At 41.7% G+C, this 57,671-nt stretch carries 55 protein-coding genes and 1 pseudogene (1 of these 56 running past the window's edge); 24 read left to right on the forward strand and 32 right to left on the reverse strand.

What is annotated here, in order from left to right:
* Nucleotides 1–301: 301 nt before the first annotated feature.
* Nucleotides 302–442, reverse strand: coding sequence for a hypothetical protein (locus AN395_RS19540; RefSeq protein ID WP_200910454.1), 141 nt, complete (start codon nucleotides 440–442; stop codon nucleotides 302–304).
* Between the two features lie 327 nt (nucleotides 443–769).
* Here AN395_RS19540 and AN395_RS16765 point away from each other — a divergent pair, with 327 nt between their 5' ends.
* Entirely contained in the window at nucleotides 770–1,642 is an 873-nt protein-coding gene (locus AN395_RS16765; protein ID WP_054983687.1) for a diacylglycerol kinase family protein, read from the forward strand.
* Nucleotides 1,643–1,678: 36 nt separating this feature from the next.
* On the opposite strand, the gene AN395_RS16770 is transcribed toward AN395_RS16765, so the two are convergent.
* The gene (locus AN395_RS16770; RefSeq protein WP_054983688.1) at nucleotides 1,679–2,608 is read right to left on the reverse strand and encodes a DMT family transporter; all 930 of its coding nucleotides are present in this window, start codon (nucleotides 2,606–2,608) and stop codon (nucleotides 1,679–1,681) included.
* Between the two features lie 105 nt (nucleotides 2,609–2,713).
* Here AN395_RS16770 and AN395_RS16775 point away from each other — a divergent pair, with 105 nt between their 5' ends.
* Nucleotides 2,714–4,156 (forward strand): PLP-dependent aminotransferase family protein, encoded by a 1,443-nt coding sequence (locus tag AN395_RS16775; RefSeq protein ID WP_054983689.1) that lies wholly within the window; start codon nucleotides 2,714–2,716, stop codon nucleotides 4,154–4,156.
* A gap of 58 nt (nucleotides 4,157–4,214) precedes the next feature.
* Here the strand turns inward: AN395_RS16775 and AN395_RS16780 are convergent, their stop codons facing one another.
* A complete protein-coding gene (locus AN395_RS16780; RefSeq protein ID WP_054983690.1) occupies nucleotides 4,215–5,009 on the reverse strand; it encodes a YggN family protein in 795 nt (264 codons plus the stop codon).
* Between the two features lie 381 nt (nucleotides 5,010–5,390).
* Between AN395_RS16780 and AN395_RS16785 the strand changes: the two genes are divergently transcribed.
* Nucleotides 5,391–5,576 (forward strand): PA3496 family putative envelope integrity protein, encoded by a 186-nt coding sequence (locus AN395_RS16785; RefSeq protein WP_004589020.1) that lies wholly within the window; start codon nucleotides 5,391–5,393, stop codon nucleotides 5,574–5,576.
* A 108-nt stretch (nucleotides 5,577–5,684) separates the two neighbouring features.
* Here the strand turns inward: AN395_RS16785 and AN395_RS16790 are convergent, their stop codons facing one another.
* The 3 genes and pseudogenes from AN395_RS16790 to AN395_RS16800 all read right to left on the reverse strand — a co-directional run bounded on the left by AN395_RS16790 (nucleotide 5,685) and on the right by AN395_RS16800 (nucleotide 7,637).
* Entirely contained in the window at nucleotides 5,685–6,179 is a 495-nt protein-coding gene (locus AN395_RS16790) for a glutathione peroxidase (RefSeq protein WP_054983691.1), read from the reverse strand.
* 458 nt (nucleotides 6,180–6,637) lie between these two features.
* Entirely contained in the window at nucleotides 6,638–6,937 is a 300-nt protein-coding gene (locus tag AN395_RS16795) for an AzlD domain-containing protein (protein ID WP_004589018.1), read from the reverse strand.
* Nucleotides 6,934–7,637, reverse strand: a pseudogene (locus AN395_RS16800) (AzlC family ABC transporter permease). Before AN395_RS16800 ends, AN395_RS16795 begins: the two are co-directional and overlap by 4 nt.
* 149 nt (nucleotides 7,638–7,786) lie before the next feature.
* On the opposite strand from AN395_RS16800, the gene AN395_RS16805 reads away from it, so the two are divergent.
* Nucleotides 7,787–8,449 (forward strand): cytochrome b/b6 domain-containing protein, encoded by a 663-nt coding sequence (locus tag AN395_RS16805; protein ID WP_024032102.1) that lies wholly within the window; start codon nucleotides 7,787–7,789, stop codon nucleotides 8,447–8,449.
* A gap of 64 nt (nucleotides 8,450–8,513) precedes the next feature.
* Here AN395_RS16805 and AN395_RS16810 read toward each other — a convergent pair whose 3' ends face one another.
* Entirely contained in the window at nucleotides 8,514–8,966 is a 453-nt protein-coding gene (locus AN395_RS16810; RefSeq protein ID WP_054983692.1) for a cytochrome c, read from the reverse strand.
* Between the two features lie 214 nt (nucleotides 8,967–9,180).
* Between AN395_RS16810 and AN395_RS16815 the strand changes: the two genes are divergently transcribed.
* Nucleotides 9,181–11,514 carry a S8 family serine peptidase gene (locus tag AN395_RS16815; RefSeq protein ID WP_054983693.1) on the forward strand — a complete coding sequence of 778 codons (2,334 nt, stop codon included), beginning with the start codon at nucleotides 9,181–9,183 and terminating at the stop codon, nucleotides 11,512–11,514.
* A gap of 11 nt (nucleotides 11,515–11,525) precedes the next feature.
* Nucleotides 11,526–12,059, forward strand: a complete 534-nt coding sequence (locus AN395_RS16820; RefSeq protein ID WP_024032099.1) for a S8 family serine peptidase — start codon at nucleotides 11,526–11,528, stop codon at nucleotides 12,057–12,059.
* Between the two features lie 50 nt (nucleotides 12,060–12,109).
* Here AN395_RS16820 and AN395_RS16825 read toward each other — a convergent pair whose 3' ends face one another.
* Nucleotides 12,110–12,574, reverse strand: coding sequence for a DUF2721 domain-containing protein (locus AN395_RS16825; RefSeq protein WP_004589012.1), 465 nt, complete (start codon nucleotides 12,572–12,574; stop codon nucleotides 12,110–12,112).
* A gap of 238 nt (nucleotides 12,575–12,812) precedes the next feature.
* Here AN395_RS16825 and AN395_RS16830 point away from each other — a divergent pair, with 238 nt between their 5' ends.
* Together AN395_RS16830 and AN395_RS16835 are read left to right on the forward strand one after the other, a co-directional pair.
* Nucleotides 12,813–16,520, forward strand: a complete 3,708-nt coding sequence (locus tag AN395_RS16830; RefSeq protein ID WP_054983694.1) for a S8 family serine peptidase — start codon at nucleotides 12,813–12,815, stop codon at nucleotides 16,518–16,520.
* Nucleotides 16,521–16,653: 133 nt separating this feature from the next.
* Entirely contained in the window at nucleotides 16,654–18,840 is a 2,187-nt protein-coding gene (locus AN395_RS16835; RefSeq protein ID WP_054983695.1) for a S9 family peptidase, read from the forward strand.
* 42 nt (nucleotides 18,841–18,882) lie between these two features.
* On the opposite strand, the gene AN395_RS16840 is transcribed toward AN395_RS16835, so the two are convergent.
* Genes AN395_RS16840 through AN395_RS16855 form a run of 4 tightly spaced genes read right to left on the reverse strand, consistent with a single transcriptional unit; the run spans nucleotide 18,883 to nucleotide 22,609 of the window.
* Complete coding sequence (locus AN395_RS16840) at nucleotides 18,883–20,367, reverse strand: cell wall metabolism sensor histidine kinase WalK (RefSeq protein ID WP_054983696.1); 1,485 nt, start codon at nucleotides 20,365–20,367, stop codon at nucleotides 18,883–18,885.
* A gap of 10 nt (nucleotides 20,368–20,377) precedes the next feature.
* On the reverse strand, nucleotides 20,378–21,103 hold the full coding sequence (locus AN395_RS16845) for a response regulator transcription factor (RefSeq protein ID WP_054983697.1): 726 nt from the start codon (nucleotides 21,101–21,103) through the stop codon (nucleotides 20,378–20,380).
* Nucleotides 21,104–21,161: 58 nt separating this feature from the next.
* On the reverse strand, nucleotides 21,162–21,896 hold the full coding sequence (locus AN395_RS16850) for a spondin domain-containing protein (protein ID WP_054983698.1): 735 nt from the start codon (nucleotides 21,894–21,896) through the stop codon (nucleotides 21,162–21,164).
* A gap of 11 nt (nucleotides 21,897–21,907) precedes the next feature.
* Entirely contained in the window at nucleotides 21,908–22,609 is a 702-nt protein-coding gene (locus AN395_RS16855) for a spondin domain-containing protein (protein ID WP_024032094.1), read from the reverse strand.
* Nucleotides 22,610–22,790: 181 nt separating this feature from the next.
* Between AN395_RS16855 and AN395_RS16860 the strand changes: the two genes are divergently transcribed.
* Nucleotides 22,791–23,156: a DUF4870 domain-containing protein gene (locus AN395_RS16860; protein ID WP_024032093.1), complete on the forward strand. Its 366-nt coding sequence runs from the start codon at nucleotides 22,791–22,793 to the stop codon at nucleotides 23,154–23,156.
* A 55-nt stretch (nucleotides 23,157–23,211) separates the two neighbouring features.
* A complete protein-coding gene (locus AN395_RS16865; protein ID WP_024032092.1) occupies nucleotides 23,212–23,646 on the forward strand; it encodes a YqaA family protein in 435 nt (144 codons plus the stop codon).
* Between the two features lie 2 nt (nucleotides 23,647–23,648).
* On the opposite strand, the gene folX is transcribed toward AN395_RS16865, so the two are convergent.
* The 7 genes from folX to ycaO form a co-directional block, all read right to left on the reverse strand.
* Complete coding sequence (gene folX / locus AN395_RS16870) at nucleotides 23,649–24,005, reverse strand: dihydroneopterin triphosphate 2'-epimerase (protein WP_024032091.1); 357 nt, start codon at nucleotides 24,003–24,005, stop codon at nucleotides 23,649–23,651.
* A 2-nt stretch (nucleotides 24,006–24,007) separates the two neighbouring features.
* On the reverse strand, nucleotides 24,008–24,562 hold the full coding sequence (gene folE, locus AN395_RS16875; RefSeq protein ID WP_004589001.1) for a GTP cyclohydrolase I FolE: 555 nt from the start codon (nucleotides 24,560–24,562) through the stop codon (nucleotides 24,008–24,010).
* Between the two features lie 24 nt (nucleotides 24,563–24,586).
* Nucleotides 24,587–25,306: a dihydromonapterin reductase gene (gene folM, locus AN395_RS16880; RefSeq protein ID WP_054983699.1), complete on the reverse strand. Its 720-nt coding sequence runs from the start codon at nucleotides 25,304–25,306 to the stop codon at nucleotides 24,587–24,589.
* 117 nt (nucleotides 25,307–25,423) lie between these two features.
* A complete protein-coding gene (nadE, locus tag AN395_RS16885; RefSeq protein WP_054983700.1) occupies nucleotides 25,424–26,260 on the reverse strand; it encodes an ammonia-dependent NAD(+) synthetase in 837 nt (278 codons plus the stop codon).
* A gap of 69 nt (nucleotides 26,261–26,329) precedes the next feature.
* The gene (locus AN395_RS16890) at nucleotides 26,330–26,956 is read right to left on the reverse strand and encodes a YceH family protein (protein ID WP_054983701.1); all 627 of its coding nucleotides are present in this window, start codon (nucleotides 26,954–26,956) and stop codon (nucleotides 26,330–26,332) included.
* Between the two features lie 41 nt (nucleotides 26,957–26,997).
* Nucleotides 26,998–30,360 (reverse strand): ATP-binding protein, encoded by a 3,363-nt coding sequence (locus AN395_RS16895; RefSeq protein WP_054983702.1) that lies wholly within the window; start codon nucleotides 30,358–30,360, stop codon nucleotides 26,998–27,000.
* Nucleotides 30,361–30,474: 114 nt separating this feature from the next.
* Entirely contained in the window at nucleotides 30,475–32,235 is a 1,761-nt protein-coding gene (gene ycaO / locus AN395_RS16900) for a 30S ribosomal protein S12 methylthiotransferase accessory factor YcaO (RefSeq protein WP_054983703.1), read from the reverse strand.
* A 146-nt stretch (nucleotides 32,236–32,381) separates the two neighbouring features.
* On the opposite strand from ycaO, the gene AN395_RS16905 reads away from it, so the two are divergent.
* The 4 genes from AN395_RS16905 to AN395_RS16920 all read left to right on the forward strand — a co-directional run bounded on the left by AN395_RS16905 (nucleotide 32,382) and on the right by AN395_RS16920 (nucleotide 37,512).
* The gene (locus tag AN395_RS16905) at nucleotides 32,382–34,667 is read left to right on the forward strand and encodes a penicillin acylase family protein (protein ID WP_054983704.1); all 2,286 of its coding nucleotides are present in this window, start codon (nucleotides 32,382–32,384) and stop codon (nucleotides 34,665–34,667) included.
* A gap of 58 nt (nucleotides 34,668–34,725) precedes the next feature.
* Nucleotides 34,726–35,574: an MBL fold metallo-hydrolase gene (locus AN395_RS16910; protein ID WP_054983705.1), complete on the forward strand. Its 849-nt coding sequence runs from the start codon at nucleotides 34,726–34,728 to the stop codon at nucleotides 35,572–35,574.
* An 88-nt stretch (nucleotides 35,575–35,662) separates the two neighbouring features.
* A complete protein-coding gene (locus tag AN395_RS16915) occupies nucleotides 35,663–37,195 on the forward strand; it encodes a bifunctional GNAT family N-acetyltransferase/carbon-nitrogen hydrolase family protein (RefSeq protein ID WP_054983706.1) in 1,533 nt (510 codons plus the stop codon).
* Nucleotides 37,195–37,512 carry a multidrug efflux SMR transporter gene (locus tag AN395_RS16920; RefSeq protein ID WP_004588993.1) on the forward strand — a complete coding sequence of 106 codons (318 nt, stop codon included), beginning with the start codon at nucleotides 37,195–37,197 and terminating at the stop codon, nucleotides 37,510–37,512. The genes AN395_RS16915 and AN395_RS16920 overlap by 1 nt, the downstream gene beginning before the upstream one ends.
* A gap of 81 nt (nucleotides 37,513–37,593) precedes the next feature.
* Here the strand turns inward: AN395_RS16920 and AN395_RS16925 are convergent, their stop codons facing one another.
* A complete protein-coding gene (locus tag AN395_RS16925; RefSeq protein WP_200910455.1) occupies nucleotides 37,594–38,472 on the reverse strand; it encodes a DMT family transporter in 879 nt (292 codons plus the stop codon).
* A 254-nt stretch (nucleotides 38,473–38,726) separates the two neighbouring features.
* Between AN395_RS16925 and AN395_RS16930 the strand changes: the two genes are divergently transcribed.
* Nucleotides 38,727–39,110 (forward strand): MAPEG family protein, encoded by a 384-nt coding sequence (locus AN395_RS16930; protein ID WP_054983708.1) that lies wholly within the window; start codon nucleotides 38,727–38,729, stop codon nucleotides 39,108–39,110.
* Between the two features lie 73 nt (nucleotides 39,111–39,183).
* Here the strand turns inward: AN395_RS16930 and AN395_RS16935 are convergent, their stop codons facing one another.
* The 3 genes from AN395_RS16935 to AN395_RS16945 form a co-directional block, all read right to left on the reverse strand.
* On the reverse strand, nucleotides 39,184–40,395 hold the full coding sequence (locus AN395_RS16935) for a TonB family protein (protein WP_054983709.1): 1,212 nt from the start codon (nucleotides 40,393–40,395) through the stop codon (nucleotides 39,184–39,186).
* Nucleotides 40,396–40,404: 9 nt separating this feature from the next.
* Nucleotides 40,405–40,779: a BlaI/MecI/CopY family transcriptional regulator gene (locus AN395_RS16940; protein WP_004588989.1), complete on the reverse strand. Its 375-nt coding sequence runs from the start codon at nucleotides 40,777–40,779 to the stop codon at nucleotides 40,405–40,407.
* A 99-nt stretch (nucleotides 40,780–40,878) separates the two neighbouring features.
* Entirely contained in the window at nucleotides 40,879–41,571 is a 693-nt protein-coding gene (locus AN395_RS16945; protein WP_054983710.1) for a pseudouridine synthase, read from the reverse strand.
* A gap of 90 nt (nucleotides 41,572–41,661) precedes the next feature.
* Here AN395_RS16945 and AN395_RS16950 point away from each other — a divergent pair, with 90 nt between their 5' ends.
* Nucleotides 41,662–41,967 carry a DUF6482 family protein gene (locus AN395_RS16950; RefSeq protein ID WP_004588987.1) on the forward strand — a complete coding sequence of 102 codons (306 nt, stop codon included), beginning with the start codon at nucleotides 41,662–41,664 and terminating at the stop codon, nucleotides 41,965–41,967.
* A gap of 41 nt (nucleotides 41,968–42,008) precedes the next feature.
* The gene (locus AN395_RS16955) at nucleotides 42,009–42,416 is read left to right on the forward strand and encodes a GNAT family N-acetyltransferase (RefSeq protein WP_054983711.1); all 408 of its coding nucleotides are present in this window, start codon (nucleotides 42,009–42,011) and stop codon (nucleotides 42,414–42,416) included.
* A 15-nt stretch (nucleotides 42,417–42,431) separates the two neighbouring features.
* Here the strand turns inward: AN395_RS16955 and AN395_RS16960 are convergent, their stop codons facing one another.
* From AN395_RS16960 to lptM, 9 genes are all read right to left on the reverse strand, one after another.
* The gene (locus AN395_RS16960) at nucleotides 42,432–42,788 is read right to left on the reverse strand and encodes a HopJ type III effector protein (RefSeq protein ID WP_029773753.1); all 357 of its coding nucleotides are present in this window, start codon (nucleotides 42,786–42,788) and stop codon (nucleotides 42,432–42,434) included.
* Nucleotides 42,789–42,825: 37 nt separating this feature from the next.
* Complete coding sequence (locus AN395_RS16965; protein WP_054983712.1) at nucleotides 42,826–44,127, reverse strand: hypothetical protein; 1,302 nt, start codon at nucleotides 44,125–44,127, stop codon at nucleotides 42,826–42,828.
* Nucleotides 44,128–44,151: 24 nt separating this feature from the next.
* Nucleotides 44,152–45,252, reverse strand: a complete 1,101-nt coding sequence (locus AN395_RS16970; RefSeq protein WP_054983713.1) for a retropepsin-like aspartic protease — start codon at nucleotides 45,250–45,252, stop codon at nucleotides 44,152–44,154.
* Between the two features lie 24 nt (nucleotides 45,253–45,276).
* Complete coding sequence (locus AN395_RS16975; RefSeq protein ID WP_054983714.1) at nucleotides 45,277–45,984, reverse strand: HAD-IA family hydrolase; 708 nt, start codon at nucleotides 45,982–45,984, stop codon at nucleotides 45,277–45,279.
* Nucleotides 45,985–45,994: 10 nt separating this feature from the next.
* Nucleotides 45,995–46,939 (reverse strand): tyrosine recombinase XerC, encoded by a 945-nt coding sequence (locus AN395_RS16980; RefSeq protein WP_054983715.1) that lies wholly within the window; start codon nucleotides 46,937–46,939, stop codon nucleotides 45,995–45,997.
* Nucleotides 46,936–47,547, reverse strand: a complete 612-nt coding sequence (locus AN395_RS16985; protein ID WP_024032071.1) for a DUF484 family protein — start codon at nucleotides 47,545–47,547, stop codon at nucleotides 46,936–46,938. The genes AN395_RS16980 and AN395_RS16985 overlap by 4 nt, the downstream gene beginning before the upstream one ends.
* The gene (gene dapF / locus AN395_RS16990) at nucleotides 47,544–48,374 is read right to left on the reverse strand and encodes a diaminopimelate epimerase (protein WP_004588980.1); all 831 of its coding nucleotides are present in this window, start codon (nucleotides 48,372–48,374) and stop codon (nucleotides 47,544–47,546) included. The genes AN395_RS16985 and dapF overlap by 4 nt, the downstream gene beginning before the upstream one ends.
* A gap of 64 nt (nucleotides 48,375–48,438) precedes the next feature.
* Entirely contained in the window at nucleotides 48,439–49,692 is a 1,254-nt protein-coding gene (lysA, locus tag AN395_RS16995; protein ID WP_054983716.1) for a diaminopimelate decarboxylase, read from the reverse strand.
* Nucleotides 49,693–49,884: an LPS translocon maturation chaperone LptM gene (gene lptM, locus AN395_RS17000; protein ID WP_004588978.1), complete on the reverse strand. Its 192-nt coding sequence runs from the start codon at nucleotides 49,882–49,884 to the stop codon at nucleotides 49,693–49,695.
* 148 nt (nucleotides 49,885–50,032) lie between these two features.
* Here lptM and cyaY point away from each other — a divergent pair, with 148 nt between their 5' ends.
* The 7 genes in view from cyaY to AN395_RS17035 are tightly spaced (at most 46 nt apart) and all read left to right on the forward strand, a layout consistent with a single transcriptional unit that may run on beyond the window.
* The gene (gene cyaY, locus AN395_RS17005; protein ID WP_054983717.1) at nucleotides 50,033–50,356 is read left to right on the forward strand and encodes an iron donor protein CyaY; all 324 of its coding nucleotides are present in this window, start codon (nucleotides 50,033–50,035) and stop codon (nucleotides 50,354–50,356) included.
* A complete protein-coding gene (locus AN395_RS17010; protein WP_054983718.1) occupies nucleotides 50,353–51,009 on the forward strand; it encodes an alpha/beta hydrolase in 657 nt (218 codons plus the stop codon). The genes cyaY and AN395_RS17010 overlap by 4 nt, the downstream gene beginning before the upstream one ends.
* Nucleotides 51,010–51,030: 21 nt before the next feature.
* Entirely contained in the window at nucleotides 51,031–51,966 is a 936-nt protein-coding gene (locus tag AN395_RS17015) for a DUF2914 domain-containing protein (protein ID WP_054983719.1), read from the forward strand.
* Between the two features lie 35 nt (nucleotides 51,967–52,001).
* On the forward strand, nucleotides 52,002–52,940 hold the full coding sequence (gene hemC, locus AN395_RS17020) for a hydroxymethylbilane synthase (protein WP_024032067.1): 939 nt from the start codon (nucleotides 52,002–52,004) through the stop codon (nucleotides 52,938–52,940).
* Nucleotides 52,941–54,773, forward strand: coding sequence for a uroporphyrinogen-III synthase (locus AN395_RS17025; RefSeq protein WP_054983720.1), 1,833 nt, complete (start codon nucleotides 52,941–52,943; stop codon nucleotides 54,771–54,773).
* Complete coding sequence (locus tag AN395_RS17030) at nucleotides 54,770–55,879, forward strand: heme biosynthesis HemY N-terminal domain-containing protein (RefSeq protein WP_024032065.1); 1,110 nt, start codon at nucleotides 54,770–54,772, stop codon at nucleotides 55,877–55,879. The genes AN395_RS17025 and AN395_RS17030 overlap by 4 nt, the downstream gene beginning before the upstream one ends.
* A 46-nt stretch (nucleotides 55,880–55,925) precedes the next feature.
* A protein-coding gene (locus AN395_RS17035) for a CHASE domain-containing protein (RefSeq protein ID WP_054983721.1) crosses the window boundary here: on the forward strand, nucleotides 55,926–57,671 show its 5' portion. 945 nt of this gene lie beyond the right edge of the window; the window shows 1,746 of its 2,691 coding nt (coding positions 1–1,746); the start codon lies at nucleotides 55,926–55,928; the stop codon falls past the right edge of the window.

The following is a 57,671-nucleotide window of genomic DNA, read 5'->3' on the forward strand; positions in this document are numbered from 1 at the left end:
ATAGGGATTTGAACCCTAGATAGGCTACAAACCTATGCCGGTTTTCAAGACCGGTGCATTCGACCACTCTGCCATCTCTCCGTGACGCAGAATAATACTTAGGTGATACCGTCGTGTAAATAGCAAATAAACTGTTTGCTTAAAAAGTAGGCGTAATTACGGTTTTTTTTGTAAATAGAGGGAAATTAGAAGGATTTAAACTAAAAATTAAAGGGTGGCAGCAAACTAAGGGAGCTAAAGAAGCGCTTTCAATAGTGGTTAGTTGTTTGCTGCCCCTGCTTAATAATCATAACAAGGTTGATTATTTGTATTGCGCGGCGCTGTTTAATGATAACTTTTTGCCCATACGGTTTAATTTAGCAAGCATTTTAGCTTTACGGTTAGTTGGTTTTACGCCAACGTGGGCTGCTGCATTTTGGTTTAGGGTGTTTATTGGGTTCATGTCTTTGCTCCAAGGTGTATGTGTTTAAATCGCGAGCATTTTGACTCTTTTTTGTTTAAAAATACAACAATATAAACTAAGGCTTGGCTATTAGTTATTTTTATCTGAATTTGCATTGTTTTGTTTTTAATTAAAACTACTAAGTGCCCATTTTGCATAGTTATTTAACTGGGGGAACTAGGTTTTTATTTGTTTTATAAGTGTTTTTTGTGTTTGTTAATGTTTTTAGTAAATTTTTACGCACTTTTGTGATTAATTATTCAGATAAATTAATTTTAACTTAATTCTTATTTATGCTGGTGTACTGGCTAATAGGAGATAAATTACTTGCAGTTGTTAATAATAGTTAAACCGAGCGTAAAAAGTGTGGTGTTAGATCACCTCGATTGGCTTAAAAAAACATGCCAGAAGAAAAATATTCTCTATATTACGGTTAAAACGACAGGTAATTTTGAGTACGACTTAGCAAACGTTAAATTGAATGCACAAAAAAGCCAAATAGCTGTGGCTATTGGAGGCGATGGCACGCTTAATTTGGCACTTAATGGCGTGATTAACAGTGCATGTAGTTTGGCAATATTACCTTGTGGTACGGGCAACGATTTTGCGCGTCGCTTTCATTGCACAGCTAAACAGTGGCAAAACGCTATTTTTAATGCCCCCACACACTTAATTGATGTAGGTAAAATTAATACTCGTTACTTTATTAATGTGGCTGGTGTTGGTTTTGATGCTCATGTAATTAAGCAGTTGGGTCATTTACAAAGCATGTCAGCTTGGCGCTATAAGTGGACGAGTTTTAAATCGCTCTTTACTTACAAAGCAAGCACACTAAATGGAGCATTTTTAAATAAGCAATGTAGCTATCAAAATTTAATAACTGTATTTGCGAACTCTCAGTATTTTGGTGGCGGCATTAAAATAGCACCTAGGGCTAAAATTGATGATGGACTGCTTGATTGCTACCAAATGCAAGCGGGTAGTCTTGTTGATCACTTATATAGCTTTATTAAATTAATTTTTAAGCGCCACCATAATTTAAAAAAGCTTACTTATAGCCAACTCAAACAGGCGCGTATTAATACTAAAAACTTATTAATTGAGGCCGATGGCGAGCTAGTAGGTGTTACGCCCGCGGTTATTGCTATTCATGAGCAGGCTATTAATTTTCATATACCAATAAAAAAGCGCCTACAGTAGGGTAGGCGCTTTTGTGTTAGTGCGTTAAAAACGCCTCTAACTGGGGACGGAGCCATTTTTAGCAACGCTGCGGCTTGCTAAAAAGGCGTTAATTCTTTTTGTGGGGGTAAGTACAATTGCATTACCCAGTAGTACTAAACTAAAGCCGGCAAAGGTGTTTGCATGCCATTCAAAGCCTTCAAAAAAGCTGCTTAATGCAACGGCCACTAGCGGAAACAGCACTATGGCGTAGCTTGCTTTTTCGGGGCCAATGTTTTTTAACAAGGCAAAATAGCAGCCAAACGCAATCACAGTGCCAAAAACAGATAAATACAATAGCGACAACCAATAGCTGGTAGGGGCACTAAAACTGACCGTTATACCATTTATTAATACATAAACGGCTAAACCTACTGCGCTATATAACATGCCCCATGCGTTACCCTGCAGCACACCTATTTGACGATTAGAATTACGTACACTAATCATATTGCCCAATGAAGCCACAAAGGTACCCCCAAGGGCAAGTAGTAACCCGACCAACGCCCCATTACTCAAGTCGAATTGCTGTAAATGCGGCCAAAACAGACAAATAATACCCACCATGCCGATTAGCGCGCCGCAGTAAATACGTTTGGCAATGGGCTTTGCAAAAAATAAACGGGTGTTGACTATGTTCATTATTAGCAACATTGAAAATGCAATAGAGGCCATTGCCGATGAGAGGTAGTTTTGTGCCCAATACAAAAGCAAATAATTTAAGCCAAAGTTAGAAATGGCCAATAAAGCAAAAAAGCCATGATCGACTAACGAAAATCGCATATTAGGCTTTTTGTAGGCCACAAATAGCCACATACATGCAGCTGCTATGGCAAAGCGATAAAACAAAGAAAGCTCCACAGCAATATCGCCTAGCTGAAACGAAATCGCGAGCCACGTAGAGCCCCAAATTAACACTGTTGTGAGATATAGCGCTGCGCTTTTCATGGCAAACCTCTAAAAAACCGATTGAGTGGTTATTTTAGAGTCTATCTGTATACTTACCATATACAGAAAAGTATAAATGTAACCTATACAGATTTGAGGTGAGATATGCAGCCAGCTGCCAATAAGCAAAAAGCCGAGTTTTTATACCAACAAGTTATTGAGCTAATTAAAGACATGCAAGCGCAAAAGGTATTACTACCAGGGGAAAAGCTTCCTTCGCTTCGTAAAATGGCCAGTAACTTAAATATTAGCATTCCGACGGTTAAGCAAGCGTATCAAGCGTTAGAAGATCAAGGGTTAGTAGAGGCACGTGAAAAATCGGGCTACTTTTTAACGGTGCTTAATACGGTTTACAGTTTGCCAAAGCGTGTAAAACTAAGCCGCGAGCCTGTCACTGTAAATAAACAAGCATTAATAGAGCAGGTATACAGCGCTATTCATCAACCTAATGTAATTGCCTTTGGTATTGCCAATCCCGTTGCTGCAGCGCCTACCGATAAAGCTTTAGCCCGTACCATGCGCCGGGTTATGACAATTGCTGGGGCGAGTGTTATTAATTATGGCCCTATTGATGGTTTTGCTGCGCTTAAAAAGCAATTAGTGCATAGATACTTAGGCTTTGGTATTGGTGTAAATATAGATGAACTGGTGATCACCAATGGCGCGCAAGAGGCGCTGGCTATTGCACTTAAGTGTGTTACTAAGCCCGGCGATGTGGTTGCAATTGAAACCCCGTGTTATCACGGTATTATTGAACTAATAGAGAGCTTAGGATTAAAGGCGCTTGAAATTCCGCTCTGCCCCGACAATGGTATTTGGCTTAACGACTTAGCTCAAGCGCTTGAACAACATGATATAAAAGCATGCTTGTTTTCGACCGCAATAAATAACCCGGTTGGCAGCTTTATGAGCGATGAAAGCCGCATGCAAATGGTGGACTTAATAGAGTCACATAATGTTGTTCTTATAGAAGATGATGTGTACGGTGATCTGCACTTTACTGCCAAGCGTGGCACGCCCGCTTTAGCGTATTCAAAAAAGGGGCTTGTGATCAGTTGCGCCTCGTTTTCAAAAACGGCTGCACCAAGTTATCGAGTAGGTTGGTTAATAGCAGGCAAGTTTGCTGGACAAGCGCGCCGCCATAAGCGTGCATTAAGTTGCTCTGCCTCACTAATAAATCAGTGGACGCTTTCTGAGTTTATTGCCAGTGGTGAGTATGACCGTAATTTAAAAGTACTTAGGCAGCGCTTACGTAATAACAAAGAGCGCATGCGGTGGTGCTTATTAAACGCGATGCCTAAAAATACGCGTATTAGTGACCCTAAAGGTGGGTGTGTTATTTGGCTTGATTTAGGCCAAGGGGTAGACAGTCAAAAGTTATTTTTACTGGCGCTAGAGGCTGGTATTAGCATAACCCCTGGACTTATTTTTTCAGCAAGTAATAAGTATAAAAGCTGTATTAGGCTAAGTTATGGGGTGCAGTGGAGCGAAAAAATAGAGCAGGCTATTACCACGTTAGGTGCGCTGGCTCACACGCTAAAAGAATAAAAAAGCAGCACCTAATATACAAGTGCTGCTAAAGGGATGTTAAATACGGTGCGGTGTATTAATTTTGTTTAATGGTAAATAACTCGTAGCCTTTTAGCTGCGGTAACTGCGCTACTAATTGCTCTTCTTGCTGTGCTATGTTGGCAAAGCTGTCGCATAAAGAGTTGGCACGCTTTTCAAGCGCACTGGCATGCAGCTCTACTTTTTCTTCTATTTGCGCGCCCATATTTTCCATGCGTTGCTCAAATGCATCCATATCTCCACCCGAACCAAGCAGCTCAGAGCCTAAAGCAACTAAAATACTGCCCATTGATTGCATAACGGCAGACTCAACCACGGTTTCTATTTGCTCCTCAAATTGGTGTTCAAAGTTTTCACCAAATTGATTAAAGCTTTGTTGGCCCATTACAAACGTACCTTGTTGATAAAAGGTGTTTTCTACTTCAAGTCTTATATCGTCCATCAGGCCAGATAAGTCATCAAGGCCATCAATATTAAATGCGTTGGCTACTTCCTCTAATGCTACACCGGCTATTTTCACTCCGTCTAGGGCAATATTAGCGACCTCAGGTAGCTGCGTACGTAAGTTGTCAGAATACTGGGTAAGCGCTTGGCGTTGCTCGCTGTTAATGGATATTTGTTCGCCATTTATAGTTAAGTTGCCATTGCTGTTAAAGCGCATGAATTGATTAGATGCGGTAAAAATTTCTAATTCGCTAGGTTTAATGCGTACATCGTTTTTAAACTCTACATTACACTGCTCATTGCTAAACGAAATGCCCGCATTGTTATCGTTATGTGCCATTGCAGCGGGTGTACAAATTAAAGCGCTTACTAATAGTAAATTTTTCATGTTTATTCTCTAATAATTGTTGATGACAGCTAAGTACTAACAAGTTTGGTGCCATTATTTATTTTTATTTTAAAACAGTAGGTTATGAAATTTGTGTGTTTTTAATGATTTTTAATTTTGATAAATAAACTACTTTTTAGTCAAAAACACTAAAAATAAATAAATGATAAATTTTATTTGTCGAAACGATAAAAAACTCTCACTTTCCACTTTCTTAATTTAGCGCTATTTATTCACAATATTGACATGAAGGCTATTTACGATAGTCACGTGGCTTTATTTTGGTGCTAATTTGTTCGTATTTTAGCGCTAAACATTTTTTTAATTTACCAAGTGCAGGAATAAACCTGAGTTGGTCTCAAACACTTTATGGAGTGGGTTGTGGGTAAGACATTTAGTTACGATGCGCTAGATGATGATTTTGTTGAAGACGAGTACGAAATGGTCGGGCGTAATCAGCATGACAAAAAAAAGCAAAAGGTGAAAAAGAAGTTGGAAGATTACCTTGAGCAAAAACGTTTGCGTAAAAATCTAGGTGAAGACGACTTAAACGATTACATAGACTAAATTGTGCTAGTTAAAATAATGCGCCTTTTTATTAGGGTTTGAATGTGCGTTTACGCATGTTTAAAGGCTAAATATTGGCAATAAAGAGGCTTTATGCCTCTTTATTACTTATTGTGTACTTAATTTAGCGAGTGCTTGTTGAATAGTGGTTTCTAGCTTTTCTGGTTTTGTAAAAGGCGCATAGCGCTTGATAGGTGTGCCATCGGACGCTATCAAAAACTTGGTGAAGTTCCACTTTATTTTGCGTGTTAAAAAGCCGGGTAAGGCCGATTTTAAATACCTAAATACAGGGTGGGCGTGACGACCGTTTACATCCACTTTAGCGGCCATTAAAAAGCTTACCCCGTAATTGATTAAACAACCTTGTTGTATTTGCGTTGCGTCGCCTGGCTCTTGCTGACCAAATTGATTACATGGAAAACCAATAATAACCAATCCGCTTTTCGCGTACTTACTATGAAGAGTTTGTAGCGACTCGTACTGCTTAGTAAAACCACACTCACTTGCGGTATTAACAATAAGCACAACCTTGCCTTCAAAGTCGCTAAAATTAATTGTTTTACCGTCTAACGCAGTAGCCGTTAATTGATGAAATTCATGCATGATGGATGCTTTTTTATTGTTGTTAGCTACATTCTACCTGCTGTAGCGCGTTACTAAAAGTATAAAATTTAGGCTTGTTAATACCGCGCTTAACTATGCGCTAATGGGTTGGCTGTTATTTAGGGCGTGTTGAACTTTGCGGATTGAAATTTGTTCAACCTAGGGGCGATCAAATCGCGGCGCGAGGTTTGTAACCTAGTGGGCTAAGTAAAAACCGAGCAACAAAGAGTTTATCGCCCCTAGGCAGAACCCAAAGGGCAGCGCATGTTTGGCATTTATGCTACGTTATCGCCTATTTATGGGGAATAACCACACTTCACAGGCTCTGCCTTGCCTAAAAACCAAACATACTGCTGCAAATTCAAACGCCAAAGGTCAACACGCCTTAATNATAGGCTCTGCCTTGCCTAAAAACCAAACATACTGCTGCAAATTCAAACGCCAAAGGTCAACACGCCCTAGTTTAAAATTAAAAATAACCCCATACTGGCAAGCGTTGTGTAATAAATATTATGTGTTTTATAGGCAACAATAATGGCAACGATGGCTGCGCTTAAATAAGGGTTGTGCCAGTTTAGGTTGAGCCCGTCTTCATTTATAAAAATAATGGGTACCCAAATAGCGGTTAGTACAGCGGGTGCGCTAAAGCTTAAAAACTGCTGCATTTTAGGGCCCACTTTAAAACCAAGGCGTTGATGTAAAAATAAGTAACGAGTAAAAAAGGTAATACACGCCATTAATAATATAGTGAGCATCATAATGGGCTGTCCTTTTTTTGTGTAAGCCTTGCAGTAAAGTAGCCTGCACTCATTGCAAGTAGAGCAGCACAAACCAACCACAACTCAAACCCCGTGCTTTTTAAAACTGTGGCGCTAATACCCGCAACAATCACAGTAACCAGCGAGGCTAAATTTTTATGCCCGGTACCACAAGCGCAATAAATGTAGCTGCAATAGCAAAGTCGAGCCCTAAATTTGTTAAATCAGGGAGCACACTTCCTGCAACTATGCCTATGAGCGTCCAAAGGTTCCATGCAATATAAAAACTAAAACCCGCGCTTAAAGCGTATATTAGGCGCGCTTTTGTTTTATAGGCTTTGCGGTGATGCGAAAAGGCAAACAGCTCGTCGGTTAGTACAAAACTTATTGGTAAGCGCCACCGAAATGGCTGTGAAATAACTTTATGGCGTACGGCTAAACCGTATAAAAAATGCCGAGAGCTAATAATAAATGTGGTAAATAAAATAGTCAGTAAAGGGGTGTTACCGGCCATTAGTTCAATTGCAACTAATTGTGCAGAACCCGCGAATACAAGTAATGACATTGCTTGTGTTTCAAAGGCACTAAAGCCATTTTGAATCGCTAAAGAGCCACATAATATTCCCCAAGGAACGACCGCCAGGCAAAGCGGGAGCATATCAAAAAAACCTTTTAATACTGCGCGTTTAGTTATATTCATTAATACAAGTAAGTAATAAGTTTGTGCGTTTAGTGTGCCATAAATAGCGCTTTATGTAATATCATTAATGCAGCGGTAGTAAAACTTTGGAATAATGGCTTTAGTATCAAAATAATGTGCCAGAGCCTGGCAACAAGTTGAGGATTTATATGCAAAGTATAAAAGTATGGGATGGCTTTATAAGAAGCTTTCATTGGTTATTAGTGATTAATATTGCTGTGCTTTACTTTAGCATTGACGAGGGCATGATTGAGCTTCATTTTGTGGCTGGCTTTTTCGCAATCGCATTAATAGTGACCCGTTTAGTTTGGGGGCTGGTGGGCAGTAAAACGGCAAAGTTAAGCGCGTTACTGCACTCGCCAATAGCAGTATTTAAAGAGTTTAAAAACCCCATTAAAGGGGTGGGTCATTCGGCGCCAGGTAGCTACATGGTTTTGTTGTTTTTTGTACTTATAATAGTGCAGTTAGTGACCGGGCTAATGAGCAGTGATGGCATTTTGACTGATGGGCCTTTGGTTGAGTATGTGTCGAGCTCAACAGTTGATTTTGCAAATTGGCTGCACCGCCTTAATTTCGATATTTTATTTTATGCCATTTGCCTGCATGTTACAGCCATTGTTGTGTATAAAATAAAAGGAAAACCACTTGTCAAAGCAATGATCACCGGTAAACAGGCTAACAGCGAGCAAGCCACTCAAACTAATATAGATAACACGAAAGCTCCTTGGTTGGCGTGGGCTATTTTTGTTGGATTGTTAGTGCTACTGGCTGTTACGTGGGGCAAAGAACCACTTAGTTATTTGCTAAGTTAATAGCTAACAAAAAAACAAAACGGCGCATAAAGCGCCGTTTTAGTGTACATTGTTTTAATTGTAATTAGTCTTTAAATTGCTTGTGGCAATCTTTACAGCCTTTGGCCCATGCGCCAAATGCTTTACCAATTACCGCCTTATCGCCAGATTGAGCTGCTAAAGCTAGCTTATCTGCATTGGCAGCAAAGGCATTGGCTTTTTTAACAAAGGTTGCATTATCAGACCATACATCAGCTAATGCTGCTGTATCACCTTCATCAGTGCCTTCGTAAAACGCTTCCCATGGCATTTTAGAAAGGGCCGCTGCGTTATTAGCGCGCATTTTAAATTGCTCTGCATCAAAAGGAATTTTACCTTTTAGCATTGCGCCCATATCGCTAATTTGCACTGAAATCATAGAAAACGCAGCTTGTCGGTATTCAATAGCATCACTTGGCTCTTTAAATGCAGTATTTGCAGATACGCTAAGTGTACATGTTGCTAAAGCAACCCCTGCTAAAAATTGTTTTAATTTCATGTTTTGCCCCTGTAAGAAATTATATCTACTAATTAGACATCTTGAATCGATTACTTATTTTATTCAAGTGAAACTTTAATGTCCCATAGCTTGTTTTCTGAATATATCATTACAGCTTGTCAGTTTATTGTTAACGACTGTAAACAGCGCGTTGTTATTAAGTGCCCTGTTGTGTACCTTGAGTCATCATAAAAATAATTAACGAAGGAAGTTTATGAAGCATAATATTTTTAAAATGTCGGCACTTTCTGCCGCAGTAGTTATGACCCTTGCAGGGTGTGGTGGCAGCGACAATGACAATAATAGCCAAGTTGCTGTAGTAACTGATGTTGCACCAAAAGCAAGCGATGTAGCCGTTGCCGGTTTAAAGCAATGGGTACCTGTAACTGCTGAGTTTAATGCAAGTGATAACGATGGCGATACACTTAGTTATACATTTACTGAAAATGGTGAAGCGGTTGAAGCGCAAGATGGCGTATATACTTTTAGCCATGGCTTACTAACAGTTGAAGGCGATACCTTTACTTACGTTCCTGTTTCAGGCGAAGACGCGGTAATTGATTACACCGCTAATGCAAATGGCAAATCGGCGTCTGCGCAATTAACGATTAGTGATATTGCGTCAGATCCTTTGGCTAATCAGCAATGGCACCTGCGTAACACAGGTCAAAAGTCGTACGCTCTAAGTGATGAAATGAAGCAAGGCCTAATTGATTTATATGTCAACCAATTAGGTTACAGCGAAGAAGAAGCGCAAACTATTTTTGACGAGGATTTTGCTGAATCAGAAGCAGAAGAATTGGTTGCTGGCGAAGATATGAACGTAGCAGCTGCGTACACTCAAGGTGTTACAGGTGCTGGCGTAACGGCCGTTGTTGTTGACTCTGGTATGGAAATTCGCCACGAAGACTTAGTTGATAACGTGTTACCAAATCGTTCTTTAAATTTAGATGCAGATACACTTGACCGTACCGATCCTACTAGCCTGTCAAATAGCGGCGACCACGGTACCAGTGTTGCAGGCTTAATTGCAGCGAAAGGCTGGAATGGTAAGGGCGGGCGCGGTGTTGCACCAGATGCTGGTCTAATTGGCATGAACTACCTAGGTGGCGATAAAATTGAGCAAACTGATTTACTGGCGCATGGTTTCCCAGGTAGCGGTATTAGCACATCAGAAAATATTTCTGCGTTTAACCGCAGCTACGGTATTACCTTCCCAACGTTTATTGGCTACTCAGAGCTAGATGAAGCTATCGAGTCATACCCTAACCTTAACCTTCGTGATGGTAAAGGTGCCCTAAACATGAAATCGAGCGGTAACTCGTTTGTTGATGGTAGCGGTGAAGGGTCATTATGTGCAGATAACGGCGCAAATGAGCTAGGTCTTACTTGTTATAACGGCGCGTTTGAGCCAAGCCAAGGTCATCCATATTACTTAAGCGTTGCAGCTGTAAATGCTGATGGTACGCATACAAGCTACTCAAGCGGTGGTGCTAACTTAATGGTTTCAGCCCCTGCGGGTGAATACGGGCGCTGGGCACCTGCCATGGTAACAACTGACCAGATGACCTGTATTAACGGGTACTCAGGCTTTAATGGTAGCTCGATTACGGCATGGGCTGCAGCATATGGCGAAGACTTTGCGGCATCGCAATACTCATTCAACTACCCAGGCCATGAAGATAACGCTAGCTGTAACTATACCTCTACGTTTAATGGTACTTCTTCGGCAGCACCTAATGCGTCAGGTGTAGTATCACTGATTTTATCAGCTAATTCAGAGCTAACATGGCGTGATGTTCGTCATATCTTAGCTACTACAAGCACAGTCAACGATGCAGAAGATGAAGTTGTAACGCTAAGCGTTGGTGAAGGTGAATTTGTAGCGCATGACGGCTGGGTTGAAAATGCAGCAGGTTATAACTTTAATAACTTATACGGTTTTGGACGTGTAGATGCTGGTGCTGCAGTTGCGATGGCAAAAGAGTACGATGTAGCATTAGGTGAGCAAGTTATTACAGATTGGAGTGGTGTTGGCTCTGTTGTTGAAGAAGAGGCCCTTACGCTAGAAATCCCAGATAACAGTGCCGCGGGTGTTACACAGCAAATCACTGTTGAAGAAGAGCTAAACATTGAAGCAATGCAGTTTAAGTTTGATGTGAGCAATACTGAAATGGGCTTTGGTTTAGCGGATGGTACGCAAACATCTGCTGGTACCGATTTAGCAATTGAAGTGACGTCTCCATCAGGCACACGCAGTGTATTACTAGCGTCTAAGCAAGCTCTATTTTACCCAGCTTATAGCTTTACTAACGGTTGGAACACTGGCTATGTTTTAAAAGATGCGGTACTACTGTCTAATGCTTTCTATGGCGAGACAACAAAAGGTACTTGGACTATTCGTGTTCTTGATGCTGCAGCAGATAGCTTTGCATTCAGCGATGGCGGGGATAACGGACTTGGTGCCGTAGGTATTTCAAATAACCGTGCCGCAAGCGTTTTAGAAGGCGTTTCGTTGAGAGCATTTGGTCACGCAGGTCAAGAGTAAGGAATATAGATATGAAAATGAATAAATTAGTTATTTTAGGTGCTGCTGCGTGTATTTCTCTAAGTGCAACAGCGAGTTCAGTAGCAGATAAAGAGCTGCAACTTCCAAAAAAGCCGGTAAATAGTGTGAAATACAGCAAAACCGACTTTGGCTCTTACGTTGTAGAAAAAAACTTACGTTTAGTACCAACAAGTGTTGCTGCTGATGAGTATGTTGTTTCTACTAAAGGTGAGATGGCGGTTGTTGAGTCTTCTGAGGCTTCATCGTTAGTAACAAAAGGTACACTGGTACGTAATGTCCTAACAAACAACTTAACGTCGCTTTCTGGCAATATTACTGTTTTGCTTAAAGATGGCATGAACGCAACAGAGGTAGCTCAGCTGTCTGGCTTAAAGGTAGTGTCTGTTTTCCCAGGTACTAAAATAGCGGTTTTAGCTGTTAATGATGGTCAAGATATTTTAGCTGCTGCAGAGCAATTAAAGTCATCTGATTATACTAAAGAAGCGCGAATTGAAGTGTTAGAGACTATTTATACTGCACAATAAAATTAAAATGTTGTGATAAAAGCCCGAGAAAATCTCGGGCTTTTTTATTGCTAATCGTTAATATCAGCAAATATCATCCCTCGGCGCATACTACGTGTGGCCAAAAATACCTCGCCAAGTAACGACATAAAACCACATATTAATAAGGCCATTGCAGCCACAAAACAGCTGGCAATTGTTACCCCTAAATTAATAGACTGAATGTGTGATAAAAACAACAGCATAACCACAGCGCATACTAGCAAGGCGCTTAGCACGCTCATACTAAAAGCAATGTGAATACATCGAGAGCGTTTTAACAGGGCTCGCAGCTCTGTGGCTAGGGTTTTATTAAAGTCTTCATCGGTGCTTACCTTGAGTTTTCGCTCAAGTTGTCGCGCACGGTCAGTAATGCGGGCTAAGCGATTAGATAAAACCCCGAGCGTGGCAGCAATACCCGTAATTAAAAAGACAGGGGCGACGGCAGTCTGAATTACTTTAGCCATGGTTAAAATATTTATAACGTCGTTACTCATTCATTTTCCATAGAGAAGTTAGGTTTTGTTTACAGTGATTTACAAATCACAGAAATGGAAAAACTTATTTAAAATTAGTTTGTTGTGATGTTTTTGCGATGCTATTTCTGCAGTTTTGTAATCCACTTGTAATTGAGTTGTTGCTAGCCTGAGGGCTGTAGTTCTATATTAAAATCACAATTCTAATCACATTGAATTGAGTAAATACAATAATATAAAACTCACTCCAGGGGAAATAATGTCTAATATAACACTGAAAAGAACCGCTATTTCATCAGCTATAGGTTTAGCTATGATGTCATACGGTGCAGCCGCCGCACCTGATTTATCTAAAGGATATGTCCCAGAAACATCAAGTGTAAAAACATACTCTCAAGATAAAACCATTTCTACTAAAGCACGCTATATTATCCAGCTTGAAGACGAGCCGCTAGCAACCTACAAAGGCGGCATTGCAGGGCTTGAAGCAACCTCTGCAGCAGTAACTGGGGATAGTAAAGTTAATCTATCTTCAGCACCTGCGTTAAAGTACAGCAGCTACTTAAAAGCAAAACAAAAAAGTGTAGCGCAAGTAGCCGCATCTGTTAGCGGTGGCTCGGTTTCACATTCATTTAGTACGTTATTCAACGGTATCGTGGTAGAAGGTGAGCAAGGTCAACGTGAAAAGCTCGCTAAACTTGCGGGTGTAAAAAAAGTATTTTTAGATACTGAGTACCATACATTAATGGATGCTTCTATTGATGTGATTAGAGGCGTTGAGGCATGGCAGGCGCTTGGTGGTCAATCTGAAGCTGGTAAAGGCGTTAAAGTTGCTATTATTGACTCGGGTATTCGCCCAGAAAACCCTATGTTTTCAGATGTGGGTTTTGCAGCTGCAGAGTTTAGTGAAGAAGAAGCGGCTTACATCGCAGAAAACCCCGATTACTGTCGTATAGAGGGTGGTGAAGCCGATTTTTGTAATAATAAATTAATAGTGGCGCGTGCATTTGGCCCAACACCAAGTGATGTTCACCCTGATGAATATATTGGTTCTCCACTCGGTTACGACGGTCACGGAACGCATGTTGCTGGTACTGCTGTAGGTAACCCAATTGAAATTACTTACCAAGACAATAACGTGTCAATTTCAGGTGTTGCACCAGCGGCACAGTTAATGGCTTATAAAGCGCTTTGGCACACAGCCGATGGACGAGGCAGCGGTACTACCGTTGCACTAATGGGGGCATTAGAAGCGGCCATTAAAGATGGCGCAGACGTAATTAATAACTCGTGGGGCGGTGGTGCTGGTGGTAATCCATCAAGCAGTGCATACAGTGATTTATTCACAGCTGCAGAAGAAGCGGGTGTAGTGGTTGTAACCGCAGCAGGTAACGATGGTAACGGCGCACAAACTATTGGTTGCCCTAGCTGTATTGAGTCTGGTTTAACAGTTGCCAATACGCAAACAGGGCGTTTCTTCTCTCAACAAATTGAAGTGGCAGGCGAAACCTATTTAAGTATTGAAGGAAGCAATGGTTTATTAACAGACCCTATTTCACTTCCTATTATTTCGGCGCAAGTGATTGCTCCTGATAATTTTGAAGGGTGTGAAGAGTTTGCTGAAGATATCTCATTTGCTGACTCTGTAGCATTAATCTCTCGTGGTAGCTGTGCGTTTTCAGCCAAAGCTGAAAATGCGGCGAAAGCAGGTGCAACAGCGGTAATTATCCACAACAATGTTACTGGCGGTGCAATGGGCATGTCTATGGATGACGCCACAATTCCAGCCTCAGCGATTAGCCAAGAAGATGGTTTAAGCTTGGTTGAGCTGTTAACTGCAGCTGAAGAGCCGGTTATTGCTTCACTCGACCCTAGTGTTAAAAGAACAATTCAAGAGAAATTTACTGATGCCGTAAACTCTTCAAGTTCGCGTGGTCCTAATGGTGAGCCTAGCTTCTTAAAACCTGATATTGCAGCGCCAGGTACAGATATTTTATCTGCGTACTCGCCAGATGAAGGTAATGGTATTACCTTTAATGCGATTACAGGCACAAGTATGGCAAGCCCTCATGTTGCTGGTGCAGCAGCATTGATGAAGCAAGCTCACCCAGAGTGGAATGCGGTACAAATCAAAACGGCACTTATGAGCTCATCTAAAATGGATGGCCTACATAAAGAAGACTTAGTGACAAAAGCTGATGCATTTGATGTAGGTGCCGGTCGATTAGATATGCCTAATGCGCTAGAGGCAGCACTTACATTTGATCATGGCTCTTACGCCGATCCAAGTTGTTTAAGCGTTTGTAGCTTCTCAAATACCGTGCAAAATATGACTGATGTTGCTGGTGAGTGGACTGCAAAAGTAGTAACCGATATGCAAGGCGCTGAAATTACGGTTTCGCCTAGCACCGTTATGCTTGGCGCGCACGGTTCTACCTCTACAGACTCTGAAGGTGCAGAAACAAGCACTGACATGGCTGAATTTAACTTAGATATTGATTCAACATTTAACGATGTTAAAGGTTGGAACTTTGGCCATGTAGTGTGGACTCATACTGAGACAGGTCAAATCGCTCACTTACCATTTGCTATCTACGATAACGAAGCAACAAATAGCAGTGTGTTTAGTGCAACAGTCGATGCCGATTCTTTAAATTCTTCTACTCCTGCAAAAATAGGTGTGCAATTTAATAATACTCTGTTCACTGACGAGCTATCAGTAAATGTAAAACTTGATGAAAATGCAGAACTTCTTAAAGGTGCTGCCCCTGTTGTTGAAGTGACTAATGGTGCAGGTGAAGTAACATTAAGTGAAGACAATAAAGAACTAACTTGGACGGGCACATTAGGGCCAAAAGAATTTGCTATTAACAGCAGTGATTTCTTAGGTACCTTCTCATTGGCTGATGAAGGCATTGAACCACAAGCGTGTCCTGACGGGTGTGATGAGATAACCATTACGGTTGAAGCTGACTTTATTTTTGATGGGAAAGAGTACTCAGCATTTACTATCTCAGATAACGGCTTTATTGCTGTTGGTGCAGATGTAAATACAACTAACTCTTGGAGCCCTCAAGCAATGCCTAATGCACGTACACCTAATGGTGTTATTGCGCCGCTTTGGGCTGACTTTGATTTAGCTGGTGGCACGAGCGGTGGCGGTGATCTTTATGTGGCTAAATTTGATAGCGGCTATGTAGTTGTAGAATGGCATGACGTTGAGCTTTGGGGTAGTTCTTTAGGTGATAAGTACACGTTCCAAGTGATATTAAAAGAAGGGACTGATGAAGTTCGTATGAACTACATTGATGTGCCTGCTTTACCTGCACCTTACTCAGCGGGTGTAGAGTCTGCTGATGGCAACGTAGGTGCAATGCTGGACACAGTTCCAACGGGTAATGCTATTGGTAGTGGCTACTTAGTCGATCAAATCAAAGGCGGTGTTGTTGATATTCAATATCAAGCTTTTGCTAAAGATCGCAGCCATTACACAGCTGCAGATGCAGTAGAAGTTGATGAAGAACAAACAGTGACTATTGATGTATTAGCTAATGACATGGCTGAGTCGCGTTTTGTATTTGACGCAGTAGCTTCTTCAGAAACAGAAAACGCAGAATTCTCTGCCCATAAAGGTGTAAGAATTAAAGGCAGCTTAGTGGCATCAACTGTTGAGGTGGTTTCTGCACCTGCAAATGGCTCTACAACCGTGAATGAAGATGGCACGATTGATTATACGCCAAATGCACAGTTCTCTGGTGAAGATAGCTTTACATACACAGTGCGTGAAGCATCAGGCACTAGCGCCGAAGAAACTATGGTGTCAATCGTTGTTAACGATACCATTGCAGACCCTCAGCCAGTGACGCCAACACCAGAGCCTGAAAGCAATGGTTCATCGGGCTCACTAGCTTGGTTAACATTACTTGCTGCGCCGTTTGCATTTATGCGTCGTCGTAAACAAAAGTAATTTTATAACTAGCACGCTATTTTAAAGGGAGCCTCGGCTCCCTTTTTACATAGCTTCACAAACTAAATTACACCACGCTTTATTATTAGGTATATTTAATAGCACCAATAATAAAAACCATAGAGATTTCATAATGATTCGTTCTTCATTCACGCTAGCCGCGTTATCACTAGCTGTGCTAGCCGGGTGTGATAATGCGCCAAAAAGTACACCTTCAGATACAGCAACTACTATGCAAACACAACAAACAGAAAAACCAGTGAGCGCCGTGGCGCCAATTGCTAAAAAAGTACCTCATGAAATGACAATTCATGGCGATACGCGTATTGATGATTACTACTGGTTACGTGATGACGAGCGTAAAGCACCAGACGTTATAAGTTACTTAAATGCTGAAAACGTTTATACCGAGGCAATGCTTGCGCATACTCAAACATTGCAAGATAAGTTATTTGAAGAGTTAAAAGGGCGTATTAAAAAAGACGATGACTCGGTGCCTGTTAAAAAAGGCGACTATTTTTATTCATCGCAAACGCGTGGCGAAAACGAATACCCTACCTATGTTCGCAGTAGCGATTTTAAAGGCACTGATCAGCAAGTTATTTTAGATGTAAATGCGTTGGCCAAAGATCACGACTACTTTGCTGTAAGTGGCTTATCTGTAAGTACTAACGGAAATTTAATGGCGTATGGGGAAGACACCGTTAGCCGTAGAATTTACACCATAAAGGTAAAAGATTTAACCACAGGTCAATTACTCGAAGACACGCTTGAGGGAACAAATGGAGGCGTTATTTGGGCAAACGATAATAAAACCTTTTACTACATTAAAAAAGATGCACAAACCTTACTTGGCTATCAAGTTTTTCGCCATACGTTAGGTACACCGCAAAGCGATGATGAACTTATTTACGAAGAAGCTGATACAAGTTATTACACGGGTATTAGTAAGAGCAAAGATGGCTCAGAAATATATATTTGGCACAGCAGCACCAATGCCTCTGGTATGTCGGTACTCAGCGCAGATGATAATAAAGCAAAACCTAAGCGCTTAATTGAGCGTGAGGACGACCTAGAATACAGTATTTCAAAGCTTGGCAATACGTATTACATCGTCACTAACTTAAATGCGGTTAACTTTCAGCTTATGAAGGTGGATGTAGATAAAGCGCATGATAAAGCAAATTGGCAAACGGTAATTGCGCCGCGCGATGATATTAAGCTAGAAGGCGTTGATTTATTTAAAGACTACCTTGTATATCAAGAGCGAGAGTTGGGTCAGTCGCGCCTTATTGTTCGCCATTTATCGACAGGAGATGAGCACACGCTAAGCTTTAACGACAGTGCCTATACCATTGCAAGCTATGGCAACAACGATATAAACAGCGACAAATTACGTGTTTATTATACCAGTATGACGACACCGGTTTCGTCGTACGATATTGACCTTAAATCGGGTGATAAAACCCTACTTAAGCAGCAAGCCGTGTTAGGTGATTTTAACGCAGATAACTATGCCTCGGAGCGTATTTTTGTAGGTGCGCGCGATGGTATAAAAGTGCCGGTAAGCTTAGTGTACCGTAAAGATGCATTTAAAAAGGATGGCACAAACCCGTTGCTGCAATATGGTTATGGCTCGTACGGCGCCACCATGGACCCTACTTTTTCAAGCTCACGTTTAAGCTTATTAGACCGTGGCTTTGTGTTTGCTATAGCGCATGTGCGTGGTTCGCAAATGCTAGGACGCCCATGGTATGAAGACGGAAAGTTATTAACTAAAAAGAACACTTTTAACGACTTTGTTGATGTAACCAAATCATTAGTGGCACAAGGTTATGGCGCAAAAGACGAAATATTTGCCTACGGTGGTAGTGCTGGTGGTTTATTAATGGGCGCGGTGGTTAACCAAGCACCAGAGCTATATAAAGGGGTGGTTGCAGCAGTGCCTTTTGTTGATGTAGTCACCACCATGCTTGATGCAAGCATACCACTTACTACCAATGAGTATGGTGAGTGGGGTAACCCAAATGAAAAAGAGTATTACGATTACATGCTGTCGTACTCGCCGTATGATCAAGTCTCAAAGCAAGCGTATCCTAATATGTTAGTGACTACCGGTTTACATGACTCACAAGTTCAATACTTTGAACCGGCTAAGTGGGTTGCAAAGCTGCGTGACTATAAAACAGATGATAATAAACTGCTGTTTAAAATAGATATGGAAGCCGGCCATGGCGGGGCGTCTGGTCGCTTTAAGCGCCTAGAAGATACTGCGCTAAACTATGCATTTATGCTTGATTTAGCCGGTATTAAAAACTAACAAAATCAAAATTAAGTAATGTTCTAAAGGTATAGCCGTTGGCTATACCTTTATTTTTTGCGGCAAGTTAAAGCTAAACATAGTGCCTTTGCCCAGCTCACTTTGTACATTTATTTCACTGTCCATAAGTTTTAGTAACCCCTTACAAATAGCCAGTCCTAAGCCACCTTGTTGGCGCCCTTCGTTATTTGAATTTGAAGCCTGGTAATGCGGATTAAAAATAGCGTTTAGCTCATCATGCTTAATACCCACGCCGGTATCAGAAACCTGCACAAATAATTGCTTTTCATCAATACGCTTAACGTTTACAGCTATGCTGCCGCCTTTAGGTGTGTGCCTTATTGCATTATCAATTAAATTACTTAAAACACGCTCAAGTTTTGCAATATCGGCTACAACAGGAAAATCGCAAATTGCAGGTTCTACCGTTAAGTTAAGGCCTTTTTTCTCAGCGGTTAGAGAAAACTTAGCAATGCAATCGTAAATAAGCTCACCTAAATTAAAGGTTTCTTTGTGAATGCTTATTTCGCCGTTTTCTAAATGGGCTAATTCAAAAATTTGTTCAATAAGCTGTTTAAGCTGCGCGCAGTTATTAAGGGATACATGTAAGTATGCTTGTTGTTCTTGAGCGCTTAATTGCGACCTCGATTGGTTAAGCACCTCTAAAAACCCCTGCAAAGAGGCAAGAGGCGTACGTAAGTCGTGCGATAAATGGGTAAGTAGCTCTTTACGCTGTTTATCGCTTTGCTCAAGTGCTTTAAATTGCTCGTCAATCCGGGTAACCATGGCTTGAATGTTACGGCCTAAACTGTGCACTTCGTTACTTTTTTGGGTTGAATAGTTACTGAGCTTGGTATCGGTAAGGCTGTAATTAGCTGCTTCAATATTGCTTACATCACGGGCTAATCGCTGAATAGGATTGGTAAAAAAGCGCAGTAAAATAAGCATCGCAATCAGTAAAAATGCAAGTGCAGCTCCAAGCCATAATGCGGCAAGCCATAGTTTGTCATTATTTTTAATTGTGTTTAAAGAGGTATCGTAAGCTTCACCGCCAATAATTACATACAAGTACCCTTGCAGCTTATCGTTATTAAAAACAGGCGCTACAGAGAATATTTTTTGCTGCGCTTTATTTCTTGGATCATCACCATAAATTGGCGCTGCAGCTGGGTTGTTAATCAGCTTTTTTAAAGGGGCTAAATTAATATGAGTGCGTTTAACTTTACCAGGCTTTGCTGAGTAAGTGAGGATTTTTCCGTTTTCATCTACAAAATAAAACTCAAATGCGGGGCCTAATAACATTAAGGTATGAAATAGGTTTTCTAGGGCTGCGTAGTCGTATACGCCTTCTTTTATTAATGGGTTATCTTGTACTAAATGCTCAGCAAGGGCTAAGTGCAGGTTTTGCTCGCCATGATGTTTTGAGGTGAGCTCTAGTTGTTTACTCCAGCTGTAAACGAGTGCACAAATAAAGCAAAATATAACCACCAACGACACCGCTAATTTTTGATACAAAGATAGGTTCATAATAAGGCTCTTAAGTAAGTTGGCTTGGGTTTAGTTTGTAGCCAACGCCCCAAACGGTTTCGATAATAGGCGCTTGATGATGTAGCTCAAGTTTGGCGCGTAGCCTATTTATATGTGAGTTAACGGTATGCTCGTACCCGCTGTGCTGATACCCCCATACTTTGTCGAGCAATTGCTGGCGGCTAAAAACATGGTTTGGGTGGCGAGCAAAATATACCAGTAAATCAAATTCAGTGGCGGTGAGGTTAAGTGCTTGTTCGTCTAAATAAACTTGATGTGAGCTAAATTCAATATTGAGTGAGCCTATATTTAGCCTTTGTTCGTTGCACGGGCTGTCGTTTTCGTTATTTTGAATCGCTAGAAGTTGTGAGCGGTGGCGTAATTGTGTTTTAACGCGGGCTTGTAATTCACGAGCAAAAAAGGGTTTGCAAATATAGTCATCAGCACCCATTTCAAGACCAATTACACGATCCATATCGCTACTGAGCGCGGTAAGTAAAATAACGGAAATGGTAGGGTAGTGCTCTTTAATTTTACGGCATAGGCTTAAGCCATCCATTTGTGGCAGGTTTATATCCAGCAAAATAAGCCCGTAAGGTTGTTTTGCTATTTTTTTAAGTGCGAGCTCAGCGCTTACAACATGGTCAACATGCAAATTTAACGCAGCAAGTTGGGTTGTTATTAATTGCCCTATTTCTCTGTCGTCTTCTACTACCAGTATTTTTTCGTGCCGCATGGTTAACCTCGTAAAAAAGGGACATCCGTGTCGCCTCACATCCCCATTACAAGCTGTTTTACTGTGTACGAGTGATCACGATTTTTGATACTGGGTTATCAAACTTATGTTCAGCACCTAGTGCAGAGGTTGATAAGCCATCTTGATTAGACACAACACCTGGGTGCATTGTGATTATATCGGCAATATCGTCGCGTATTTCGTTAAACCCTTCGCCGCCAGCAGCGGGACCAGGCACAGTGTCAGCTGTTTCTGTATTCGCCTCCGTACCTGCATCGTAAGCTGGCGTCGTTCGTGATATTGAACTGCCTACTTCCAATGTTGATACATCTACAGAACTAAGACCGGTAAAAGCGTCATTTGTATTCCCAAGCATGGCAGCAAAAGATAAATTAAGAACATCTTGTGCATCAACTAAAAGGGTTACAGAGGTTGTTTCGCCAGGGCCAATGCCGCCTTCAGCCGAGGCTGAAGCAAGTGCATTTTCATCGCTAAGGTACTCTTCATTAGCGCCGCTTTCAGCAATCATTTCTAAACCAACAGAAGCCGTCTCACCAAATTTCCATGGTGGGGTTTCATCAAATGCAATGACCGAGAGTGGTGATAGTGGTTGTCCAGCCGTTAAGTTACTAAAAGTGATAGTAAACTCATAAACAACAGGTTCGGGCTCTACAACAACCACAGGTTCTTGCTCTTCAATAGAGTCGTTATTATCGTTATCACCACATGCTGCTAGTGAGCTGGCTAACAGTAAAATAAGCGCACTTTTTTTAAAATTAGAAAGAGATGACATAATTAACTCTCCTATTTAACCGTCACAGTTAATTTTGCAACGGGGTTTAACCATCTGTGTACAGTGTTATTCAAATCACTGTTTCCACCTTCTAGGTCATCATCGCCAAGGGCCCCCGGGTGAATGTGCACCATCGTATTTGTATCGCCAGTTGTAATACCTGTGCCGTTAGTACCAGCTTGGCCGCCCGGCGCAGCAGGGATACCTAATACACCAGGTGCACCCGAGCCTTCTACTACAAGTTCGTTATTTGCTTCTGTACCTGCATCATAACCATTGAGGTAAACAGTGTAGGTGCCTGCTTCTGTTGGAACTTTCCAGCTATCAAGGCCTACAAAGCCATCATTAGTTGGCAGTAACATAGCCGCTACAGATAGGTATTCGTTGCCATCGGTAGTTGTGAGCTCTGCTGTTGCAGATGCCGCGGGGGCTAAAAGGCCTGCCGCTGGGTTTTCTGCAATATCGCTGCTCGATGCTGACGCTTGAGTAACAAGTGCTGATATATCGCCGCCTTCAGCCATTGCTTGCAGTGCAGCAGAGGCTTCGGTTGCGACTTCAAAAAGTTTATCTTCGCTATCGTGTGCTGTTATTAGTACCGGTGTAAAGTAAAGGCCTTTAGTAAGGTTAGTAATTTCTACTTCTAGCTCTGCTGCCAATGTTGATTGGCTAGCTACTGCTAAAAGGGTTGCAACTGTAAATGCTGAAGCTTTCATTATTATTTCCTGTAAGTGATGATTCAGGCTAAGTATTGAATAACCACCTCAAGAAACTCTCACAAAGTTATCACTTTTTTATCACAGCGGGTTAGGGCGTGTTATTTAACAATATAGCCGCCTCTATATAGACACCTGCTCAATAAAAAGGCAGTATGTATTAACTAATAAGGAGAGCGTAATGGAAGAAAATCAACAGCTTGAGCCGTTATCAAAAGACGAAAAAACATGGGCTATGCTTTGCCATTTAAGCGCTGTAGCCGGTTTTGTTATTCCGTTTGGCTCTATACTTGGGCCATTAGTGGTATGGCTTATTAAAAAAGATGAAATGCCAATTGTCGATTTACACGGTAAAAAATCGCTTAATTTTCAAATTACTATGGCTATAGCTTACTTTGTATGTTTTTTACTGGTATTTGCCGTAATCGGCCTCGTTTTGCTGCCTTTAGTGGCTATTTTTTCTTTTATCATGGTGGTTTTAGCCAGTATTAAAGCCAACGAAGGGAAAGAGTTTAATTACCCACTGAGTTTAAATTTGATAAAATAAATGACGACCCTTTAATAAGCCCAGCTGTATGCTGGGTTTTTACTTTAAGTACTTAATGCTTTATATCACCTTATTTTTTAGTGCGTTTGTGTCCGCTACTTTATTACCAAGCTCTTCAGAAGTGGTACTTGTTACCATGATAAGCCAAGCAAAAGCTAATCTGTGGCTGCTGTGGTTAGCCGCTACTTCAGGTAATGTATTAGGAAGTTGTGTTAATTATTGGTTGGGAACTCATGTGCTGCGTTTTAAGCACAAAAAGTGGTTTCCGGTATCGGCCAAGGGACTTGAAAAAGCGCAATCTCAATTTAAAAAATATGGGGTATATAGCTTACTGTTTGCTTGGTTGCCGATTGTTGGCGACCCACTAACGGTAATTGGCGGCATATTTAAAGTGCGTTTTAGCCTGTTTTTATTATTAGTGAGCATTGGCAAAGGCGCACGGTATTTAGCCGTTATTGCCCTTGCCAGTGGTGCACAAGCGGTTTTGTAAAGTTACTTTGACCAGTCAAGCGTGAGCGAAACTGAGTCGGCAAAGCGCAGTGCATGCGGTTTATCTACTCTGGCTTTTGCGTAATGCACGCTTGGATGTGTATGGCATACTGCAAGTATTTCGGCAACCAGCTTTTCAAGCAACAAAAAGTGCCCTTGCTCTACTAGGTTTATCACCTCTTTGGTGATCACTTTATAGTTAAGCGCTTGGTCCACTTCGTCTGTTTTACAGGCGTCATCGGCAGGGTAGTGAATTTCTAAATTAATCACTACATCTTGCTTTTTTTCCCGTTCTTCTGGGTTAAAACCAATAAATGTACGTAAGCGTAAGTTGGTTACGTTAATAATTGCGTTGGCCATAATTAACCCTTAATAAGCTGTAAAAACTCGTTACGCGTTTTAGAGTCACTTCTAAAGTTACCTAGCATTACAGAGGTACGCATGCTTGAGTTTTGCTTTTCTACACCGCGCATCATCATACACATGTGTTTAGCTTCAACAATAACACCTACGCCTTTAGCGCCGGTTACTTCTTCAACGGCTTTAGCAATTTGATGAGTAAGCTGCTCTTGAATTTGAAAGCGGCGAGCAAACATATCAACAATACGCGCAAACTTAGATAAACCTAGTACTTTGCCATCGGGAATATAAGCAATATGGCAGCGACCAATAAAAGGTAATAGGTGGTGCTCACACATAGAATAAAGCTCTATATCTTGTACAAGTACCATGTCATCAGCGTCTGAGCTAAATACCGCATTATTGGTGATTTCGTCAAGCGTTTGACGATACCCTTTGGTTAAATACTCCATGGCTTTTGCTGCACGTTTTGGTGTATCGAGAAGGCCTTCTCGGCCTGCATCTTCACCCACAGCGGTAATAATATTTTGGTAGCTTTGCTTTAAATCGTCATGCATAAATTTCTCAGTTTAATGTGTGTTCTACTTTAAATGGCGGCCGCCATCAACAGGCAAAGCGCGGCCTGTGATGTAGTGGCTGCGCAGTAATAAATCAATACTATTAATAATTTCTTGGCAACCTGGCTCTATACCCATAAGAGATTTTTTAAGGGTTTTAGCACGGTAAGCCTCGTCATCGTGCTGATTAAAAATAATCAACGAAGGCGCAACCGAATTTACCTTTATGTTTGGTGCGTACTTAGCGCTAAACGACTTGGTTAAGTTATCAAGTGCAGCCTTACTTGCGGCATAGGCAATGTGCTTTGGGCTACCTGTTTCAACAACGTAATCGGTAAGATGAATAATGTCAGCCGGTGTGCAAGTATCAGCTTGGTATGCCATTAATAGCTGTGCACAGGCATTATTAATTAAATACGGTGTTTTGGCATGAATGCGCACCATGTTATCAAACAAACTCGAAAAATCAGGATTACTGGCTTCGCAGTCCCAGCTAGAGGCATTGTGCACAATGGCACGTAAAGAGTGAGTTTGCTGTTTTAGTGTTTCAATAAAGCTAGCTATACCGGCATCGCTGCTAAAGTCGGCGTGTATGCATACGGCGCCTTGTTGTTCTAAGTCGTCGACTGCATCGTGGCGCGTACGATAGGTAATAATAATAGCTTGGCCTTGCGATAAAAAGTGCTTAGCAAGCGCAAGGCCAATACGTTGACCAGCGCCTGTTATTAAAATAGGAGATGTCATGTAATGCAGTTGTCTCTTTGGCAGGCGTTAAAATTAACTATAAATCAGTTTTTTGTTTTACGTAACAATACGGTGAATAGATCAGCTAGTGCATACGCAGCACTAGCTGTTTAGCCGTTATAAATCATCGTAAATAGTCGGAATGGGTTGGCGCTTATGCTGAGTGCGAACATAAATATCAGTTAGTTTTTGCTCAACCTCTGCAGCCACTGGCTTGCCTTCTAAAAAGTCGTCAATTTGATCATAGCTCAGTCCTAATGCTTCTTCATCGGTGAGGCCTGGGCGGTCACTTTCTAAATCAGCTGTTGGGGCTTTTGTTACTAATAGCTCTGGCGCATCTAAGGCAGTTGCAAGTGCGCGAACTTGACGCTTTGATAAGCCAAATAGCGGGGCTAAATCGCATGCGCCATCACCAAATTTGGTGTAAAAACCAGTAATGTTTTCAGCGCTGTGATCGGTACCCACTACGAGGCCTTGGCAAAAACCAGCTATTTCGTATTGCGCTACCATGCGTTGGCGTGCTTTTACATTACCTTTTACAAAGTCAATTTTAGCTTGCTCTGGTAGATCTTCACCACTGCCTACTACTGCCGCCATAGCTTGCTCGTGTAATGCATCGGCAGCAGGTTTTACGTTAACGGTCATGCGTTTACTTGGCTTGATAAAATCAACGGCCATTTGCGCTTCGTCTTCATCTGCTTGTACACCGTATGGCAAACGAACCGCAATAAATTGGTACTTATTAGTGTTTTGCTCTGCGTTTAGTTCATCTACGGCTAATTGGCACAAGCGCCCGCAGGTCGATGAGTCAACACCGCCGCTAATTCCAAGCACTAGCGATACACTATGGGCTGCCACTAAACGTGCTTTTATAAAGTTAACTCGACGGGTAATTTCGGCGTTTACATCAATAGTTGGCTGAACTTTCATTTCAGCCATAATTTCGGCGCGCATGGCCAGCTCCTCGTTATTTAATAAGTTGTTTTTAAATAGGCTTACATTATCTGGTTTAGTGGTTATTAATTAAAGTCCTAAATGTGCTTTTATACGGCTAAGCTCAGCTTTTAGTTCCTCAATTTCTGCAAGTAACTCGTTAATTTCATCGTTTTTAACTTCTGCGACTTCTGTAGCTGGCGCTGGGCTTGGCGCTATTGCTGGGTCAGCAAAAAGGTGCATGTAGCGGCTTTCTCGTTTGCCGGGCTCGCGCTCAAGCTTTGTTACGTAGTCATCTTTTGCTAACGCGCTCAGGGCGGTTTCTACTTCGCTAACGTTTGTAAAGTCAGCTAGGCGAGCGCTGCGCGTTCTTAGCTCACCGGGTGTTTGTGCGCCGCGTAACAGCAGTAAACATATAATTGCCCGTTGCTGCGTGCTCAACTGTAAACTACTAAATTCTGTATTACAAAAACGGTGATCGTATTTATTAACTCGTCCCGAAAGCCCTTCGTCTAGCGTTACAAGGCGCTGACTTATAAGCTCATCAAGTGTTTGTTGCACCTCACTTTCGCTCAAGTTTACAACCGGGTCTCGATTTGATTTTTGGTTACACGCATTCGTCAGTGCGTTCAACGACAGTGGATAATGCTCGGGTGTAGTGCTTTGTTTTTCTAAAAGGCAGCCAATAACGCGCTGCTGATTTGCTGATAAATGCATGGCTTTTCTTTATTAGTAAACAGTATTTTTAGCTTACACCTTTATTGTGTACCAAGCCATTGTTGTAATTTAGGCTCTAGTGCTGCGGAATCTAAAGGTTTGGTTAAATAATCGTTCATTCCTGCATCGAGGCACTTCTCTCTATCGCCCTGCATTGCGTTTGCCGTTAAAGCAATGATTGTAATATGTTTATTATGCTTACCCGCTTTGCCTTCGCGTATAGCTTGCGTGGCTTGGTAGCCATCCATCACGGGCATTTGGCAGTCCATTAAAACTAACTGGTATTTTTTGTCTTGGCTGCTGTTTAGCTTATCTAGTGCATCTTGACCGTTTTGTGCAATATCAAAGGTAAGCCCAACTTGTTTTAACAACGCTGAGGCCACCACCTGATTTACTTTGTTATCTTCTACTAAAAGCACTTGCGCGTGCGCTGATATTTCTTTGGGCTTTTCGGTTAACTCATTTTGCAGTTGTGCTTGGCGCTGTTGTTGCTCAATGTATTTATCGTTAGTGAGTGAATCAAATAAATCTGACGGGGTGAGCGGTTTAAATATCAGGCAGTCTATATTTATGCCAATGTTGTTATGCTCTTGCGAATAACTCATTGGTGCCATAACAACTAGCTTGCTTTGCTTGGTGGTTACTCGGTTTTTTAATGTATTTATTTGTGGGTGCGCAGCTTGCTCAAAAAAATGATAATCGACTAGCAATACATCTGGCTGGGTATCGCAGTTATCAAAATAATTAATGATGCCGCTATAGTCATTTAAAATATTAACGTGTGCGCCCCAAACGCGTAATTGTTTGGCGGCAATATTGGCGTTAAGTGTGCAGGTATCAATAATTAAAATATGTTTGTTATTAATTAAGTGGCTGGGTAAATCTTGCGCTTTAGTTAAACGTGGCTGTATTTTTATAGAAAACGAAAAAGTACTGCCTTCATTTAGCATGCTGGTTACGCTTACTTCGCCTTCCATGAGTTCACAAAGCTGCTTAACAATAGCTAGGCCAAGGCCTGTACCGCCAAACTGGCGGGTGGTTGAGGCATCGGCCTGAGTGAATGAGTCGAATAAAGTTTTTTGTTTTTCTGCGTCTATTCCTATGCCGGTATCAATAATAGAGCAATGTAAAAAACTGCCATCGGTGGTTTCATCTATCTGTGCGGTCACCAGGATTTGCCCATCAATAGTAAACTTAACGGCATTGCCAATCAGGTTATTTAAAATTTGACGCAACCTATTCGGATCGCTAATTATTTCGCTGATAGTAATTTGCGTGGCATCTAAAATGAGATTGGTATTATTTTGCTCCACTTTAAGCGCAAACGACTCAACAACTTCACCAAGTAATTTAGGTAAGTTAAATTGCACATTCTCTATATCGAGTTTGCCTGCTTCAATTTTAGAAAAGTCTAAAATGTCGTTAATTATATTTAACAGCGACTGAGCTGAAGATTGTGCAAGCTCAATATGGTGCTCTTGCTGTTGGTTGAGCTGAGTGCGCTTGATAATATTTAGCATGCCCAGTACGCCGTTCATGGGGGTTCTTATTTCGTGGCTCATACTGGCTAAAAATTCACTTTTAGCCATTACTGCTTGCTCTGCAGCTTCTTTGGCGGTGACTAGCTGCTGCTCTGTTTCAATACGTTGCTGACTTGAATGCAAGCTGCCCACAAGGGCGGCTACAGCAATTAAAAAGCTTTCTTCGTTACGTGACCACGGGCGCATTGAAGCACATTGCTCAGCGCATACTATGCCAATGGAGCCACTTCCCGCCGGTATGATTGCGCACAGCATGGCATTAATATTGAGCGGCGCAAAGTAATGCGCTTTAAGGGGTTTTAGTAGAGGGTGATTTTGGGCATCACTGGTGCTAAACACAGCGTGTTTTTCTATGGCTTCAAAAAAATCTGGCGCCTCTTTTTTAAGCCAAACCGCATTATTATTACCCATTCTGTTTTCAATATTATGGGATGCTATAGGACTCAATGAGGTTTTTGAGCTATTAAAAAACCAAATACTGGCTTGCTCAATGTTTAGAGCATGGCAAATAGATTCAGTAATAACTTGTTTAGATTGGCTTAATTGGCCACTTAAAATAAGGTCGTTGGCTGTAAGCGACGCTAAAATTTCGTTATGTAGGGCAATTTTGCTGTTTTCAAGTTCAATGCGCTTACGGGTATCAATATTTTGCAATGAGCCAAATATTCTTACACAGCGCTCGTTTTTGCGCTCAGCTTCACCATGAATAAGCACCCACATTTCGCGCCCTTCAGAGTCAATAACTTCAAGTTCGGCCTCGTAACTTTTGCCTTCTTTAATTGCAGATTCAACCAGTTGAGTGATACGTTCTCTGCTTTCACCGGCTTTAAAGTAATTTAAATTTGTAGGCCAAGTAGGCTCTTTGTTTAGCGGGTACTTAAAGATTTTTTTGGTCATATCTGACCAATACACTTGTTTGGTTTCTAAATTAAATGACCACGCCCCAATTTGGGCAAGGTCGCTCATTGCCTCCAGCATTTTTTCGTTTTGTTGCTGGCGGTTTAGCATTTTTAAAAAGAATAAGAACGCCCATATTAGTAATCCGCAAATAATTATAATGGCGATTCTAAGCGGCCATATAGTTGAAGGTGCAGGGCTCCAACCTTCTTTAGGGGCTACGTATAATTGCCAGCTTCCCCCTTGAAAATTAAGCGTAAAATCAAGCGGCTCTTGTGTGGTTATATTGTTATTGCCATAAAAAAACTCGCCTTTTTTGCCTAAACCATGACGCCCTTGAATAGCAATGTTGTAGTTTTTTTCAAGCTCTTTTATGCCTGAGTTTTTATATACTTTTTCAATGTCGAGCACTACCGATAACAACCCCCAAAAGCGGTTTTCAGGCGGAATATAAACAGGCACTCTGGCAATAAGGGCAATGTCGCCTTGCACTAGTTTAAGTGGTCCTGCCATAACAATAGTATTGGTATCACGGGCTCTAATGGCGTCTAGGCGCTGGTTTTTGTTTTCTAAAAAGTTTAAGCCAATGGCTTTTTCGTTACCTTTTAGTGGGTAAGACATACGAATTATCATGTCGGGCGCACCACCAATATGGCGCAGCTCACTGGAGGTTTTAAACAAAGGCGCTGCAATTTGCTCAAACCGTGCTTGTTGTAACTCAGGTTCAGCTGATACAGCAACCGCTAATCCACGAACAAGCTGAATGTTTGATACCAAGGTGGCTTCGAGTTGTGCACGGTATGTACTTACTTGAGATAAAATTTGTAGGCGGTGGGCGTCTTTTGCGCGATTGTAGTTAATTCTATCTAACACAATGCTCACTAATATTATTAGCGTAAGCGATAACCAAAAGGTCAGCTTATAGTTGCTAATAGTGTTTTTTTTGTTGTTATTTTTTGGCGGCATTGGCTAAGTCATGCTGTTATTTTAGGCAATTTAACTATAGCTAATTTATTGTATAAATAAAAACGGCGCTGATAAATTAGCGCCGTTTTATTTTTATAATTAGTAGTTTAACTATTAAGCGTCGGTTACTTCACGTGCCCAATGGTTTTGCTTAGCGACATGTAACTTACGGTAACCATCAAGTAGTGCTGCATGCTTTTTAAAGCCTTCAAGCGATAAACCTGGGAAGGTTAAACCATTAAATAATTTACGGCCTTCTGCTATTTCAATTGCAAGCGTTACGTTATCGCTGCCAAACATTAAACCCAGTGCATCTTGGTAGTCGGCGTAGTCGCGCTCGTCATCGTATTTAATTTCAAGAATGGCTTTTAAACAACGGAAGTGGCGCATTGCATCTTCGTTTACTTGGCCTGTGTGTAGTATCCAGTCTACCCAATCAATGGCTTCTTCGTTGCCTGCGGCTAAACATAAGTGCGCTTTAAGCTCACCAATACGCAGTGTATGCCATGGTGTATCGGCATCGGTGGCAAGGCCAATAAATTCAGCAGCACGAATAATATCGCTGTGGCCTGCTTCTTCTAGGCTGTCGTAAATGTCCATCCACTGCTGCGCATCGTACTGATCAAGCGATAGGAATGCTTCACGGAATTTAGCGCCTTCGTTGTTGTTACGCCAAATTAGTTCATCTACTGGGTAAATGTCTGACATACCTGGTACTAAAATACGACATGCATACACGTTTAAGTGTGTGTAATCCATAATGAAAATGTCGTGGCCCATGCTGTGAATTAAGTCAGTACAGAAGTTGTATTCTTGCTCTGTTGTACCGCTAAAGTCCCAATGAACAAAGTCAAAGTCAGCGTCGGCACGGAAAAAGTCATGCGAGATTAAACCGCTTGAGTCGATAAAGTGCAGCTCAATGTTTTCAGGCGTTGCAACTTCATCGTTATCAAAAGTAGCCGGTTGGAACACATCAAGTTGATCAAGGCGACGACCTTGTAGTAACTCAGTAACGGTACGCTCAAGGGCAACTTCAAATGATGGGTGAGCACCAAATGAGGCAAACACAGAGCCATCAACAGGGTTAATAAGCGTTACGCTCATTACAGGGTATTTACCGCCAAGTGATGCATCGGCAATACGTAAATGAAAACCATGGCTGCGTAGCTCTTCACACGCTTCGTGAATTTTAGGGTATTGCTTTACAACCTCTTCAGGGACGATAGGTAAACAAATACCTTCTGCGATAATACGGTTTTTAATGGCGCGCTCAAATACTTCTGATAGCCCTTGTACACGTGCTTCAAACTTAGTGTTGCCTGCGCTCATGCCGTTAGAAACAAAAATATTACCAATTACGTTTACCGGAATGTATACGTCTTGGTTATCGCGTTGGCGTGTGTATGGCAATGTACAAATGCCGCGCTCGTTATTACCTGAGTTAAAGTCAAAAAGGTGTGAGGCATTAAGCTCACGCTCTGGGTCAAAGTAATCCCAAAGGCTTTCGTCCATTATGCCTTCTGGCACTTCATTGCCTTCAACTTTAAACCATTTCTCATTTGGATAATGAGTAAAGTCGCTGTTTGCAAATTCTTCACCTAAGTAAAAGTCGGCAAAAAAGTAATTACAGCTTAATCGTTCAAAGTATTCACCTAACGCAGAGGCGATAGATGCTTTATCGGTTGCGCCTTTACCATTGGTAAACATAACACCGCAGTCGCTGTCTTTTATATGAACTGAATAACAGTTAGCTACAGGGTTAAGCCAAAGTGCTTCTTCAACATTGATGTTTAGCGCTTTTAGCTTGTTTTGCATGGTAGAGATAGACGATTCTAGGTCGCGGTCTTTACCTTTGATAAATGTTTTTTCAGTCATATGAGTCTCAACTAGATCTGCACAAAATGTGGAATGGCTATTATCGTGGATTTTGATGTTTATTTCACCCTTTGCGAGTAAGAACATTATTATTTAATAAAACTATGGTTATTATATGTGCAACAAATGGTGCAAAGGACAAATTAATGTTTAAAGTAATCAAATGGCTAGTATTACTCGTTGTGGTTTTAGGGTTAGCTGGTACAGCGCTTGTGTATGGCGTATTAAGTTTAAGTATGCCCACACTTGATGGTAAAGGCCAAAGTACAGCAATTAATAAGCCGGTTACTATTTCGCGTGATGCACTAGGGCAGGCGGTTATAAAGGCCGAAAACCGCAATAGCGCGGCATACGGGCTAGGCTATGCGCATGGGCAAGACCGTTTTTTTCAAATGGATTTATTAAGACGTAACGCCGCAGGTGAGCTTAGTGAGTTATTTGGTAAAGCGGCCCTTGGGCTTGATAAAAAAATGCGCTTTCATCAATTGCGAAAACGCAGCCGCGCTATATTAAACACCTTACCCGAAAGTGATAAACAACTATTAAACAGCTACGCCCAAGGTGTAAACGAAGGGCTGGCACAAGTTGGCTTTGCAAGCTTTGAGTATTTACTTACAGGCGGAGCGCAAAAACCATGGCAAAGTGAAGATAGCCTATTAGTTATATTTAGCATGTACCTTGATTTGCAAAGTGCCACCTTTGAGCGAGATGAAGCTCTCATACATATTGAGCAAGCATACGGGCAGCACATGGTTGATTTTTTAACACAACCTAGCCAATACCAAGCGGCGCTTGATGGCAGTAAACTTGCCCCGTTTACAGGCACCATTCCTCAACTTCCAGAGCAAGCACAGCACACGGTTAAAAATATTCAGGCAAACCAAGAGCGCGGCAGCAATAACTGGGCAGTAACCGGTGCGCATACCCAAACGGGAGCAGCCATGCTCTCTGATGATATGCATTTATCTATGGCGGTGCCGGTTATTTGGTACAGGGCACAGCTTAATTACACGCAAAATGGCGAGCAAGCTCAGGTAACTGGCGTATCGCTACCCGGCGCCCCTGCTATTGTGGTGGGTACCAATAATAAAATTGCCTGGGGCTTTACTAACGGCTACATAGATACGGCCGATTGGGTTGCTTTAAGTAACGATAATAAAACATGGCAAGTCAATGAGCCTATAGCACTGCCTAGTGGCGAGATGGACGATTACTCATTAACCATGAGCGAATACGGCCCAGTAAAATATATAAATAAACAGCCTTATGCACTTAGCTGGGCTGCACACCAACTTTATGCTGTAAACATGGATCTGCTAAAACTAGAGCAAGCCACTAGCGTAGATGATGCGCTAGATGTAGCAAGCGATGTGGGTATTCCGGTACAAAATTTAATGGTGGTAGATAGCCAAGGCAGTGCTGCATGGCAACATATTGGGGCTATACCGGCGCGTAAAACACCGAGTGAGCTAAGTGTTAATGCAAACGAATACTCACCCGACTGGCAGCAAAATGAGCATCAGCGCCCTTATGTTAAGAACCCGCAAAATGGGCGATTATGGACAGGTAATTCGCGCGTGGTGTCGGCCACTGATAATGCACGCTTTGGTAACGGTGGTTATGCACTAGGCGCTCGTTCAAGCCAAATTCGTGATAGATTATTTGAAAAACAAAGCTTTGCTGAAAGCGATTTTTACGCGCTACAGCTTGATAACCAAGCCCGCTTTTTAACGTCATGGCAAACATTGCTACTTAATCAGCTTAAAAAAGACAAAGCCAAAAACGCACAGTACATAAGTGCACTTGAAAACTGGCAGCAATGCGCATGTGCAAGCTCGGTAGGTTACACCTTAGTTAAACACTACCGCAGCACATTAATTAATACTGTATTTGCAAGCATGGAGAACAAACTTAATGAGCAAGACGCCACGCTTAGATATGTAAAACGCGATCTAGAACCAGCTATATGGCAGCTTATTAAAGATAGGCCGGGCTCATGGGTAAACCCTGAGTATAAAAATTGGGACGAGCAGTTATTAGGTGCATTTAGCCAAACAGTGACAGCACTTGGGGCTGAGTATGGGGATAACTTACAAAATTGGCAGTGGGGTAAAGTTAATGCGCTTAATATTGAGCACCCGTTTGCTAAACAAATGCCCATACTGGCTAAGCTTTTAAATATGCCTGTAGCGCCAGCTTTTGGCGATAGCTACATGCCCGCCGTACAGGGCAAAAGCTTTGGTGCATCGCAGCGCTTTATTGCCCAACCTGGGCATTTAGAAAACGCCATTATGGCAGTGCCCGGTGGGCAGTCGGGGCATCCGCTATCCGCGTTTTATCGTGCAGGCTTTAGTGACTACATTGAAGGTAAACACACGCCTTTACTACCACAAACGCTAATACATCAAATAGTGATAGAGCCAGCACGATGAACTAAATTACAGTCAATCACGTTCTATATAATCATTAATAAATCAACAGAGAACTAAAATGAAAAAAATACTACCCGCATTAATAACAGGCTTATTACTTAGCAGTGCAACACATGCAGATGAAAATCCGGTAACGGCAGAAAAACTAAGCGACAGTGTGTATGTACTGTTTGGCCAAGGCGGTAACATTGCCGCAAGTGTAGGGGAAGATGGCATTTACATTATTGATGACCAATTTGCCAAGCTTTCAAACGACATTAAAAAAACCATTAGCGATTTAAAACCCGGTAGTGCAGAGTTTGTAATTAATACGCATCATCATGGCGACCACACTGGCGGCAACGAAAACTTTGCCAAAGCCGGTGCGCATGTCATTGCGCACGACAACGTACATAAGCGATTAGAAGAAAAACACGGTGCAAACTCAGATTACCTGCCACGCATTAGCTTTGGCCACGATTTAAAACTGCATTTTAATAACGAACACGCCCATGTAGTGCACTACGCCTATGCACATACCGACGGTGATTCGGTGATATTTTTTAATAACGATAACATAGTGCACATGGGCGATATTTACTTTAACTTTGGCAGTTTACCGTTTGTTGATGTAGATAGCGGCGGCAGTGTTGATGGAATATTAGCAGCCGTAAATGACGTTATTAAGCAAATAGACGAGCGCACCATAGTGATACCCGGGCACGGGCCGGTAAGTGACCGTTCAGGGCTGGTAACGTATGCTAAACTTGTTAAAAAAGCCAAAGATTTAATGCTAAAAGCAATGCAAAATAACGCAAGCTTAGAGCAAGTACTAAAAGCCGATCCATTGGCAGAGCTTGGCCTTGAATACGCAGGCTGGTTGCCAAAAGAGAAAGTGACTACACTTTTTTATCGCAGCTTAAAGTAGTACGCGTAACGTAAAAAACATGATACAAAGCTGAGTGTACTTTAGCGTACATTCGGCTTTTATTTTATTATGCCCAAAGGAGTTGTGTATGTCGGCAGAAAAAACCCACCTAGAAATTTGTAACTTAACAAAAGAGCAGTATCCGCAAATTAAAACCTTAATGGATCAGGCTTATCCTGATTTAGGTGGCGCGTGGCCAAGCCATACTATTTTTAGATTGATAGATCAGTTCCCTGAAGGGCAAATAGGTATTGTAGATGATGGCGTGCTGGTGGGCTTAGCACTAAGCGTGCAAGTAGACTACGCGCGTTTTTCAAATCCTCACACTTACGAAGACATAGCCGATGGGCACGACCGGGTATTTAGTGACTCCGGTGGCGATGCGCTATACGGTTTAGATGTAGCAATTAGCGAAACCCACCGAGGCATGCGCTTAGGGCGCAGATTATACGATGCCCGTAAAGAGTTGTGCCGCCAATATAACTTGCGCGCTATTTTAGCCGGTGGCCGTATCCCGCGTTATTACAATCACAGCAGTGAAATGACGCCAATGGAATACATTGAAAAGGTTGACCAAAAAGAGCTTTACGACCCAATTTTAAGTTTTCAGCTCTCTAACGACTTTCAGGTAAAACGGTTACTTAAAAAGTACCTGCCGGAGGATCAAGAGTCTGTAGGTTACGCCACCTTGCTTGAATGGAATAACATAATGTACGAGCCAACCGACACCGTGCTCGAATCAACTAAATCGATAGTGCGTATAGGTGCGGTGCAATGGCAAATGCGCTGTGTAGAGTCGGTTGACGAAATGCTAAAGCAGGTAGAATACTTTGTAGATACGGTATCTGACTACAAAAGCGATTTTATATTATTTCCGGAATTTTTTAACGCGCCACTTATGGGTTTAGGCGATCAGAATAATCAAACCGAGGCAATCCGCTATTTAGCCGAATATACAGAGACGTTTAAAAACGCGATGTCGCGTATGGCAATAGAGTATAACGCCAATATTATTACCGGCTCTATGCCACTTGCCGAAGACGATAAAATTTATAACGTAAGTTACTTATGCCACCGTAGCGGTAAAATAGACGAGCAGCGCAAAATACACATAACCCCGCATGAACAAAATGATTGGGTGATTCAAGGCGGCGACAAAATTGCCGTGTTTGATACCGATGCTGGGCGTGTAGGTATTCAAATTTGTTACGATGTAGAGTTCCCTGAGCTTTCGCGCATATTAGCCAAGCAGGGGCTTGATATACTCTTTGTGCCGTTTTGGACCGATACTAAAAATAGTTATTTACGGGTTCGCCATTGTGCGCAAGCGCGCGCAATCGAAAACGAATGCTATGTGGTTATTGCAGGTTCAGTGGGTAACTTACCTGAGGTAGAAAGCCTAGACGTACAGTACTCGCAATCGGCAGTGTTGACCCCGTCTGACTTTTCTTTTCCGCACGATGCAACATTAAATGAAGCCACACCTAATACCGAGATGTTATTATTCAGCGACCTTGATATGGATAAGCTAAAAATTCTTCATAGCGAAGGTACGGTGCGCAATTTAAAAGATCGCCGCGAAGACTTATACGACGTAATTTTGAAAAAGAGAGATGTTTAATGGCATGGGTTTATTTAGTCATTGCCGGCTTGCTTGAAATAGGCTGGCCAATTGGTTTAAAAATTTCACAAAATCCCGACACACGCTGGCAGGGTATAGTAATGGCCATTGCATTTTTAACAGCCAGTGGTTTTATGTTGTGGCTTGCACAAAAGCAAATATCAATGGGGACTTCCTACGCCGTATGGACCGGAATAGGTGCTGCGGGTACGTTTTTAGTGGGTATATTACTTTACGGTGATGCAGCCACGTTTGGCCGTATTGCTGGTGTACTCATGATCATTTGCGGTGTGATAACGCTAAAAATTAGCTCTTAAAAAGAGCGCTTAATACTCGCTTTAAAAGTTATAAGCAGCCTATAGTAGCGCAGGTTTAAAAGCCTGCGCTTTTTTATGTTCTCAATTTGGCAGCATTACTAAAATAGCGGCAATGGCTATGAGTATTAAGCCCGCGGTATCTTGCTTTTTAAGTGGCTGTTTTAACCAAAGTACAGCAATTAGCATGGTAAAAAATACCTCTACTTGACCAAGCGTTTTAACATACGCTACGTGCTGTAAACTCATCGCGCTAAACCAGCCAATAGAGCCTATACAGCTAAAAGTACTAATTGCGGCAGTGGTGCCTTTATATTGCCAAAGTTTGCCAACAGTGTGTGGCTCTTTTAGTAATAAATAGCCAAGTAATATAAGCGTTTGTAGGCTTATTACAAACAGTAAAACCCATGCAGCTGAGTGTGGAAACAATAACCCTGAATTTAAGCTCGCTTCACGCACCCACAGCGATGTAAGGGCAAAGCTGGTACCACAGGCAAGGCCAAGTAACGCTGTTTTAGCATCAAAGTGTTTTACGCTGGTTATGCCGCTAAGTAAAAGCACCGCAATAGCCCCTAAAAATACACCCAGCCAACCAAGAAGGCTAAGCGCAGAACCAAAAAACAATACCCCTAAAATAGCCGCTACTAACGCCTCACTTTTAGCAAGCCCTGCACCTATGGCGTAATTATTCATTTTAAACAGCTTTACCATTAAGCCGGTGGCGAGTATTTGCATAACACTTGCGCCAATAACAAACCCCCAAAAGGCATTATTAAAGGTAGGCATGGCTGTGTCTTTATATTGATAAAGACCATACAAATACACTGCAGCAATAGGGCCGGCTAAAATAAAGCGCGAAAGGGTTACGCCAGCCACACTTGCATGTGCGCTTAATTTACTTTGTAGGGCATTTCGCCATGCTTGCATAAAGGCGGCTAAAAAAGTGAAAAAGATCCAAGTCATAGGGGTCGTCGGTAAAAAATAAGGTCTATAAGTTAACAATCTTTAGTTATTAATGCGATGCATTAAGGGTGATAGTGAATATTCATCACCTGCGACATTATGCCGCACTGCTTTATAGGTAAACTTAGCTATAGTAAGTATGATGTTATTGTTTAGCCGCCTGCGTATGTCATAAAACGTGTTGGCGGCTTTTTTGTGTATGTGTGTTATATGTATTGGTTAAATAACTAGGTTTTAAAATAAGAGAATAAATTATGACAACATTAGTAGTATGCGCATTACTTGCTGTATTAATGCCTTATTTTGCAAAAATACCAGTGGCCATTGCGATGGCAAAGCTTGGCCAATACGACAATAAACACCCGCGCTCTCAACAAGCAAAATTAACGGGCTTTGGTGAGCGTGCGCTCGCTGCTCATCAAAATTGTTTTGAATCACTAGCAGTGTTTGCCGTTGCTATTGTGGTGGTATTGGGAACTAACTCGGTAAATGCAGTAACCGAAACCTTGGCGGTTACTCATATAGTTTCGCGCACTTTGTATTGCATTTTTTATTGGTTGAACTTAGATATTATACGTTCGCTTGTATGGTTTATTGGCTTAGGCACTGCCATTGCCATGATTGTAGTGAGTATTTAATTTTATTGTTAAAACCACAAAGCAAGCGGCCTAAAAGGGCGATTGCTTTGTGCTCTTGCATCACTCATTAGCCTTAATGCGATACTTTAATTCGCTCTATTAAATCGGTATTAGCAACCTCACTGTTTATGGCAAAATCGAGCTGTACAAGTACATCATTAAAGCCTGACTCAGAGATTTTATACTCCCACTTTGCCAGCGCTTCTTTAGCTGATTTATCAAAAACGTCTGACGGCTTAGATTGAATGACACTAATGTTTTTTGTTCTGCCATTGGCGGCTATATCGTACTTTAATACAACCGAGCCGCTAATGCCTTGCTTAGCGGCTTGGGCTGGGTAGACAGGTTCAATGCGTATTGTTGGTGAAATATGATCCTTTTTCGTTATTTCAGTTTGGGGCTGTTTTGCAATGGCTAAACCGCTAAGCATGCTTGTTGCTATTAGCAGTAAGCCACCTTTGGCTAGGCGAGAGTGATTGCCACTGTGCTTTATATTGGTAAGTCGTTGTAACATGGTTTTTTTATCTCCGTAGTGTGAATAAGCCATTAGGCCTGCGGGCGTTGCTGCCGCACAGTTAACTAAGGCTTTGCTGTATAAAATGTGTTGGTGTGTGGTTTTATTGGCAAGTACCCGCTGATCACAAGTTAGCTCCTGCAAGCGTCTAAAGCTTGCGTAAGCCATCCAGGCGAGCGGGTTAAACCACATTAAAATAGTAGTCAGTAACAGCAGGGCATTTATTAGGTTATCTTTGCGTTTTATGTGCACAGCCTCATGCTCTAAAATAAGTGCCAAAGTGGCTTTATCAAACTGGGTTTTGTAATTACTAGGCAGTATGAGCTTACTTTGTAAAATACCCACCACCATTGGCGATGCAATATGATTACTGGTATAGGTTTTAATGTGTGAGGTTAGAGTGTGTTCGCTATTAATTAAATAATTGAGCTGCAGATTTTTTATAAAGCGAATATGCACAACAAACGCTATGCTAAACAGCACTAGGCTAACCACTACATAAAGCACGGCCCAATTTAGGCCTAAGTTATTAATAAGGGGTTGGTTAGGCGTTATTAAATAATGGCTAATGGCGCTATTTTGCAGTGGCTTAATGTTACTTGGTAAGTTTGCAACCAGTAACGATACGGGGATTAGGCATACTAATTTATACACAAAGCCTGGGCCAAGCAGCCTTAAACTAAAACGCTCACATATAATAAACCCGCCAAGCATTATGCTGAGTAATAATTGCTGCTCTAGTAACCAGTTAAACAGGGTTTGAATATCCATAGCCACTCCTTACTTTTGGTTTTTTTCCCAGTCATCAATGACCTTTTTTAGCTCGTTTATATCTTGCTGCGAAAGCTGCTCTGATTTAGCAAACCCGCTTACCAGCGGCGCTATACGGCCACTAAAAAAACGCTCAATAAAGTTTTTGCTTTCTTTTAATGTGTAGTCGGCGCGCTCCATACAAGGGGTATAAATATATTGGCGGCCGTCTTTTTCAAAGGTCAGTGCGCCTTTTTTAACTAATCGACCCAGTAGGGTTTTAATGGTTTTTTCGTGCCATTGTTTGTCATCGCTTAAGCGCTCAATAATTTGGCTGGCGGTTGCTGGGTAATTAATCCAAAGCGCATCAAGCACGTCGAATTCTGCTTTTGATAATTCAATCATTTCATTGCCTACAAATGTAATCTTTAAATTAAGACTACACCTGTAATCTATTTTTGCAAGGTTATTTTTTAACTTTTTTGTGCGCTATTTAAACGAAGGTTAGATTTTTGAAATATCAGTTTTATTAATTTGTATGTAGTGGTTTTCAGGTAGGTTTAGGTTTGAAAGAGCAAGTTCGCTAAATTGTGCCCGATATAAATCAATTACTTTAAAGCCGCAGTAATGCGCCATTTTACGTATTTGTCTGTTAAGCCCTTGCTTTAAAATAATACTAAACTGGTTGTCAGCTATTTTTGTTACTTCACACGGTAAGGTTACTTGTTTATCTACGGGGATTCCTGCGGCCATTTTTTCGCAAAACGCGTTATTAATAGGTTTATCTACCGTGACTAAATAACGTTTAGGCTGGTGGAAGTCAGGGTGAATAAGTTGATTACAAAAATCTCCGTCGTTGGTCAAAATAAGCAAGCCGCGAGAGTCTTTATCTAATCGGCCAATGGGGTAAACCCGAGTGAGGGTAGGTAAATGGTGAATAAGGCTGGCGGGGTCATTTTCATTTAATTTGCAGTCAATACCTACAGGCTTGTGGTACGCAAAATAAACTAAATCGGCAGCCCCTTTTACTGCTTGGCCATTAACTATTACGTCGTCTTGCTCATTAACGTGATCAATATGATTCGCTGGGCGATTATTTACAGTTACCACACCTTCATCAATTAAACGCGATGCCTGTTTTCTTGAGCACACACCAGCGTGAGCAATGTATTTAGCGAGTCGAATTTTATTGCTCATAAGCTTAAAAGGCAGTGATGTAATAATTTGATCGCGATTATAGCAAAGGTGCGTATCTATAAAGTTACTTTTTATTAAAAGGCGATTGTTATGGGTATGAAATTTTCTGAGTTAAAAAAGCACGAACCATTACAAAAAGTGGTCGCGCACTCCCTTGAAATGGCGCTCTATCAGGTGTCTGTCATTATAAATAACGTAGAGTATTACGTTACTGAAGAAAATGGCGAGTTTGTTAAAGCGCTCAGCCCGCTGCATATTCAAAAACGTTTTGAAAAAATAGCCTACGCCGAAATGGTACTGCGCCATACTAGCGCTTACGATGAAATGTGCGGCCAACCCGAAAAAACAAGCAGCAATTTGCTAGAAGTACCTTATGGAAAAAATAACCTTTTTTAATTAAGTTTGTTTGCTAGTATCTGCTTCTTTAAGGGCGGTACATGTATCAATTAAAAGCAGATAATACCGATGCGTTAAACTCAGCGCTTCGCACTAAAATAGTTGAATTTAACGCACAGCACTTTGATGCGCAAAGAGTGCCATTAGGCTATAAATTTGTTGATGAGCAAGGTGAGCTTGTTGCAGGTATTAGTGGGTGTGTGTTTGGAAATTGGCTGATGATTAGTTGGCTTTGGTGTAGCGATACCGGGCGGGGCAAGGGGTTAGCAGGCAAGCTTATAAATGCGCTTGAGCTTGCTGCTATTGAGCGCGGCGCTAATACCGCACAGCTCGATACGCTTGATTTTCAGGCCAAGCCTTTTTATGAAAAGCGCGGATACGTGGTTAAGTATCAGCTTAACAACTATCCGCGTTCTGGTACGCGTTACTTTATGGAAAAAACGCTTTAATTTAGTAGCTTAGTGTTATTTCTCTTTTAGTGGCTCACCATCAAAGCTCAGGCCTAAAAATGGAGTCGCTTCTGGCGCTAACATAAATGTGCGAATGTTCATGTGATCATCGCCTTTAGGGTTTTGTAGTACGTCTTCGCGGTAAAACTTACCAAAGCAATCCAATGTATTTTGCTTGCTTAAATCGTTTAATTTAGCAAACGCAAAAATTTTACACGAGCCATTGTTCTCGCTTGCAGAGCTAAGTAAGCCGTGGTTATTAAATCCACACGCGGTAAAATCGTAATTAGCTTCTATTACCGCCATGGTATCGCTAAATTGTATGCTTTTAGGGTTGTCTGCAAGTTGCTGTAAAAAATCGTTTAATAACATGTTTGTCCTTTTCTAACAGAAGATTCAAAGAGAAAAATTAATAGTCATTGCTTGTAAGCTCTGCGCTTAAAAGCTTTCCGTCATAAATATAAAAATAGCCATCCCAGTGTTGAGAAGTAAATTCTGCTGAGTCAAAGAACTCGTCGTAATCGCCTAACTTAGCAAGGCTTGCAACAGGGTCGTTGTATTTTACGCCTGATAAGTTCCACTGTGTACTTTGGTTAATATAGCCAGCTAATGCGGCGAGCTTAATTTTAGCGGTTGAAAAGGGCTCCACAAGCTTTAATTTAGAAATGTAGCCGTTGCCTTCATATATAAACTCATAACAAGGAGTAATGATTATATTGTCATGATCTTCATTAACCACTTTAAGCGTTTTACTATTTTTGTGTTTTTTTAAGTATTCATCGGCCAATATTGTGCCGTTATAGCATTGAGTGTTGCTTTTTATATGTTCAACTAATTCACCGTGCGATATACCAACAACTCTTTGCTCTGACTTGTTAATGGATACTTTATAAGATGCGGTTTCCACTTCATCAAAACTGTTTTTTAATTTATTAATTGCTGGTTGGGTTAAATCTGTATCTAAGAAAATAGCCTGATCTGTACCGGTGCTTATTTGTAATTTTTCATTTGCCAAAGAAAGCTCATTATTTATCACCATAGGTAGTAGCGTTTCATGGAACTGATAACCTATAAATACATTGTTTTTAAAGTGAAAAGCATGATTTCTTCCATATACAAGTATTGCGTTATTGTTATCGCTTAGCGATAAACTAGCAAGTCCGAGAGACGTTAATACCTGCTCATAGCTACTGCCAAATTGGAGTCCAAAAAAGTTAGTGGGGGTGATGAGGGGGTTGTTAAATTGAGTAAACTTAGGGGAACTGTTTATGTCTAAAGTGACATCAATTGCATTCCCCTCAATGGTATTTGAGAGGCTGTGCTTGTGCATTCCAGAAATAAATAGCTCGCTAGTCATAGCGACTTGTTGATTGCAGTTTTTTGAGGGGGTGAGCTTAATAAGGTAATGTAATTTTTTTTGGGCTCTGCTTATTGTAGGAGTTTCAGCAGAGTGGCTGCTATTTGTAGTAAAGCGTTCCTCTACATATAGTTGCTCATGCTGTTGATTGTACTGTTCGCTATACTTATTCAGCGCTTTTTGTCTAAGGTTTTGTCTTTTTCTTTGATGGTTATCTAAATCTCTCAGTGTAGCGCTAAGGCTTATTTCTATTTCGGGTGAAATAGCCTCACAACTTTTGTCTTTTACAAAATAATTTGTTGCCTGAGCAGTACATTGCCAAAAACAAAGTAGTGTAAATAGTAGAGTACGCATAAACTTCCTTTTATTATTTTTTGTTTATTTAGCACTCAACTCTAACTCATCTGTTTGTTGATTTATATTAAATTTATATCTAGATAAAAAGTTCATTCCTAACAAACCTTGGCCGCGGGTGTTTTCAATACTGAGCACTTCAAAACCGTAAATAGTTTGCATCCCTACTTTAAACGACTCAATTTGGTAGCGTTTTACTCTAATTTGCCCATTCGCCGTGTTTACGGTTACATCGCCTAAATACAGTGGTTTGGGTGAAAGTTGGTTAAGCACGTCACTCGAAAGAGAAGTAATACTTGCGCCGGTATCTATCATTAGCTCTGTTTGAATTGAGCTATTTAGCTCGGTGCTAATTAAGTAATGTGCGCCGTAGGGGGTAAGCGCAATAAAGTCATCTTGCGATTGAGCTTTCTCTATCATTGCGTGTAAGGCAGTTACTTCGGCTTGTAGTGGGTGATTTGATGGCATGCGCTCAATAGTTGTTAAGGCGCTAATAAAGTCCTCTAGTTGATAATAAGCATGCGCGAGTGCGTATAAAAAATGGCTATTGTCGTTTTGATAGTCGAGCCAAATTTGAGTTTGTTCAATAATTGTTTGCCAATTTTGCTGCTCACTCAAACTATGCAGTTCGTTAGTCGTTAAATGCACAAGGCGCCTATCTACAGGGCCTTGCTGGTGCTTATTTAATAATGGGTAGAGCTCAAATAGCGCAATAATTGCGTTTTGCCGTTGCCCGCTTTTTACTAGGTAATCTACGTGTAAAGTGAGTAACTCGGTATTGTAAGGGTCTTTATTTAAAAGTGCATTTAACAATGACTGGCTAAGCGGTAGGTTTGTGTTTAGCCATTGCTTTAGTTGTGCTACCCACGAAGCGTATAAAGTATGTGCTTTTTTTGGAGCGCTTAGATTTAGTTGCTGATACGTATTTAGAGCATCATCAAATTTGTGTTGTGTAAATTGCTGTTGAGCTTGGCTGAGCAGGTTACTTTTTGGCGCTTTGATGCTCTTGCCGCTGTGGATTTTTTGTGTGCCAACTACAGGCTGTTTTTGTGGCCACAATAAGTAAGCGTTTAGGCTAAGCGAGCCTATTAATAGCAAGGTAATTAGCTTGGTATAATGGCTCATTGCAACCTCTTCGTTCTATTTAGGCTATTTGATAAAGTGCGCTAAGGCATGAATATTCGCAATTTCAACATCGGCAAGGCCTTTGTAGTGATAAGCCGCGCCTTGGTCGTTTAACCAAACCGATTGGCAGCCTGCATTATTAGCGCCTTGTACGTCGGTATCTAGGCTATCGCCAATATGTAAAATTTCACTTTTAGCCACGTTTAAGTGCGCGGCGGCTTTATCAAACAGTGTACCGTGGGGCTTGGCTTTACCGTGCATACCAGCTTGCAATACTAGCGCAAATTTATCGCGTAAGTTAAAGCGCTCAATTTCAACATTGCCATTGGTTATTGCAACCAGCGTAAAGTGCTGGGCTAAGTTATCTAGCAGCTTTAGTACGTCGTCGGTTACCACTATTTTACTGCGCGCATCGGCAAAAGCGTTATAGGCAGCATCGGCATGATGCTCTACCTCTTGCTCATTTAAATCTAGCTTTGAAAGAGCTAAGCGAAGCGTATGTTGGCGCCATTTAGTTACATTATCAGCAAGCTCTGGTAACTGTAATACAGCCTCGTTGCGGCATTGTTGCCAGTATTTTGAGCCTTGTTGTAAGTAGCTGGGTAGCGCGTTTAAATAATCTTGCTGGGCTTTAACCGCGGCTTTTATTATGGGGTGGTTGTTATACAGGGTGTCGTCTAAATCAAAGCTCATAACTGAAAAAGGGCGAGGAGCACGATTAAATCGGATCATAATTACATTCCTAATCGGTTTGTTTTTTAGCGCGCGGATGCGTGTTGTCGTACACTTTTGCTAAATGCTGAAAATCTAAATGCGTATATACTTGCGTAGCCGATAAACTACTGTGCCCTAATAATTCTTGCACAGCGCGTAAATCGCCAGATGATTCTAAAATATGAGAGGCAAACGAGTGGCGAAGTTTATGCGGGTGCACTTGTGAGCTAATGCCTTGTTTTATTCCCCACTCTTGCATGCGTAAGCGAACTTGGCGAACCGAAATACGATTTTTTTTACTGCTTAAAAACACCGCCATTTCGTCAGGCTTTGCAAATTGCCCCCGTATGTTGAGCCAATTTTTTAACGCTGTGAGCGCTTTGCGACCCACGGGAATGAGGCGCTCTTTGTTACCTTTACCTTTGACTAATATTTCGCGGCTTGCGGCGTTTATATCGCGTAAGTTGGTGCCAACTAACTCGCTAATGCGCAGCCCAGATGAATACATAAGCTCCATCATAGCTTTGTCTCGTATGGCTAATGGGTCGTCATCGTTAATCTCTAGTAGGCTTGCCATCTGATCTACATCGAGATTTTTAGGTAAAGGCTTAGAAAATTTAGGCCCTTTAATGCCTTGTGCCGGGTTATGATAATGCGCGTGCTGAGCGATGTTTTTGGCTTTTAAAAATTTATACAAACTACGAATGCAGCTTAATTTTAAACTAATAGTGCGCCCACTTAATTGCTTTGAACGAAGCGCCATGCTGTAGCGGCGAATATGCTCGCCTTGTACGCCAAACCAGTCATCACATAATTTACTAAAATACAGGGCAGCAAAGTTTAGTTGGCTAACATACTGATTTACAGTGTGCTCTGAGTACTGTCTTTCGTACTTTAAATAGTCACTAAATAAATGAATGGGTGTACGCCAATGCTCACTTAATTGCTCAGTGTTAGGCGTCTCGTCGCTCATGCCAATTCCAACAGCCTAAGTTGCAATGCATGAACAAAATCAAGCACGAATAGGTTATCTTGTGCGGGTTCAAAATGGTTTTCATCATGGCTGCCAAAGGCCAATATAGCGACGGGTTTTTCAGCGCAACCAATAAGATAAATAGCAGATGATTGCGTGTTTTCGCAAAATAATAGCTCACGCTCTTGCTGATTAACGCGTCCTAAGTAGTGCCCAAATTGGCTAAGGCGGTGCTCAATAAGCCCATCTAAAGTGTTGTTGTATTTAACCAACCTACACTCGCTAATGTGTGGGCTGGTACAAATAATATTGCGCAAATTTGCGGCAAGCGTATTAAAGTCGTAGTTTGTCCACAGTTGGCGGTGGCATTGGCTAAACAAGCGATACACTAGCTCATTTTGCGTAGCGTGTTCGCTCATACTGTGTATTTGATTTTTTAACTGAGTATTGTGCTCGCGCAATTGGCGCTGTTGTATGTGCACAAGCGAGGTGGCGCCTTGCGTTTTGTGATGTAACTCAAGTTGTGCAAGCAGCTCTGGCTGCTCTATTAAAAAATCAGGGTGGCGCGCTAAATACTCAGCCACTTGCTCTTTTGTTAGCTCGCTCATAAGGCAACTTGCCCATCAAATACATGCTCGGCTGGGCCGGTCATGCGGACAGGGTGACCTTCGCCGCTCCAACGTACTTGTAATGTGCCGCCGGGTAAATCAACTTGTACCGTGGTGTTAAGTTTGCTTTGAATGTGGCCAATTACCATTGCTGCGCAGGCACCCGTGCCACACGCTAGGGTTTCACTAACGCCGCGTTCCCACACTCTAAGTTTAATATGATCTTGCGATACCACTTGCATAAAGCCAATATTGGCACGATTTGGAAAACGTTCGTGGTTTTCAAGCAGCGGACCAAGCACCTCAACTTGTGCGGTAGCTATATCGTCAACTTCTAACACGCAATGCGGATTACCCATAGACACAGCGCCACTAAATACTGTGTGCTCTTGAGCTCTTATTATATAAGTAAGTTCTCGCTTGCTGGCTTTAAGCGGGATTTTAGCAGGCTCAAAATTAGGATGGCCCATGTTTACCGTCACTTGGCCGTCTTTTTCTATGTATAGCGTGAGGTTGCCCGACTTAGTCGAGACACTAATTTTGTGCTTGTTAGTTAAGCCTTTCATGCGCACAAAGCGGGCAAAACAGCGTGCGCCATTTCCGCATTGTTCTACTTCATTGCCATCGGCATTAAATATACGGTAATGGAAGTCGAGATCAGGGGAGTAAGGGGCTTCAACCATAAGTAATTGGTCAAAGCCAATACCAAAGTGGCGATCAGCCAGTTTTTTGATTTGATCGCGAGACAAAAATACATTTTGTGTAATGTTATCAATTACAACAAAGTCGTTGCCTAAGCCGTGCATTTTGGAAAAATTAACTAACATAGCGCTCTAATTCGGGTTTGCTCTGCGCTAATCATGCCACAGAGCAGCGCCTTAACAAAAACGTTTATGGTAAAATTTTCTCACCTTGATAAAGGCTCTCGATGGTTTCGCGTTGGCGAATAAGGTGGTGTTGCTCACCATCTACCATTATTTCGGCCACGCGTGGCCGAGAGTTATAGTTTGAACTCATTGTAAAACCATAGGCACCAGCACTTCGCTGCGCCAATAAGTCGCCTTGTTTAAGGGCTAGCTCGCGGTCTTTTCCTAAAAAGTCGCCGGTTTCGCACACTGGGCCCACAATATCAAAGTTATGTGTTGGGGTGTCGTCATCGCGCACCGATACAGGAATGATTTTTTGCCATGCCTGATAAAGCGAAGGGCGAAGCATGTCGTTCATACCCGCATCGACAATGGCAAAAAATTTATCCTGGTTTTGCTTAATAAACTCAACCTGCGTTACTAAAATTCCAGCATTAGCGGCTATAGCGCGCCCTGGCTCAAAAATAAGCTCAAGGTGTTTGTAATTGGCTAAGCATTCGGTAACTTGCGCAGCATATTCACTTGGGTGAGGAGGCTGTTCATCATTGTAAGGAACGCCTAACCCGCCGCCAATATCTAAATGAGTAAGCTCAATACCATTTGCTTTAAGTTCATCTATTAATGCCATTAGCTTATCAAGCGCTTCTAAAAAAGGTTTAACCTCAGTTAATTGCGAGCCTATGTGGCAATCTACACCGGTTACTTTTAGACCTGGTAAAGACGCCGCATGCTGATAAACGCTCACAGCCGTTTGAATATCGATACCAAATTTGTTTTCTTTTAAACCGGTAGAAATATACGGGTGTGTTTTGGCATCTATATCAGGGTTTACACGAATAGAAATAGGGGCTTCTAAATTTAACTCGCACGCTACCTCAGAAATACGCTCAAGCTCTGAGGCCGATTCAACGTTAAAACATTTAATGCCTAACTTTAGTGCATAAGCAATTTCGTCGGCGGTTTTAGCCACACCTGAAAACACCACTTTACTGGCATCACCGCCAGCTTTTATTACACGCGCCAGCTCACCTTTAGACACTATGTCAAACCCTGAGCCTAAACGCGCTAATATATTTAATACTGCAATATTAGAATTAGCTTTAACTGCGTAGCACACCAAGCTTTTATGATTTTTAGTGGCATTTGCAAAGGCTAAATAATGGCGCTCAAAAGTAGCACGCGAGTACACATAACACGGCGTACCATAGTGCTGAGCAATTGTGGCAATGCTGACATCTTCGGCAAATAATTGATTGTTTTGATAGTTAAAATAATCCATTTATTGCTCCTGCACTTGCTCGGTGTTGGTTTTTTTTACGGGCGTTGGCTGTGCTGTATTAGGGGGTGTGTTTTGCTCAGCCTGTTGCTCTGGTAAATACAAAGGCCCGCTTTGGCCGCAGCCAGCTAATGCACTTAGCAGTAAAGTACTTATATATAGTCGTTTTAATTGTAAGGTATGTGTCGCTTTCATTAGATTAATACGGTTGCTGGCTTTATAATCGCAGAGTAACAGAATATCTAAAAAATGCAGCTATTCGCGGATGATTTTATTCCTGTTACACTAGCTGTATATAAACCGTACCCAATATTAGGCAGCTCGCCTGCAAAGGAAAATTACAATGACTGAACACGAATATCACCAATTAGCCGAAGCTCTTATGTTCACAATTGAAGAGCAAGTTGATGATTGCGAAGCAGATTTAGACTACGAAGCGGCAGAGGGTATTTTAGAAATAATTTTCCCTGATAAAAGTAAAATTGTAATTAACAAACAAGCGCCTTTGCATCAAGTGTGGGTTGCGACTAAATTTAATGGCCACCATTTTGAAATGCGTGACGGCCAGTGGATTGATAACCGCTCGGGTGCAGAGTTTTGGGAGTTTATGAACCAAGCGTCTACTCGCCAAGCTGGCCAAGAAATTAAGTGGCAATCAAGCTTATGAGTTTAGAGTTTGCACAATATCCAGCGCAAGGTGAGCACAAAGCCACTGTTATTTGGTTACATGGTTTAGGCGACTCGGGCGATGGCTTTGCACCGGTTGCACCGCAACTTAATTTACCCAGTGAGCTTGGTATACGATTTATTTTTCCGCATGCGTCTATTCAACCGGTCACCATAAATGGTGGCATGGAAATGCGCTCGTGGTACGACATTAAATCTATAGAATTAGACAAACGTGCCGATGAACAAGGCGTGAGAGATTCAGCCGAAAAAGTGCAAACCCTGATCAATCAAGAAATTGAAAATGGTATACCTGCCGATAAAATTATTTTGGCGGGCTTTTCGCAAGGGGGCGTGGTGTCTTTACATTTAGCGCCGCGATTTGAGCACAAACTTGCAGGTGTTATGGCGCTGTCTACTTATATGTGTGTGCCTGAAAAGCTAGCGCAAGAAGCAAAGCATACTGATTTAAATGTATTTATGGCTCATGGCAGCCAAGATAATGTAGTGCCGCATAGCGCGGGTAGAAGTGCGTTTGAAGTATTAACAGCACATAACATGGATGTAAGCTGGCAAGAATACCCTATGGCTCATCAGGTTTGCGCAGAAGAACTGCAAGCTATTCGCCAATGGTTAATTGCCCGTTTAAGCTAATTTGGAGCCGCTGAGGTCAATATGAGTCAAAAAATAGTTATTAAAGCAAATGTAAAACGCGAACCACAAAATAGTGTACCTAATGTAAGCTACGAGTGGCATTGGCGTCGTATTGCGAGTGTTTCTATGTTGGTAGCAATGACCTCGGCAGCGGTTGTGTATGGCTTAACTAGCTCGGTAAATGCCGAGCAGGGCGAGCAACCTAATGAGCAATCGCCGTATTTACCTTTAAGTGATAGCACCGCAGATAATGTTGAGCCCACGGTGAGTGTAAATGACGAGCAAGCGCGCCCAAATGAGCTTACGCGTGCTATAGCAGATGTTGCGCCAGCGGTGCTTGAGGATGAAAGCGTTAATAAAACTTCGTTAGTGCAAAGCAATAATGAGCAAACGGATATAGAGCCAATTGCTAATGTTCAAAGCAATCAAGTTTCTGTTATTGAGCAATCAGATACTGAACTCGCTGAGCCTATCGCTAATCAGCCGCTTACTAGCACGCAGTTAAGCGCATCACCCAATGAACAGCTTCCAGATATTGAAAACGACGACGGCTCGCTAACTAGCAGTGAAGGTTTTTCATCTAATGCGCACATTGCCAGTGTTGCGTTAGGCGCACAAATTGATACAGGTAAAATTAGCCGTGCAGTGCTTACTCGCAAAGTAAGTAAGCGCGAGCCCACTAATGTATTTGCTGCAGATATCCGCTTAAATCAGTTTGAAGAGGCACTTTCGTTTTTTAGTGAGCTTAAAAACCTACAAGGCCAACAAGTAAAGCATGTATGGTCTTATGAGGGTGAAACCCTGGCTGAGATTTCACTTAATGTTACCTCGCCGCGCTACAGAACGTACTCAACCAAAAATATTATGAATACACAAACAGGCCATTGGCGTGTAGATGTTGTTGATGAGCAAGGTAATTTAATTGCTCAAAAAGAATTTAGAATTTTAGCTAATTAAGCTTGGCTATTAGCTGTAACTATTTGGATACCCCTATGACAGAAAAAACAAAGTTAGTACGCATTGCAACCCGTAAAAGTGCTTTAGCGCTTTGGCAGGCTGAATTTGTAAAAGCACAGCTTGAGCATTTTCATGCTGATGTGCGCGTAGAATTAGTCCCTATGTCTACTCAAGGGGATATTATTTTAGATACACCGCTTGCTAAAATTGGTGGTAAAGGCTTGTTTGTTAAAGAGCTTGAGCAAGCAATGTTAGATGGCCGCGCGGATATTGCTGTGCATTCAATGAAAGATGTACCCGTTGAATTTCCAGAAGGCTTAGCACTGCACACAATTTGTGAGCGTGAAGACCCGCGCGACGCGTTTGTATCAAATAACTTTGCCAATTTAAGCGAATTACCAAAAGGCGCTGTAGTAGGCACTTCTAGCCTTCGTCGTCAGTGCCAAATTAGAGCTTTGCGCCCTGATTTAGTCATTAAAGACTTACGTGGTAATGTTAATACTCGTTTAGCTAAGCTAGATGATGGCCAGTACGATGCGATTATTTTAGCCGCAGCCGGACTGCTACGTTTAAAAATGGACGAGCGTATTGCTGATTATATTGAGCCTGAGGTATCTCTACCTGCTAACGGACAAGGTGCTGTCGGCATTGAATGTCGTATTGACGATGAAGTAACAAAAGCCTTACTGGCCCCGCTTGAGCATACCCAAACACGTATTCGTGTAAATGCAGAGCGTGCTATGAATCGTCATTTAGAAGGTGGCTGCCAAGTACCAATTGGTGCCTACGCATTAGTTGATGGCGAGCAAGTGCATTTACGCGGCCTCGTGGGCGCAGTAGATGGTAGTGAAATTTTACATGACGAAGTAACCGGTCATATAAATGATGCCGAAGCTATCGGTGTGCAGCTTGCTAAAAAGTTATTAGCGCAAGGCGCCGACAAAATATTAGCAGAAGTATATAGAGACGCATAAATGACACATATCCTGGTAACTCGGCCCGAAGGAAAAGGCGCAGCCCTTGCTCAGCAACTTGAGCAAGCGGGTTATCAGGCGTCATTATTTCCTGTTTTAAAAATATCCTACCTTACGCCTTCTACTACCGAGCTAAGCCCGTTAATTAATGCCGATAAAATTATCTTTATCTCTCAAGATGCCGTTACTGCCCTTGCGCAATTAAAGCCAACAATAAATACCAAAGCGCAATTTTACGCAGTAGGTCAGCAAACTGCAGATACTATTTATGCGTTATTTGGCGTGCGCGCAGCAGTGCCTAAACTGCATGATTCTGAAGGGTTATTGGCGCTAAACTCGTTAGCTGAGGTTGATGGTAGCAATATTGTATTAGTAAAAGGCCAAGCGGGGCGTCCAGATATTGCCAAAACCTTAAAGGCGCGTGGGGCATTTTTAAATAACTGTGTGGTATACAAGCGCGAGCCAATAAGCGCTGAAAAAACCAACTGGACAGACCACTGGCAAAGCCTGAAAGTACAAGGTATAGTCATAACCAGTAATGCAGCAGTTGATGCAATATTTAATAACCTGACTGAACAACAGTTACAGTGGTTACAACAGTGCCGATTTTATGTTGCTAGCGAGCGTATAGCCGCTTATTTACAACAGCAACAGGTAAGCTCGGCTAATATACACATTGCCGCAGGGGCAAGCGATACCGCTATGTTTTCCTGCATAAAACAGCAAGGTAGCAAGATGAGCGAACAGTCAAAGCCAGTAACGGCAGATAACACACCAACCACTAAGGCAGCGGCCTCTACACAAAAAAAAGAGGCAGCTAAAGCACACAGTAAACCACATAACGATAAGCAAAAAATAAGTAAATTAGCGGTATTAGCGCTGATCATTTCGCTTATTGTTGCCTGTGGTGTGGGGTATGAGTTTTACCAAAAACTCAATGCAGGTAAAGCCCAAAATGTAGCTGTTAATGAACTAAAAGAAGAAAACGCGTTATTGTCACAAGAGTTACAGGCGCTCAAGTCTGCGCAATCTAATCTTCAGCAAGCATTGTTCAATAGTGAGCAAAAAGTGGCAGCTGCGCTTAATGAAAGTGCAGAGAGTAACCAGCAACAATTAAAAGCAGCATTACAACAAGCTCAGCAGCAAGGCGCTTCACTAAACCCGCAAGAAGTAACCAGCTTACAACGTATGGCTGAGTTTAAACTGTGGGCCGAAAAAGATTACCAAGGTGCCAGCGCTGTACTTAAACGCTTAGATGCCTTATTGAGTGAACACCCAGGTACTGTTGCAGTTCGCCAAGCGATAACACAAGACATTCAAACACTAGATAGCTTAAAACCTATCCCAACAGAAGCCATTTACTTAAAGCTTAATAGCGTGTTATCAAACATAGATAAGCTTGCATTTAATGCCGTTAACATACCGCAAGAAGCAACAGAAATTGAAAAAAATGCCTTGAGTGAAGATGTAAGCGATTGGCAGCAAAACCTAAGTAATAGCTGGAATAAGCTAGTTGATAGCTTTATTACTATTCGCCAGCACGAAGGGGTTGCTATAGAGCCACTGCTAACCGATCAGGAGCGCCACTTAATTAATCAACGTATTAAATTAAATGTGACGCAAGCTCAAGATGCATTAATGAGCAAACAAGCGAGCATTTATTTTAGTGCCATAAGTGAGGCAAAGCGTCTTGTTAATGAGTACTTTAAACAAGATGACGAGGCGACAAAAGTGGTTATAAATGCACTAACTAGCCTAGAAAAAGAGCCATTAAACTTTAACCCTGAAGTAAACCTACAAAGTACGCAGCAGGTTAAGGAGTGGGCGCAATGATAGGGCTTATAGTATTAATTGTTGCGATTGTTTTAGTTTTAGCGATTACGCCATTTGTACTGGATGAAAAAGGCTATGTGCTGATCTCGTTTAACAACACCACGATTGAAGGCACGATTGTATCGTTTTGTATTATGGCGGTAATTAGTGCAACAATTTTGTTTTTAACTTACAAATTAGTGCGCTATTTATTGTCGATTTATCATAATACTAAACATGGTTTTTTTGCGCGTAGCGAAGAGCGAAAGCAAGCAGCTATAGAGCAAGCCTTATGGAGTGCGATAAACGATGATTACGAGCTTGTAGAGCAAACGTTATCAGGTAATAGTGTACCCAGTAAGTTTGAAGATATACGCTTAGCGCTATTAGCAAAAGCAGCGCTTGCTAATAACCAAACCGACAAAGCACTAGAGCGTTTATTTGAAATTAGCCCAGAGCAGCAACTTAACGTTGCTAAACTTTGGATAGCCAGTGGCGATAGCAGCGCAATAGAATCGCAAATGCGTGCAAACAGCGATTCAAAAAAAGCGACACCACTTGAGCTTAAGCTATACGCCGAAATACTTGTACAGCAACAGCACTTTAGTGCGCTTGAAGACTTTTTACCGCGTTTACTTCGCAAAAAAGTCCTTAACGATGCGCAGTGGACACAGCTGTTTAATGCCTATTTTAATGCACAAGCTAGCGATAAAATCACTGAAAAATATAAACAACTTCCTAAAAAGCTACAAGCTCATGCTAATACAGCTTACTTAATGCAAATGGCTAAAGTGGGTCAGTTAAGTGCGATTGAAAGTGACTTAATTAAAATGGTGAAGCACGACGAGCAACATGCTCAGCTGGCTAATATATTAAGTAACGCCACCTCGGCAGAGGCTGTAAAGCTTCAAAGTAGTATTCAAGAGCGCCTGAAAAAAGATGATGCAAACAACGCATTATTACTCTCGCTTGCGTGTTTAGCTAATGCCCAAGGCGATTATGAGTTAGCCGCAAAGGTTTTTGATAAAGCCTTGAATATCGAAAACAAAAAGCAATTTGCTCAGCAAGCAGCGCTTAGCTATAAAAATACCGCACAAGCCGATAAAGCACTCGTTTTGTATCAATAAAGGCTACACTTATACTTTTGCAGCTTTGATATTCGGGAGCATTGGGTTGAAACACTTTTTTATTGTCACTGTAAGTTTAGCGTGCGCTTACTTTTTTACCGGATATTTTAGTAATTTACTATTAGCGATAGATGGCTACGCAGTGGCTGTGTGGCCGCCTTCGGGAATTGCGCTTGCTGGCTTTTTAATTTGGGGCAGAAAGAGCTTACTAGGTATTGTTTTAGGGGCTTTTTTTACTAACCTCATTCATTTAGAAAGCGCCTCAGCGATATTTCAATTAAGTGTATTTATGCATGCTGCGGCTGTTACCTTTGCTGCTACTTTACAAGCATGGGTAGGTAGCCAATTGATCACTAAAGTGATTAAAGCACCACTCGACTTATCTTCTTTAAAGCACTGTATTCAAAGCCTCGTTGTTGCCGGCCCATTGTGCTGTGTTATAGCTGCAGGTGTAGGCACCAGCTTATTAATTTTTAATGGCGTTATTGTGTCTCAAGCCGGTTGGGATACGTTTATAGCGTGGTGGATAGGCGACAGTATTGGAGTGCTTGTTTTTACTCCGCTTATGCTAGCGGCATTTAACTATTCACAGGTAAATTATCGCCTACAAGTTATACTGCCCTCACTGTTAATTTATATGGTTATAAGTATTAGCTTTTATGGCGCGGCCAGTGTAAAAAAAGAAAAAAACATTCAAAAAGAAGAGCTGAAAATATTAGCCACTCAAGATGCTATCAACAATAAAATTAACGAAATAACAGCACACCTCGCCTTACTGGCGACCTTTTTTTCTAGTAGTGACGATGTGAGCTTTACTGAATTTAAGCAGTTTACTTCTAAGCAGCTTAGTTACAGCGAAGAAATTTTAGCATTTGAGTGGGTGCCCTACTTACCAAGTGAAAACCTAGCTCAGTATATAGAGGCTAATAACAACACCGAGCTGGCTAAATATAGCTTAAAAGAAAGAGCAAAAGATGGCAGTTGGCAGGCCGCACCCCCACGAGATTTTTACTACCCCGTACAATACGCACATCCTTTGTCGGGAAATGAAGATGTAATTGGCTTTGATCTTGCCTCAAATGAGGTAAGGCGATCTGCATTAATAAAAGCAAAAGTGTTAAATGAGTTGGTGATCAGTGAGCCAATAAATTTAGTACAAAACGAAGCTGAGCGCGGCGTGTTGTTTTTTCATCCGGTGTTTGGCAACAATATTACCGAAGACGATTTTAAAGGTTTTGTGGTAGCCGTTGTTAGTTTAGAAAGACTATCAAACGCGGTGTTATTTGATCAAAACAACGGCGTTGCAGTGAGCTTTACAGACACCACAACAGAGAATAATGCACAGCCTATTTTTATTGCCGATTATCAACAACTATTGCCGTTAAAAGACTATAAGTTATTGGTAGGTAAGCGGGTGTGGCAGGTGGAGCTGCATCAGCCAATGCAACGAGAGTCATGGTTAGTTTACTGGCTTGCGCAAATAGCCGGCATGTTATTTGTTTGGCTGCTTATTACCTTTTTAATATCGGTAACGGGTACCAACATTCGTATACGTGAGCAGGTAGCAAAACAAACTAAAATTTTACGTTTAGAAAAGCAAAAGGCCGATGAAGCCAATGAAATAAAAAGCCAGTTTTTAGCAAATATGAGCCACGAAGTTCGCACACCTATTAATGGTATTAAAGGGCTGCATTATTTAGCCCTACAGCAAAACGATTGGCAGCAAGCTCGCAGCTATATTGAACAAGCGGATGGGGCTCTGGGCGTATTGCTAAGAGTATTAAATGATGTG

The sequence above is a fragment of the Pseudoalteromonas sp. P1-30 genome, from assembly GCF_001400005.1.
In the GTDB taxonomy this organism is placed as follows: domain Bacteria; phylum Pseudomonadota; class Gammaproteobacteria; order Enterobacterales; family Alteromonadaceae; genus Pseudoalteromonas; species Pseudoalteromonas atlantica.

Coding starts and splice junctions, on each gene's coding strand:
- AN395_RS16835 (WP_054983695.1), top strand. CDS start 16,654: ATGATTCGTTCTTCATTCACGCTAGCCGCGTTATCACTAGCTGTGCTA.
- hemC (WP_024032067.1), top strand. CDS start 52,002: ATGACAGAAAAAACAAAGTTAGTACGCATTGCAACCCGTAAAAGTGCT.
- AN395_RS16955 (WP_054983711.1), top strand. CDS start 42,009: ATGTATCAATTAAAAGCAGATAATACCGATGCGTTAAACTCAGCGCTT.
- AN395_RS16775 (WP_054983689.1), top strand. CDS start 2,714: ATGCAGCCAGCTGCCAATAAGCAAAAAGCCGAGTTTTTATACCAACAA.
- AN395_RS17030 (WP_024032065.1), top strand. CDS start 54,770: ATGATAGGGCTTATAGTATTAATTGTTGCGATTGTTTTAGTTTTAGCG.
- AN395_RS16855 (WP_024032094.1), bottom strand. CDS start 22,609: ATGAAAGCTTCAGCATTTACAGTTGCAACCCTTTTAGCAGTAGCTAGC.
- AN395_RS17010 (WP_054983718.1), top strand. CDS start 50,353: ATGAGTTTAGAGTTTGCACAATATCCAGCGCAAGGTGAGCACAAAGCC.
- AN395_RS16950 (WP_004588987.1), top strand. CDS start 41,662: ATGGGTATGAAATTTTCTGAGTTAAAAAAGCACGAACCATTACAAAAA.
- ycaO (WP_054983703.1), bottom strand. CDS start 32,235: ATGACTGAAAAAACATTTATCAAAGGTAAAGACCGCGACCTAGAATCG.
- AN395_RS16905 (WP_054983704.1), top strand. CDS start 32,382: ATGTTTAAAGTAATCAAATGGCTAGTATTACTCGTTGTGGTTTTAGGG.
- AN395_RS16965 (WP_054983712.1), bottom strand. CDS start 44,127: ATGCGTACTCTACTATTTACACTACTTTGTTTTTGGCAATGTACTGCT.
- AN395_RS16975 (WP_054983714.1), bottom strand. CDS start 45,984: ATGATCCGATTTAATCGTGCTCCTCGCCCTTTTTCAGTTATGAGCTTT.
- AN395_RS16980 (WP_054983715.1), bottom strand. CDS start 46,939: ATGAGCGACGAGACGCCTAACACTGAGCAATTAAGTGAGCATTGGCGT.
- AN395_RS16925 (WP_200910455.1), bottom strand. CDS start 38,472: ATGACTTGGATCTTTTTCACTTTTTTAGCCGCCTTTATGCAAGCATGG.
- AN395_RS16840 (WP_054983696.1), bottom strand. CDS start 20,367: ATGAACCTATCTTTGTATCAAAAATTAGCGGTGTCGTTGGTGGTTATA.
- AN395_RS16850 (WP_054983698.1), bottom strand. CDS start 21,896: ATGTCATCTCTTTCTAATTTTAAAAAAAGTGCGCTTATTTTACTGTTA.
- cyaY (WP_054983717.1), top strand. CDS start 50,033: ATGACTGAACACGAATATCACCAATTAGCCGAAGCTCTTATGTTCACA.
- AN395_RS16865 (WP_024032092.1), top strand. CDS start 23,212: ATGCTTTATATCACCTTATTTTTTAGTGCGTTTGTGTCCGCTACTTTA.
- AN395_RS16805 (WP_024032102.1), top strand. CDS start 7,787: ATGCAAAGTATAAAAGTATGGGATGGCTTTATAAGAAGCTTTCATTGG.
- AN395_RS17025 (WP_054983720.1), top strand. CDS start 52,941: ATGACACATATCCTGGTAACTCGGCCCGAAGGAAAAGGCGCAGCCCTT.
- AN395_RS16930 (WP_054983708.1), top strand. CDS start 38,727: ATGACAACATTAGTAGTATGCGCATTACTTGCTGTATTAATGCCTTAT.
- AN395_RS16890 (WP_054983701.1), bottom strand. CDS start 26,956: ATGCATTTATCAGCAAATCAGCAGCGCGTTATTGGCTGCCTTTTAGAA.
- AN395_RS17015 (WP_054983719.1), top strand. CDS start 51,031: ATGAGTCAAAAAATAGTTATTAAAGCAAATGTAAAACGCGAACCACAA.
- AN395_RS16860 (WP_024032093.1), top strand. CDS start 22,791: ATGGAAGAAAATCAACAGCTTGAGCCGTTATCAAAAGACGAAAAAACA.
- AN395_RS16985 (WP_024032071.1), bottom strand. CDS start 47,547: ATGAGCGAGCTAACAAAAGAGCAAGTGGCTGAGTATTTAGCGCGCCAC.
- AN395_RS16920 (WP_004588993.1), top strand. CDS start 37,195: ATGGCATGGGTTTATTTAGTCATTGCCGGCTTGCTTGAAATAGGCTGG.
- AN395_RS16820 (WP_024032099.1), top strand. CDS start 11,526: ATGAAAATGAATAAATTAGTTATTTTAGGTGCTGCTGCGTGTATTTCT.
- folM (WP_054983699.1), bottom strand. CDS start 25,306: ATGACATCTCCTATTTTAATAACAGGCGCTGGTCAACGTATTGGCCTT.
- AN395_RS16960 (WP_029773753.1), bottom strand. CDS start 42,788: ATGTTATTAAACGATTTTTTACAGCAACTTGCAGACAACCCTAAAAGC.
- AN395_RS16945 (WP_054983710.1), bottom strand. CDS start 41,571: ATGAGCAATAAAATTCGACTCGCTAAATACATTGCTCACGCTGGTGTG.
- nadE (WP_054983700.1), bottom strand. CDS start 26,260: ATGCGCGCCGAAATTATGGCTGAAATGAAAGTTCAGCCAACTATTGAT.
- AN395_RS16940 (WP_004588989.1), bottom strand. CDS start 40,779: ATGATTGAATTATCAAAAGCAGAATTCGACGTGCTTGATGCGCTTTGG.
- AN395_RS16790 (WP_054983691.1), bottom strand. CDS start 6,179: ATGCATGAATTTCATCAATTAACGGCTACTGCGTTAGACGGTAAAACA.
- AN395_RS16810 (WP_054983692.1), bottom strand. CDS start 8,966: ATGAAATTAAAACAATTTTTAGCAGGGGTTGCTTTAGCAACATGTACA.
- AN395_RS16895 (WP_054983702.1), bottom strand. CDS start 30,360: ATGCCGCCAAAAAATAACAACAAAAAAAACACTATTAGCAACTATAAG.
- AN395_RS16770 (WP_054983688.1), bottom strand. CDS start 2,608: ATGAAAAGCGCAGCGCTATATCTCACAACAGTGTTAATTTGGGGCTCT.
- AN395_RS16830 (WP_054983694.1), top strand. CDS start 12,813: ATGTCTAATATAACACTGAAAAGAACCGCTATTTCATCAGCTATAGGT.
- lysA (WP_054983716.1), bottom strand. CDS start 49,692: ATGGATTATTTTAACTATCAAAACAATCAATTATTTGCCGAAGATGTC.
- AN395_RS16825 (WP_004589012.1), bottom strand. CDS start 12,574: ATGAGTAACGACGTTATAAATATTTTAACCATGGCTAAAGTAATTCAG.
- AN395_RS16910 (WP_054983705.1), top strand. CDS start 34,726: ATGAAAAAAATACTACCCGCATTAATAACAGGCTTATTACTTAGCAGT.
- AN395_RS16795 (WP_004589018.1), bottom strand. CDS start 6,937: ATGATGCTCACTATATTATTAATGGCGTGTATTACCTTTTTTACTCGT.
- AN395_RS16935 (WP_054983709.1), bottom strand. CDS start 40,395: ATGGATATTCAAACCCTGTTTAACTGGTTACTAGAGCAGCAATTATTA.
- AN395_RS16815 (WP_054983693.1), top strand. CDS start 9,181: ATGAAGCATAATATTTTTAAAATGTCGGCACTTTCTGCCGCAGTAGTT.
- AN395_RS16915 (WP_054983706.1), top strand. CDS start 35,663: ATGTCGGCAGAAAAAACCCACCTAGAAATTTGTAACTTAACAAAAGAG.
- AN395_RS19540 (WP_200910454.1), bottom strand. CDS start 442: ATGAACCCAATAAACACCCTAAACCAAAATGCAGCAGCCCACGTTGGC.
- folE (WP_004589001.1), bottom strand. CDS start 24,562: ATGCATGACGATTTAAAGCAAAGCTACCAAAATATTATTACCGCTGTG.
- AN395_RS16780 (WP_054983690.1), bottom strand. CDS start 5,009: ATGAAAAATTTACTATTAGTAAGCGCTTTAATTTGTACACCCGCTGCA.
- AN395_RS16970 (WP_054983713.1), bottom strand. CDS start 45,252: ATGAGCCATTATACCAAGCTAATTACCTTGCTATTAATAGGCTCGCTT.
- AN395_RS16845 (WP_054983697.1), bottom strand. CDS start 21,103: ATGCGGCACGAAAAAATACTGGTAGTAGAAGACGACAGAGAAATAGGG.
- dapF (WP_004588980.1), bottom strand. CDS start 48,374: ATGTTAGTTAATTTTTCCAAAATGCACGGCTTAGGCAACGACTTTGTT.
- folX (WP_024032091.1), bottom strand. CDS start 24,005: ATGGCCAACGCAATTATTAACGTAACCAACTTACGCTTACGTACATTT.
- lptM (WP_004588978.1), bottom strand. CDS start 49,884: ATGAAAGCGACACATACCTTACAATTAAAACGACTATATATAAGTACT.